The following is a 57671-nucleotide window of genomic DNA, read 5'->3' on the forward strand; positions in this document are numbered from 1 at the left end:
GATTTCAGGATTAAAAGATTGTAGGATTTGCCTATCTTATCATCCTTCAATCTTAGAAATCTTAGTTCAGACAATTTCCACAATCGCGACCTCCTCCTCTCCTAACCCATACAACTCAAACACCAGCTTGTTATTTTTTCATCGGTATATTCTATTCTTGTTATTAATTGATTGTGTTTCTTTATTTCTCAAAAATAAAAACCGAAGAGTCCTGTTTTGCCGCAACATTATTAAATCGTATTCCTGTCACATTTCTTTGGCCGGAAGGGCAACATAAGGTATGTCTGCCTGTGCGGAATGACAATAATAGGGTGTCAATGTCTGTTCCATTTAACTTCAAATAAAGAGTATCACCAGCTCCATTTATGTAGCAATGAAGCCGGTTTTGAGAGTGATCTACAAAATTTTGTGGAATAGTATCATTAGTATTGATCATTTTAATACTATCCGAACTATATCTTGCATCTGCACCAAAAACAAGATCTTTATGAGAAACCTTATCGATTACTTTAAAATTAAATGCGCCATTACAAGGAGGTTTAACTACACATTCGCAACTTTCAAGAAGGCCAACTACGGCAAAAATTATTAGAAGTAAGAAGATTTTTTTGGTGATTGTCATTTTTAATTTTTCTCTAAGACCGCATCACAACTTTAAAAGCTGCTTGCATTTCTTGTTAGCATTTATCTTTGGATGGCTAAGATAATGAATAGTGAACGAAGAAATAATCGGGATTTGTATTTTGGAATAAGGAATTATTTGTTACAACTTTGGATAAACAGGAAATTTAATTAAACACAAATTCCAGGTATTTTTTGCCATCATCGGCAGTTATCCAGTCCAGCGATTCTACTTCGTACATGTAAGTATAGATTCCATCATCCGGAACTTTTACATACGTTCTACCGCCTATCTGCATCCTGTGTTTCTGATAATATTTGGTAAAATACGCCTTTGCTGCTTCATCAGCGATACCATCAAGAGCGATTATCCTTTCTTCATATTCAAGTACGTCAGGGATTGTATTTTTTTTCGTTTTATCTTTTTTATGAATTGTAGTATAAACAGGAGGCTCCACTTTGGTAAGGTATTCAGGAACGCTGCCATCTTTTAAAAAGTAAACGGCAACAGCCACATTTTCCCAGGGTTGCGCATCCCGCTGAAGATGAGTAATAATACCAACAAGCGGCAACGCTTTCGCATCCATCAGCCGTGCACTCACCTCACTGGAGGCAGCCGGTAAGTAGCCAATCATTTCCTGCTGCCAGTAAACTGCCACTGCAAATTCATCGTGTTCATTATCCGGCTGGCGGCGCAACTCTACAATATCCTGCTCCTGCATGTGGGGCAACAATTCCATTCCTTTATAGAAGCGAAAACCGGCCACAAAACTTTGCAGCAGAAACACTTTTTGCGAAGCAGCTACTTGGGCAATAGAAAGGAAACCAAGTCCTGGTATGCCTACAAGCCTTTTAAGAAAACCTGATCTGTTCATTTGGTTTTTTTTAATGTTCTTAAATGCTCAGGTTGGCAACCCTTGAATCCTACCAATGTTCTGCCAATTCATTTTGAAGTTCGCTTGTAGAATAGAAATTAAGCTTCGATTTGGTTGAAGAATAATTCTGGAAATCTTGCTGTTAGTATTCAGGATTCCGCTGAAAGCAATGTTTGTATCAACTACAATTCTCATAAGCCAATTTTCTGCCTGGTTTTATTCCAACGTCCTTTTTTAATTTTTTTTACCAGATCATCTACTTCCTTTTGACTTGCCTTTGATTTTTGTGATATTTCCCCGAACGTGAACAAATCAGCAATATCCTGTAAGTCCTTCAGTTTAGTTGAAGAGGGTAAACGAAAAATAATCTCTTTTGATGTTCTCTCTATGACCATTTTTTTGCTTTTTGTAAATATACGATTTTAGGACTCCACAATCCTCCTCTCCTCCTTTCCCAATCCACACAACTCAAACACCAGCTTGTTTATTTTTTCATCGGTGGCTATTATTCTGCCTCATCCGCCTCCTTCAATGCTTGCATTTCAACATCAATTCCCAATCTAAAGTCAGTTTGTTTAATTTTTGCAAGGATCGGCTTTACCGATGGAATAATCCCTTTAAGTTTTGCCTTGACGATAACACCAATTGTTCCGGTATAATTTAGTTTCAGTTTTTGCGCAATTTTCCTCGCACGGTAATCGTCAATTATTATCGTACTATCGGGTGTTTCAAGAGCTAATGCAATAGCGCTTGCTTCCCCGGTATCAACCTGCATTTCTAAAAGCTGCTGTCTATAGTTATCTTTAACGCTTTCGATTTCTACCCAATCAGGAAGGGGCTCCCCGTACTCAGTAACTATTTCAATTGTTGTGGTGATTCTTCCATAGACTTTCTGTAACAAATCAAGTTCACTGATATTTGTCAGCACAATAAGACAACTGGTATCTGATATGATCGTCCTATGCATTGACAACATCTCTTGATAAATCTGAAGCCGGATAATTAAAGATGGAAACGTTATATTTTCCCAACAGTTCAGCAAAGGTTCTTTTTGTTAAGCCGGCAACGTCTGCCGCCTGTCCTAATGACAATTTACCCTGCTCATATAGTTGAGATGCAACAAGCATGGCAACTTCTTTGTTGTCTATGTCTAAGGTGTCCGGGATATTCAGTGTTACCGTTTTCATGTATCAAACTTAACGAATTTCAAAGACATATAGCTGCAGATTAACATTCACAAGCAATTCTTATTTATTAAATATTGATTGGATTTTTATAACAATCCTATCATCCTTCAATCTTATAAATCATAGTTCAGACACCCTCCACAATCCTCCTCTCCTCCTCACTCAATCCATACAACTCAAAAACCAGTTGATTGATTTATCATCCGTATATTTTATTCTTGCTTTTAATTGTCTGAACTAAGATTTTCAGGATTAAAAGATTGTAGGATTTGCCTATCTTATCATCCTTCAATCTTAGAAATCTTAGTTCAGACAATTTCCACAATCGCGACCTCCTCCTCTCCCAATCCATACAACTAAAACACCCGCTTGTTTATTTTTCATCGGTGTATTTTAGTCCCCCTTTCCTCCTCACTCAATCCTTACAACTCAAAAACCAGTTTTTCTTTCTACATCAATATCAATTTCAATTTCTTTCAGGGAGTCAGTAATATAGTTGGTATAATTCATTGCATCGGCAACAAATTCTTTCAAATCCTTTTCCATATAGACATGCTCACAAGGAATTTCTTTTCGAAAAAAAATTGTGGCATAGAATTCAAAATCATCGCCATAATGTTTCAGCGGTTCGTCGGAATGGTTGGTTTTTGCTTCAATTTCTAACGAGCCACTTTCAAAGAAAACGGACCATGTTATCCAATAAACACCATGCATTTTTGTTTTTGAATACATAATATCAAAATCAAAAATATCAAGACAGACATTCCAGTTTTTGAAAGTTTCCGGATTATCCAGGTTTTCAATCAAGTAATTTATTTCAGCTCCCTTTTTCCTATCACTTTCTTTTGCATATTTTAAAGACACTACAAAATTTACAAATACCTTTAGAATCTGCAATTGGTTTAATGTGTTCCAATCCATTACCCAAAAATTATTTTTCGAATCTTTGTTCATTTTTATTAATTTCCCTTCCCCTCATCCTTCAATCTTAAAAACAGCAAACGAACTTTTTTTAAAGATTTTTATTTTATAAGGCCCCTTTTACTTCGGCATAATTCTTTGAAACAGCGATAGAATATTTATTCTTATTTACCCAAATCATTGCTGGCTGGAACGCCAACAACAGCAGGAAAAATTTTAAGAATACCCATATAATTCAAAAATTCTAAAGTTATTTGATAAGCATTCTCAGCTTCGGTTGGAGTAATGTCTTTATTTTGATGAATAACTTTATTCCTAAGTTTTCGAATTGCGTCAACTTTTCTAATAAATATTTTAAAGTTTTCGTCATTTGTTTTATGAATTAAAGGCAATTCGATATTAAGGAGATATGAAATTCCTACTTGGCTTTCAAAATCATCAATCTTGTTTTTTGAAATTCCTTTAGCTAGTTTGGCTTTTCTCAAATAACTAACAATTGCAACTTCTAAAGATGTCCACGTTTCAATAAACGCATATTTATAATTTTTATGAACATTTAGCTCTTCTCTTGCTCTTAGAAGAAATTCTTGTAGTGAATTCGTCTTTGATTTTTTCTTAAAAAAATCAGTTAAGTCAGCAGCGATTTTAGTTTCATCTGATTGAAGGCGTTTTCCTTGAGTACCCCAAAATGGAAGTGTCATTTGCTTTACGCCCAATTTAAATTCTCTTGATATTTTATTTCTATCTTCTTTTGGTAATTTTAATTCATCTTCAGAATAAATGTAAAAATATTCTTTAGTTACAATAGATACATATGTTGTTTTAGTTATCGATAAAGTGAGAACATCACCTGAAACATGGCGGTAACAATCTATAAAATAATCAAGTGCTTTACGAGCTATAGAAATATTATCCGCTTTCTTGGTAGACTCAAATAATAATACAATTTCCGTATAATCTTTAGTGTAAAACTCGGTATAAAGATGTTTTCGATTATCTAAAGCATACGCTATATTGCCATCGGTAAATTCAATTACTAAAGAGCCCTTTCCAAGGTCGATTTCTTTTTTAATTAATTCATGATGTCTTAAACCTTCATTGTCAGTATGACCTACTATTTTATTATTAAAATCATTTGTTATCAAAGACCTTAAAGTCTTAATTATAATAACTGAGTAATTGTAATCCTCAAACTCAAAATCAAAAGGCGACTTTTGATTTATATAAATATGAGATGGGTAGAAAATGTGAAAGTAATAACATCCTAACTCTTCCATTGTTCATGATTTTATATTTTAATGGAGCAACTTAAACCTATTGTCATCTTTTGTCCAGTGATAGGTTGTACTGAAAGGGAAACCGTATTCATCAGTATAATTTATTTGAATTTTAAATGTTTCGGTTAAAATAGCTGGGTTATTTTCTAAATAATTGTCAGCATCAATATGTGTCCCTGTAACATTCTGAATTAACTTTACCCTAAACTCTCTTGTCTCGTGTGTCTGAAAGGGCTCAATTTTTCCAAACTCCCCTTCAATAAATGTTTTGTCAGGCAAATTGACATATTTCACTCTGATGTTGTATGCAGTAAAGCTTGAATTGTTCCTAATTTCTAATCTATAATTCCAGCTTAAACGCCAATACATTTGTGGATTATTTATTCCTACGTAAATTACAGGTGGATTGTTAACAGTATAGCCTCGTGGATTTCTTCCTGAATGTGTCCATGTATGGTGCATAACAATTCGAGGTCTATTTGCAAATTTCATAAGAACACTTACAATAAATGAACTTCCTGAAACAATAATTCCGATTAGGGGTTCAATTTGCAATGTTCTACTATACCAAATAATTGATAGTATCATAGCAGCAATTTCGGCAAGTATTGTAATAGTATTAGTTAGAAGTTTCACGTTTATTTAAGGTTGTAAAAAACTTCATACGACATTTAGTGTTGATGTTATAAGAAGCAATCTATTAAAAAATTCCATTTAGCAATCAATTATTCAGCGTTATACTTTCTCAATTGTTATTAGTGCAATCCAATCTCAAATAATTTCACCCTCCACAATCCCCCTTTCATCCTCACTCAATCCATACAACTCAAAAACCAGTTGATTGATTTTATCATCTGTATATTTTATTCTTGCTTCTAATTGATTGAGTTTATCGGGTAAGTTGGTTTGTTGTTTTTCTTTTTGCAATTGCAGCATCGTTTCTACTAAATGAATGATTGAGCAGTTTACAGACCTATAAGGTTTTGAAAACCTTATAGGTCTTTCCCTCCACAATCCCCACTTCCTCCTCCCCCAATCCATACAACTCAAAAACCAATTGGTTGATTTTATCATCTTGAATTATCCATGTGTTAAACCGGGAGGATTACCTTTATTAGGAAGTTTAGGTTGTTCACGAATCCCAGGTTTTGGAGGTTGTGGTTTTGGAGGTTGTGGTTTCGGTGGTTGTGGTTTTGGTTTTGGTGGTTGTGGTTGTGGTTGTGGTTTTGGAGTTGGTGTGTTTGGTCTTGAGGGAATTGATTTACTCATTGTTTTTGATTTTTTAAAATTAAAGTATCATTAGGAAAGATTTTTTTTATTGTACTTTCATTCTTGCCATAGCTCAAATTCTTTTCTACAATAAGATTAATACAGACAAAAAATGAGAACGAAAATATCCCTGCAAGAAAGGAAATTACAGCCCATTTTCTTAAATTCTTCAAAGTATCCTTACTATCATTTAAGAAAGAGTTTGTTTTGCCTTTGATTTCACTCACTTGTGATTTGGTTAAAATATCATCATCATCATATAGAGTATTGTCTATAATAAAATCATCGGTTAATTTCCATAATTGATCACTTGCATTTGCGGATTTTAAAAAAGCATACATCATAATACCAATTGATACAATTATGAGACCCCAGCCAATAAATAGGAGAGCAAAATATTCAGCTTGCACAATTTTAATAATGTCCTTTATAAAGCTTATAGAAAACGCAAGAATCCCTCCGGAAACCAATAAGAAGTTTTTTTCAAATTCCGTCAGATCTCTACTTAAAGCTGAATAACAATCATCTTTATATTTCTTTAAATCTTTTACTTTCATTGGAGATTATTGCTGTTTTTCTATCTACGAAAATAATTTTTTTGAATACAAATGTGCAAGTGTTTTATAAACATATTCCCTTAGATGTTGTGCATAAACTTTTAATAGGTCTTATGCTCCCACAATCCCCCTTTCCTCCTCCCCCAATCCATACAACTCAAAAACCAGTTGATTGATTTTATCATCTGTATATTTTATTCTCGCTTCTAATTGATTGAGTTTCTCCGGTAAGGTGGTTTGTTGTTTTTCTTTTTGTAATTGCAACATCGTTTCTACTAAATGAACGATTGAATCATGAAGAGATTTTTCAGCTTTGTTATTAAAATCAATTATTCTAATAGGAAGTTTTCGAAGTTCTGCCAATGTGGTTTGCCTGAAATCATCTTTTGTGGCAATTGAAGAACTATTTATATACAGCCAGGAAAAGAGACTACTATTAATAAGGCCGAGAACATATTTTGTTTTAAAGTCCTTATTGGTAATTATAAAAGGATTTAAATCTTTTTTGAAAACACCTTCTTCAGCAAAGTAAGTTGCATCAATTCTATCTTGCCGATTAATAATTCTTCTAATTAGAATTTTCTCATTTTGAATATAAAATTTAATAAGCGATTGCATATTTTCTAAATCAACAAAATATTTATCTTCTTGTAGGAATGAATATCGCCTGACTGTTGCTTTTATAAATGGTAAAGTCCATTTGTTTTTATTACCATTAATTTCCTTAAATCTACTACTGGAAAGTCCTTGCGTTGAAATACTGATTTCGCCTAAATCTATACACTTTTCATTGTGGAATCTTTGATAAGTTTTATGCAGATTGCTATCATAAATCAATTTATAATTATCCTATTAATCTCAGATAAATTTACTTTTTCAAACTGTAGATTATTAATGCTTTCGATTTTATTTTTCTTATTGAATCCGTGAAAATTATAAAATGCTTCCGGCTTCTTTGAAAAAATGAAAATGCCTGTATCTACATAAGCATCTTTAAATACATCATACGGTAAGTTTATAATTTCTCTTATGCCGTATTGCGTAATTATTTTTTTTCTAAAATCATTATAATTTTCTCCAGTTTGCCATGTTTGAGTTGATATAAATCCAATTAACCCATTATTATTGATTAATTGAAACCCCTTCAAAATGAATAAAACGGAAGTATCATATTTTCTATTTAGTTCATTGAAATTCGTTTTATAATATTTCTTCTCTGCATCATTGAAAAATTCAATTGGTATATACGGCGGATTCCCAATCACACAATCAAATCCTCCCTCCTTAAAAACTTTTGGAAACGCATGCTGCCAGCTAAAGGGTTTTACTTTCTTTTCTATTCCTGGTTCAAAATCCAACTCCCCTTCATAAAAATCCATGTCAATCAAACTGTTGCCGCTTTTGATATTGTCATCCAGCGTGGGCAACACCCTTTCGCCAAACTGCATCTGCGCGGCAAGGCTGCTTTTGGTTTCGCCTTCCATACATTTCAGCACCAGGCTTAGCTTGGTTACTTCCACCGCCTGCGCATCTATGTCAACCCCGAAAATATTATTCAGCAATATTTGTTTCTTTACTGCCGTCGTCAGGTTTCCATCAGGCGTTAATGGCAAATGATTCCTTTCCTTTTGCGCGTCGGTTCGTTGTTTGGTGGTGTATTCGTTGCTGCCGGCAATGGTTGTCAGTTCATCAAACCTGGGTTTATAATATTGCTGGTGCCAGTTTAATAAATACTGATAAGCGCCAATTAGAAAACTGCCGCTGCCACAGGCCGGATCTACAATCTTTAATTTCGCAATTTCTTCGGGCGTTTTCTTATCCGTTAATTTGCCAACCGTGTTTTCTACAATATAATCTACAATATATTGCGGGGTATAATAAACGCCGCCTGCCTTGCGCACTTCCGGCTTTTCTTCTATCACCGCTTTGTGGCCGGGGGTAAGCCTGATCTGTTTTCCCAAAAACTGCTCATAAGCGCTTCCCAGTATTTCCACGCTTAGCACACTGAACTCATAAGGGCTAATGGGATAATACAATTCGTTCAGAATATTTTTCAGCACCTTGTTATCCAATACCAGTCCGGCGCTCAGCGTATCTTTCCTAAAATTAAAAAGTCCGCTGTTGTATTTGCTGTCGGCTTCTTTAAAATATTGAAAGAGATTTTGGTAATACGCTTCGCCATGTAGAAAAGTTTTCAACCTTCCGTATTCTTCCACGCCCCTATCTTCGGCAATGCGCAAAAAGATCAGCCGGTCAATTGTCTGCTGAACGGTATAATTAATTTCATCTTCATTCAGGTGAATATTCCTTAAAGCAATATTTTGCGCCAGTTGCTTGCGCCATTCATCCAGCGAAACGAGGAATTCTTTGTCAACCGTGGAAGTGCCTTTTTTGTTACTGTCGCTTTGTACATATTTATCAAAGCCGCCTTTCAGCACTTTTTCCTTGCTGAAATTATCCCAGATAAAATCAAACTGCGGCAGGTAATCTTTATAGGTAATGTATTTGATGCGGCTGGTGCTGGCCTTGTCAGTAATGTTTGGCTTTTTACTGCAATCATACACCGCAAACTCTTCAAAATCAGTAAGAATAGAAACGGGCAGTTTGGCGCTCCATGCATAGCGGCGTACCTGGTAGGCAGGCAATATTTCATCCTTCACATATACGCTTGGCTTTTTGGCTTCTACAAAAAACAAGCGCTTGCCACCCGGCAGCCGGAAAGAATAATCGGGCGCTTTGGTGGCGCTGCCAATTTTTATTTTGTCTTCGTGGATCACTTCGCGGTAAGCTTCTGCATTGCCCGCCGAGTTGTTCATATCCCAACCCAGTGCTTTAAAGAACGGATCAATAAAATCCTTACGGGTAAGCGTTTCGTTGTAATCGCTTTTTTTATAAGAAGGCAATTGTTCTGTAAAACGTTCTACCAGTGCAGCAATTTGTAAATGGGCTTCTTCTTTTGAATACATGCAGTTTCGGGTTGATAAGCATTTAATGGATCAAATGTAAAGGAAATATTTGTTTTGTTGCCGGGGCAATCCCTTGCGGTTGCCCTTTATCATCATTATGCCCATTACATTTTGGCGTACGGGCAATCCCTTGCGGTTGCCCTTTATCATCATTATATTTATACAAACGGGCAGGGGTGAACCCGTATCTAAATGGGCGGGGGTGAACCCCGCCCCTACCGATAAAATTTATCCTTATCCCACTGCTGCGGATTATTAATAATGTATTCACTGATTGTATTATAGGACAATTCGTTTCTGATGATGTGTTCGTAATAATTACGTTGCCAAATTCTGCCCATGATTTCATTCCTGGATTTGTAAATTTTTAAACATTCGTTTGATACCAATGATTTGTATGCACCCACAATGTCGCCAATCGTAGGGGCGGGATTTACCCCCGCCCCATATTCACGAACCCCCGCCCGATTTTCGCAGGTATGGTCATTTTGGGCAGGGGTTTGGGCAGGGGTTTGGGCAGGGGTAAACCCTGCCCCTACGGAAATAATACCATGCATGTGATTCGGCATAATCTGAAAAACATCTAATGTAAAATTGGGAAAACGTTCCGGTAATTTAATCCATTCATTATATGCAATCATGCCAAATTCATTTAATAACATTTCATTTTTTTCAATCTTTCCAAAACGACATTTCATCTCCTGGCAACAACTTGTTATGAAATATAATCCGGCAGCGGAATAATCATATCCTTTCAAGCGAATGGATCTTCTGTGATGTATTTTTGGATTGTATTGCATTTCTAATATTGAGTAATAACAAATTCATGTCATCCGGTTTTTTGCAACATGAAAAAAATTTGCCTGGTGGTAAACGTAATTGTAACGTTCTATCCACGCGAAAATTTGTTAGTGAACTTTTCTCTGTTTTGAATACATGCAGTTTCCCTGATAAGCATTTAATTGATTAAATGTAAAGGAAATAATTGTTTTGTGACAGGAATAACCCTCACGACAGAGATGCCCGCCGCCTGTGTGACAAACAACTTAATCTTTTTCCCAAAAAAGATATTTATTAGTGGCAACTTAATCTTCTTTTTCACGAAAAAGATAGTTATTACGCCAAAAAAAATATTTATTGGCACCCTGTTAATTTGGGCCAGAGCGTGTGGGTGAAAACCATCTGCTCTACCAGCCGCTGCACTATCAAGGGCCTGGAACCAGGTAAAAAATAGTGGCTCCGGACGTTTGTTACCGGCAGCAAAGGGCAACAGGTAATGGGCGCTATGATGCTCAGTCCTTATGTGCAATAATTGGCAAATACTAACTGCCCATTTTATTGCAAAGCCGCTTCCGTTTGGGAGGCGGCTTTTTTTTAAATAGAGATTATAATTATTGGTTACTGATTATTGTTCTTAAAACTTATAACTTAAAACTTAAAACTTAGTACAACAACCTCACCTTAATGGTATGATTCACTTCTTTTAATAATTCCAGTGCTTCGTGCGAAAGATTTTTATTTACATCTAATACAACATAACCAATCTCGTCATTGGTTTTCAGGTACTGGCCCAGGATATTTATTTTATGGGAAGAAAGCTGTGTATTAATTTCTGATAATACACCGGGTACATTTTTATGAATGTGCAAAATGCGGTGCGTATTTTCATGGGGAGGAAGATTGAGCGGTGGCACTGTATGAGAGCCCGTTGTAATTCCTTTCTCTAAAAAATTAAATAATTTATTACTTACGTCTTCGCCAATATTTTGCTGGGCTTCTTCGGTAGAACCACCGATGTGAGGCGTTAAAATTACATTACTCAAACCCTGCAAAGGCGTTTCAAAATGTTCACCATTTTTGGCGGGCTCGGATGGATACACATCGATGGCCGCGCCGCTCAAATCGTTATTGAGCAAGGCTTTTCTTAACTCGTCAAGGTCTACAACTTTCCCTCTCGCATAGTTTATCAGAATGCTGCCTTTCTTAAAAAAAGGAATATTGGTTTTATTAATCAGGTTTCTCGTTGAAGGCAAATCCGGAACGTGCAGTGTAACAATATCGGCTTGCTTTAAAACATCTTTCATTGTTTTTTTGCTCTCCGCATTTCCCAGGGGCATTTTAGTTTCGGTATCATAAAAAATCACCTTCATGCCGAATGCCTCTGCCAGCACGCTTACCTGCGAACCTATATTTCCATAGCCAATGATGCCCAAAGTTTTGCCGCGCAATTCATGACTGCCAGCGCTCTCTTTCATCCAGATTCCGCTATGGGCCGATTTATTTTTGTCAGGTATTCTCCGGATTAAAAATATGGAAGAGGCGATTACCAATTCGGCTACAGAGCGCGTATTGGAGTAAGGGGCATTAAACACCGCCACCCCTTTGCTGGTTGCCTCCTTTAAATCCACCTGGTTAGTGCCAATACAAAAACATCCGATGGCCTGCAGCTTTTGAGCATGTTCTAAAACGGCGGGTGTAATCTTTGATTTAGACCGGATGCCCAGCAAATGGACATTCTTAATTTCTTTAATTAAATCGCTTTCAGACAGCGCTCCTGTTAGTCTTTTAACAGATACATAACCATTTTCTAAAAATTTTTCTGCTGCTGCTTTGCTGATATTTTCCAGTAAAAGAATATTTATTTTTTCTTTAGGATAACTAGTTACTTTTTTCTCAGGCATATTAAAATTGTAATGTAATATTGCAAATATAACTCCTAAATCCCTGAAATTTTTTTGATGACACTTAGAAATTTTTTTGTTGTTGTTGTAATTATATTTTTTGCTCTTCCTTCCTGCAGCTCAAACAGCGCGAAATCAAAACCAGCTAAATCAGACAGCACGGGCTATGTAGCTCCGGAACCGGGAGAAATTCCGCCGGCAGTTTCGGCGCGTTACAAAAACGAAATTCAAAATTTTTATGACAATAAATTATTGAGGACAGGCTTCAATGGCGCGATACTCGTTGCCAAAAAAGGAAAGGTGATCTTTGAAGATTATCATGGTTATTTTAATGTGCAAAAGAAAGATTCAGTCCTTGATAAGCACAGCGCTTTTCATATTGCGTCCGTTTCAAAAACCTTCACAGCCATGGCCACCTTGAAGCTTGCTGAGATGGGCAAACTATCTATTTACGATGATGTAAAAAAGTTTTTTCCAAAATTTCCTTATGACAATGTAACAGTAAAAGATTTGCTGAGCCACAGAAGCGGACTTCCCAACTATCTTTATTTTATGGATAAATTGGGATGGGATACCAAAAAGCATTGCGACAATGAAGATGTGCTTGACTATTTAATCAAATACAAACCTGCGGCCACCAGGCCTAATACGCATTTTACTTACTGCAATACCAATTATGATCTTTTAGGCCTTATTATAGAAAAAGCATCAGGCGAATCTTATGCGGATTTTCTGCAACAGCAGTTCTTTACGCCACTTCATATGAACGATACCTATGTATGGAACATAAAAGACAGCGCCTCAGCCATGCCGTCTTTCGATTTCAGGGGACGACAGGAAGCCTTCACTTTTTTGGATTGCGGATTTGGCGATAAAAATATTTATAGTACGCCGGAAGATTTGTTGAAGTGGGACCAGGCCTTATACACTAATGAAATATTTTCTAAGAAAACATTGGAAGAAGCATTTTCGCCTTACAGCAACGAAAAGCCCGGTATCAGGAATTATGGCTATGGCTGGAGAATGAATGTATATCCTGATGGCCGGAAAGTGATTTACCATAATGGTTGGTGGCATGGAAACAATGCTGTATTTATCCGGATGATACAGGATTCGGTAACGATCATCGTTTTAGGAAATAAATACAACCGCAATATTTACCTGGCTAAGGACATGGAAAAAATCTTTAACAGCGAGTCCGTTCCTTCCGCAAACGAGGATGAGAATGCAGAAATTCCACAGGAAGAATTAATAACAAAACCATTCACCCCCAAGCCGAATGTGGATTCCCAGCCAGTACCCAAAAAGCCCGTAAGAAAACATCCGGCAAGTACACGGAAAAAAAGATCGCGTTAGCTTTGGCAGTAAAGCCATAAATAATACCGTTTTTTATTTTATTAGCGAACGTCAGCAATTTCGTATAAGCACCACCGTTATAAAAGTTCCCACTTTTTAGCGATACAAATAAATTGCACGCGCACTAAGGCATTGCGATCGAATACATTGAATGCCGTAAAGCAATAAATAACCGGAGTTATTTTTTTGAAAGATATAATTGCCCGCGGCTATTTTTTTTGCAAGGTTGTGTTTCATTTGGATAAATGGTAAATGTCACAATACGCCACTAAAATCGGCATGTTTAGCCCTTGTTCTTCTTTTTACATCAGTTTACTTTTGCTAAGAAAATATATGTTCGGCAGCGGCTACAAAAACCAGGAACATCATGGACAAAAGAGTACAATTTGATTTTGAAATTTATTTTACCAACGGAGGAAGCTTGAAAGGGCAAGACTTCCGGCTTGACATACAGGGCGATGATATTTCTGACAAAGAACTTACAGACTATATTGTAGAAGATCTAAGATTGCTTATGGTAGGGGAAACTAAAATCTTAAATAAAACAATTTTGGCAGAACCCCATAAAAGAAGGCTAATGAACGCCGAAAGAGAAAGTGACTTATTGATTGATTTAAGTCACACAATAGAAGATGGACTGGTAACTTATAAGAATTTACCTGCACCCATTATTTGCGATTATTTAAGCAGGGAAAATTCAAAACAATTTTATGAAGAAGGAACTGAATTTCAAATCGGAAAAATTGAAATGGTGACAAATACAGGCACTTATCTTGATTGCCCGTTTCATAGATTCGAAAACGGTAAGGACCTTTCAGAAGTTGGATTAACATCTTTTACCGACCTTGATGCAATTGTGATTAGTGTGCCCTATTCAGAAACATTAGCGATTACAAAAGAGCACCTAATCAATCGCGAAATCAGAAACAGAGCAGTTTTATTTCATACCGGTTGGGACAAAAACTGGAATACAGAAAAATATTATGACAACCACCCCTACCTGACAGAAGAAGCTGCGAAATATTTGAAGGATTGCAATGTAAGATTAGCAGGTATCGACTCCCATAATATTGACGATACCTCCGGAAAAACAAGGCCGGTTCATACCACACTTTTAGGAGCAGAAATATTAATAGTTGAGCATCTCTGTAACCTCCATTTATTACCTGAAGAGGGCTTTACTTTTAGTGCTGCACCTCCCAAATTTAAAGGTGCCGGCACCTTCCCGGTAAGGGCAATGGCTAAACTGCCAAAAAGCAGGTGACGAAAGAAAACAAGGATTTAGCCATCTTGAGCTGATTTTTCTAAAAAGCATTTCACGCTCTCAACGACTTAACCCCGCTTTCTCCGCTAATAGAATATGATTATTAAATCTAAAAAAAATGTTGCAAGCATGGAAATTATAAACATTGACCACATCGTGTTAACGGTAGCTGATATTGAGAAAACTACCCGTTTCTATTCAAGTGTTTTAGGCTTTGAAGTAGTTACTTTTCACAACGGCAGAAAGGCGTTGATATTTGGCAATCAAAAAATTAACCTGCATCAAAAAGGAAAAGAATTTGAGCCAAAAGCAGGTAATCCAACATGTGGCTCTGCTGATGTGTGCTTCATTTCACGAACGGACGTAAAAGTTATTCTGAAAGAATTGAAGGAAAAAAATGTGGAAGTGGTGCAGGGCATTGTTGAGCGCACCGGTGCAACCGGGAAAATCAATTCTGTATATTTCAGGGACCCTGACAGTAATTTGATTGAAGTAAGCAATTATATAACAAATCCATTTATGTAGAAATGAAAAAAATATTAATAGCCGGAGCTACAGGATACCTGGGTAGCCATATTTTGAATGAACTTAAAGATCAAAAATATTCAGTCCGTGCGATTGTCAGAAACCGTGAAAAATTAAAACAATTAAATGCAGATGTCGATGAGGTTGTTGAAGCAGAACTTACTAAACCGCTGACGTTGGTAAATTGCTGCAACGGCATTGAAACGGTTATTACTTCAGTTGGCATCACAAGGCAAAAGGATGGGCTGAATTATATGGATGTAGATTACCAGGCAAACTTAAATCTCTTACATGAAGCTTTAAAAAGCGGCGTTAAACGATTTATTTATGTGTACATTTTCAATGCAGACAAAATGGAAAATTTAAAAATCATACAGGCAAAGCAAAGATTTGTGCAAGCCCTGAAGAGTTCAGGAATTAATTATTGCCTTATCAATCCAACAGGATTTTTTTCAGACATGCGTGAGTTTTTGGGTATGGCAAAGAAAGGTAAAGTATATCTTTTTGGAAAAGGCGATTGTCAAATAAATCCTATTGATGGCGGAGACCTGGCTAAAGTGTGCGTAAACGCAGTCGCAAGTGAAGAACGTGAAATAAATGCAGGTGGCCCGGAAATTTTTACCTACACACAGATTGCCACGACTGCTTTAACAACATTAAACAAACCGAAAAAAATTACGTACATACCGGTTTGGGTAAAAAACGTCATTCTGTTTCTACTTCGAAATTTCTCAAGCGTACGGTTTTATGGACCCATTGAATTTTTGCTTACTGTATTAACAACAAATATGGTTGCCCCGCAATACGGAAATCATACACTGGAAGACTATTTTCTTGAAAGTATCTCTGAAAACTTCATTGCATAATGCATGATGATATTAATTTTAAAAAGCCTTTCTTTTTTGTCACTGTAAATCGCGAACCTGTGCGTGCTTAATAAGTAAGTAGAACTTACATTACTTCCCACCTTGAATGATACTACGCGGGATCCTTGTTTCGGCATATGACAGTCGGATGCAATTTATTTTGACCTGGTGTGATTGCTTTTGCCAACCTTGTGCGACCTTATATCCTTAATAACTTTTTCAAAGGCTTCGTGTTTTTTCAAAATGCTCTGTAGAATTTTTTGTATCGCTTTCATAAGATTTTAATTCTTCGAATGTTGTAAATTTTTTAACTGCTTTCATAATCTACTGTTTAATGCATTACCGCGCTGCATTAATCTACTTTAAGAGAAAACCGCTTTCTCTATCTATCAAAAACAACAAATATTGAGCGAATCACAAGTTAAGAAGTGAAAACCTCACGAGTTCTATTTGCAACCGAATTGTATGAGTAAATGAACAAATAATGCGGATTTAATGCACCATCATGGCACAGCCGATAAGTTTTGAAGTGGGTTACAGATCACAAATATTTTTTCAATTTAGGCACCAGCAAATCTGCAATCATCGAAAAGCCCTTGTCAGAAGGGTGAAGTCCGTCAAATGTAACATTCATCGCACCTACAGGATAAGGGTATTCATCTGTTGCAGGATTAAAAGGAATACCGATAAATTCAGGATAGGGATAATTTTTATACCTGCCGGTTTCCGGGTCTTTCAAACGTTTATAATTTACCAGGCTTTTCAGGCCCATACCTTTTTTGTGATAAAGGTCGATACAATCAAAATGTTCATATTTCGCGATGGCCTTAATAGCCCGGGCAAATGCTTCCAGTGATTGCCCATTCTTCTCTTTATACGATCCCCAGGCATTATTTTTCATGCCATTGATGTATACAAAGTCTACGCGTTGCATGGGCGTTATCAATATGATGTGAGCATCTTTATTTAGGCTGCGAAGCTTATTGATGATAATCCTGAAAGAACCATACACGGTTGTATTGCCGGTATTGTTAAGGTAATCGGTGAACACACCAACCGGCCTTCCGGCCCACCAGTCGTTGGTTCCCAGGAAAACAGAATATACATCTGCTTTTATGATACCGAGGTTATCAATTTCTTTGGCGATGCCGCCGGAGGTCCAGCCATTATGCCCCTGGTTGATGTAATGAACATTTGGTAATTTTTCAACCACCCTGGTCATGTATCCTTTAGCGATCCTGTTGGCTGTTTCATCAGGATGTTCATTCAAATACGTGATAGAATCACCAATAGCCACCCAAATAATTTTTCGGGGAGTGAATGAAATGGCGATCATGCCAACAGCCAATAACCAAACCAGTTTTTTCATTTTTATTAATTTATGTGTTGATTCTTCCAAAGGAAAACTAGACAATATAACCGGTACAATGAAAATCCGAAGCAGATAAGGGATCGATGCAGAAATTCCTCTTTTCAGATCAAAAATTACGGTTATTGTTGATACCAAAGCTACGATTCAAGGCGGATAAAAACGAGCTTGTCGAAGGCGTCCAAAATATGGAAGAAGTGTCGGTCTGAGCCTCGCCCTGGTTCATGGCGCACGAAACTATTTAGTTTTCTTTAAAAAATGATGCTAGCTTGTCAAATGGGATTTTATCCAACCTGTCATATATAAATCAATTTGGTCTGCTTACGGCTATGAAGACTGCATCCGCATGAGCTATACAGAAAAGGCTATCATTGCTGATAACCTTTTAAAAACATTGCAGACATGTACAGGAAGCCAAAAGTAATTTTACCTCATTTAGTTTTGCATTTTCCCGTGTATCTGATCACAACTCAGCGTTAGTTGCAAAATCTGGCCACCACCGGGAGGCATACCAAATCCCCACTCAGAAACATATAATTTCCCATCAGGGCCGAAGGTCATCGCTGTCGGAAGATTGAGCCCGGAAATAATGACCTGTTTGCTTCCCGAACGATCTACTCTTACAATATCACCTGTGCCGGGAGTTGGAAATGGATTGTTGGTAAAATTTTCCAGCACATACATTCCCCCGGATTCATCAAAGGCCACTCCAAGAACTGCATTAAATCCCTCAACGCTATCGGTTATGCGACCGTCCATACTAATCTTATATACCTTTGATTGATTCATTGCCGGAAACGTGGACAAATTGCCAAGATAAAAATTCCCATTATTATATGCCAATGCGGTGGGTACGATATGGCCCTCTACAGCAGACACATCAATCACGCGGGTGATTTTGCCATTAGTAGAAATTCTGTCGAGCTCGCCATGGTTGGGCTCTACTGCATATAAATCGCCGTTGACATTTACCATACTGTACCATGTACCATCGGGTTCAAAGTCATCTTCTTCAGGATTGGCTACCGGATGATTCATTAAATATCTGCTGAGATCGGTAACCATGTTCCATGATTTATTTGGGTTTACCCTGATCAATTCATTCGGAATACCGATCACCCCATGAGAGCATCCGGCGCCTCCAAATATAGCGTATAAGGTATGCCCCACAAATGCCACGTCTGCAACACCACTGACCAGGCTTCCCTGGGACGGGCTGGTCTGGCTGGATGGCAAATTATCAACATAAGTAACACGCTTGCCTGCAGTGTTGATTCTTGAAATGCGGCTGCCGTCGGTGCTTCCGGTATAAGGACCAACCGGTGGAATAACCTGTGTACAGTTGGTGGTAGTCTGTCCGCCAATACCACCCTCCGCTACATAAAGCTGATTATCCGGACCAAACTTTAAGCCTCTCGGATTGTTTAAACCTGTTGCAAAAACCTTTGAAGTGGCCGTAATCTGGTCATCGCCGTTACAAAAATGAGCACCATTTTTTTTACAAGCTGTAAAGAACAGTGTAAGAATTATCAATGAAATAAATTGAAATAAATTTTTTGTTTTCATTGCCTAAATTTTAAATTTTGAAAATAGAATGACAAATGGTTTTTCATACAAGCCATTTTATATCCCGATTGCATGTATGGTTTACGTGACTCTTTTGTACGCAAGATTTTTAAGGATCATTCCGGCAATGCAGGATGCTGAAATAAATACTGGCCGTTTTCAAATGAGAAGAAAAGGCTTTCATTATTATATTTTTTTCTTTGGCGGAATAAAAATTATAACAGCGAGTATTGATATAAAGAGATATTGGAGAAATGAAAATTTTCAGTGATCTGTGGGAGGAGAAGTAAAATAAATACCAGGGTCAGTAACCAAATTTAAATTAAATTTTATTACTAAAAAAAATAATAATATATTACCAAAGCGCCGGGTAAAAACCGATAACAGTCAGTGTAAATGCGGGTTTCAGCCAATGATTCAAAAATGACAGTGAAGCAGTAAATAATAAAGATTCGTGTTTTCGGCGAAGTGATTCTTTTTCCTGGCAACATTGAAAACTGAGGCGCGCCATTACAAATTATTACTTTCTTCCTCTTCGAAAAATTGTTGCGCCGTGCCTAACCGGGCACGCTCCTGCAGGTGATTGATGATGTCTGCCGCCCGCTTGCCGTGATGATTTATTCTTTCAAGATTGCTCATTAAATCCTCCGCAATTTGTTTCTTATCTTCTTCATCTCCGGAAGAAACCATTTCCTCTACCAGGTCTTTGGAAACATCTGAAAAGTTATTGACGAAATTGAGCGGATTTTGTATTTCGTGCGCCATACGCTTTGCCATCACACCAAATGCCGCCATCTTCTCAGATTGTACCAGTTGCTCCTGCGTGCTTTTTAAATTTTCATATGCTGCCTCCAACTTGATATTCGCTTTTTGCTTATACCGGTACCGGTTAATCAATGCTACAAGCAGCAACAACAATACGGCGCTGCCTGCAATAATTGAATTGCGGATATTGCGTTGCATGATATCTTTTTTTTCCTGCGTTGCCCGCGCTGCGGCTTCTTTTTTATCAAACGCATATTGCATCGCCGTTTCGGTAAGCTTTTTGTTTTTTTCTATATTGAACATGGAATCTTTTAAAACGGAAAAATTCTTGTAACTCGCCAATGCCCCATTGTTATCACCAAGCAACGCCTGTATTTCACTTAATTGATTGTAGCAGGAAGACAAAGTATTTAAATCACCAATTTCTTTACTGATCTGTATCGCACTGTCAGTATAGGCTTTGGCCTTTTGCAACGTGGCTGTCTTTCCTTTTGCAGTGTCTCTTGCCAGCTCCAAATAAATGTTTCCTATATTGCCCAGGCTGGCAGCGGTTTCAATTTTTACCCCTAACTCTTCACTTATTGCCAGCGATTGAAAATGATATTCCAGCGCTTTTCTGTAATCTTTTTGTTCAGCATAAATCACCCCGATATTACCCAGATCTCTCGCTATTCCATTTTTATCACCCAATTCTTTATACAACTGCAGTGATTTAAAATTGTATTGAAGCGCTTTTTCAGGGTTGTTTAAATTGCGGTACAACTCGCCAATATCGCCAAGATTAGCGGCTATGCCGCCTTTATTTCCCATTTGCTCATCAATTGAGTTTGCTTTTGTAATATAGTTCAGCGCTTTCTGATACTCTTTCTGGCTGTTATAAACAATGCCGATATTACATAAAGTAACCGCTATGTCGGGCTTATTGCCTATCTCCTCATTAATGCGCAATGCATCAAAATAATATTTTAAAGCGTCCGGGTATTGTGATAGATACCAGTGAATTACGCCGATATCACTAAGCATCCGCGCCGTTCCCGTCTTGTCGTCGATGTCCCGGAATTGTTGTAATCCCTTTAAAGAATATTCCAGTGCGGTGGCGTAGTCAGATTTTCCAAACCCGTAATTGCCCGCTATGGTTCTGTAGGCATTGGCTATTCCTTTTTTCCAGGCCAATTTTTCTGCAAGCGCTAAGGCACTTTTTCCATAACGCAAACCTTCGTCGGGATTTATAGAATAATAGGTATGGCTCAGGTCAATCAGCAGTTTCACTTTATTGGTATCCACACGCGATTTTGGTAAACCGACGAGTAAAGAATCAATGCGCTCTTGTCCCTGCCGCTGTGCCGGTGATTGATGCGCTATGGGAAAAGTAATAAGGAGAAGCAGGAAGAAATTTTTCATTTTTGACATCCGCTTTTGGCAATTGTAAATTAATCAATATTTGATAAATTTTAATATTTTAAAAGCAGATTGTATTCATTAAATTGGAAAGCTTTGTTCCTAAAGCTGAATTATGCAATACAAACAAGTATTAACCAATATCAACCAATTGTTGCCAATAACGATTATAGATTTCGATAAACGCTTTTTTATCACCACCCTGCAGCAATTTCAATAGTTCTATGCCAGAATATTTCTTATATGAATCCATTCTTTATGGCAACCTGATATCTGATATTGAGTTTTATATACCCAAGCAATAAAAGCAAAATTAAAATAGTTTTGGTAGTAAACATCAGGCAAAAACATAGATATAGAAAACAGCTTTTGTCAGACTCCCCGGGTTTGTTCTATCTTAAATTCTATTTTTATAACGCTCAATATAATATATAAAAAGTCTAAAAACGGGTTGCACCATCGAAATCAATTTCGAAAAATAATTTTGATGAAAAGAAACATGAGCCGCACTTTGGCAAAATTATTACCATCCCCACGACAACGCCATCTTCTTTCATTTCGGAAGATGTTACCAAAAAGTTGCTGGGCTTTAAAGACAGTACAGAATTGCCTCTTGTGAAAAACACCATGCTACTGCGTTATTATTAAACGGTCTGATGACGGCGTCAACCATAAGGCTCCTTTATTCTTTCTTCATTATATAAAAAAGAAATTTACTTAATTGATTTGTCGCAACTGGTGAGTAAATACTTTAGGAGAATTTGTTCTTGATTAGCTGTTCGTTCCAGTTTGCGGAGGGCACGAGGAGACATTCACTGTTTCTCATCTTTCACACATCTGAATCCCACATGTTCCAAGCCTGTATCAGGACTGCTTTTCATGCGACGAGCTACTCTGTAACCACTGCAATAAGCGTCATTGCACAGAAAACTTCCTCCACGTAAACTCTTTTTTGGAGTGTAAGGATCTTGGGGATCAAAACTTTTTTCAGGCCCTTGGGGATTTATTGCAATTGTTTTAAAAGATTGATAATAATAGGCATCGTACCAATCGCTACACCACTCCCACACGTTGCCGGCCATATCATACAAACCATAGCCGTTTGCAGAGAAAGATTTCACTGGCGCTAATTTCGCATATCCATCCTTCTTATCATTATAATAAGGAAAATTTCCTCCCCATGAGTTTGCCTTCGCTTTGCCGGAATTTATTGATTCATTTCCCCAGGGATAAATTCCATTTTTTAACCCGCCTCTTGCCGCATATTCCCATTCCGCTTCTGTGGGTAAACGTTTGCCTGCCCATTTACAATAAGCCACCGCATCGTACCAGCTCACCTGTACGACCGGATAATTTTCTTTTCCATCAATGCCGCTTCCCGGCCCTTCGGGATGTTTCCAATCTGCAGCTTTTACCCAACTCCACCACTGGCTATAATCGTTTAAATTAACAGGACCAGAAGTCTGTCGAAAGACCAGCGATGCCGCCACTAATACACTGTCGGGTGGTTTTGACGTACCGGGTGGAAGGGTCGATTTCATTTCTTCCCAATCTGGTTTTCTTTCTGCAGTAGTCACATAATGAGTTGCTTTTACAAATTTTGCAAACTCGGCATTGGTCACTTCATTCGCATCCATCCAAAAACTTCTTACCTGCACTTTATGCTTCGGATATTCATCCGAACTTGCCTGCGAATTATTGCCGCCCATCATGAACAAGCCACCTTTTATTAACACCATGCCTTTGAAAGAAGGGTCAACATTGAATTTTAAAGAAGAATCAAAAGAAGTATAGCAGAACCTCGCAGGTACCATCATACAGGATGTGCCAGTATCATTTTTAGCAGTGACGTAAGAGCTTTTTGTTTGGGTGTTATTAAATCCACTACATCCAAGAAATGTTATCAGGACTATAAAAAAGAAAACGAATTTTATATATTTCAATGATTTAGAATTTTTTGGGAATTTAGAAAATGAACTGGTGTTAAACAGCATTTATTATACTTGTATATCACTTTCGTTCTTTTTACCATTCCGCCCCTGCTGCTACAGGTAAGTCTGTACCAACATCCTTTGCTAATCTCTTCATTTCTTTTTCTAGTCGTTTAACTATTTCCGGGTGGTCTTTTGCTTGATTATATAGTTCCTGCGGATCATACTGCATGTTAAATAGCTCAATATCCCCTCCAACCCCCGTAGTGATTCTAAGTTTCCACTCTCCTAATCTAATGCCCTGACATGAATTGATAAAATATCCAAATTCATTTCTGGATGAATGTTGCTGAGCTCCGGTGAAGAAGGGCAACATGTCCATACCGTCTATCTTATAATGTGGTAGTTTACCACCACCTAATTTCAAAAACGTGGTAAAAATATCCATATTAGTGACCATTTCATCTGAGACCTGACCAGGCTTAATATGTCCTGGCCAGAGAATCATTGCCGGTACTCTGGGACCACCTTCATACGTGGTATGCTTGAAACCCCTCAGAGGCCCTGCAGATCCAGCATCCCAAGGGCTATTTCCAACTCCATACATTTCCCAATGTTTTTTCCAGTTGCTACCCTCAGGTTCCGTCGGCTTTAAAAACATTCTAGGGGGAGCTTCCCGCCAAGGTCCATTGTCTGAGCCAAGAAAGACAATTGTATTTTTTGAAAGTCCTTCTTTTTTAAGTGTTTCCATAATTTGCCCAACACTCCAATCTAATGCCATCATAACGTCCCCCCTAAGCCCCGCTCCTGATTTTCCTAAGAACTCCGGAGCCACATGTAGTGGCAGATGTCCCATGTTGTAGGCCAGATAAAAGAAAAATGGCTCCTTATCCTTTGCACTTTTCTTTATAAACCTAATAGCTTCCGCCGTATATTTCAATGTCAAAGAGTCTTGATCTACCGGATATTCAACCACCGTAGTGTCTCTGTACATCACTAATGGAACATCTGTAGGGACATATGGTCTCTTATAATCATTAGAATAAGGAAGACCTAACCAACTGTCAAAACCGCGATTCGTGGGTAAATATTTTTTAGGGTCATATCCGAGGTGCCATTTACCAGCCATCCCTGTAGCATATCCTGCACGACGGAGGCCTTCTGCAAGAGTTAAAATTGTATCAGGAAGTCCACCATGACCGCCGGCTCCCGTATTACCATTGAATTTAGTTCTTGCCATATATCGTCCAGTCATTAGCTCTGCTCTGGATGGAACACACCATGGAGCGGCTTCAAAAGATGTAAAACGAATCCCTTCGTTACCAAACCTATTCATATTGGGTGTTTTAGTCGTCGGACTCCCGTAGTTCTGCAGATCGCCATAACCTACATCATCCATAAGAAGGATAATAATATTTGGTTTTTCTTGTCCATGACACGGATTGCAATACAAAAAAGTATAAGTTAGTAGGAAAAAAATTATAAGATTTCTCTTTGTTCCTATGAAATTAATCATTGCTAAATAAGTTTTTATAATAAATATGCTTAAGAATACTAATTGTTACCAGCCAGGATTTTGTTCTAATTTGGGATTTAAATCAATTTCGTTAGTTGGAATTGCCCATAAGTTATTTTTTGGAACCTTAAAACTTCTATTCTCATACACATCACCATTAAAGTCATATACCGGACCATTCATAACATCTTTGGCTATTCCCCACCGTCTTATATCTGTATAATAATATCCTTCCATTGCTAATTCAATTCTCCTTTCATGCCTTATTAGTTGTCGCATTTCGTCTTGGGATAACCCTGGAGTAATCTTGGGCATATTTACACCTGGCCTTTCCCTAATTTGATTAATTGCATCATAAACGGATTGCACCGGACCGGCTTCTTCATTTTCCGCTTCAGCGTAAATGAGCAGAACACCGGCATAACGAATGACAATCGGATTAATTTCGCTACTTCCCGATGAAACAGGTGGAATATGACTACTGTCATTATATGAAGTCCATTTTTTAGCTCCAATAAAAGTCTGAGGAACATCACTAGGTAGAGTAATATTACCATTAAACTTTGATCCTAAAAGTCTGACAGTTTTATATAACCTGGGATCCCTGTTTTTGTAGGGATTAGAAGGATCATACAATGGTGACTCTGAAGCTGGCTTTCCATCCTTCATAAAGTAAGCATCAATAAGTCCTTTTAGAGGTGCAGGATCAGTATGAACTGTAGCTTGATCAACGAAATTATTTTTAAATCGAGGCAATTTAAATTCAATATCCCATAACACTTCTGAGTTATTCTCATTTTCCACTTTAAATAATCCCCCATAATCCGGAAACAAAGAATATTTATTCATATCAATTACTTCTTTAGCAGTTTCCGCAGCTTCCTTCCATTTACTATGATATAGTAAAATTCTCGCTTTAAAAGCTAATGCAGTTCCCTTGGTTACCCTGCCCGGAGCATTATCATCAGGCAGGAGAGAGGCTGCGTCAGACAGATCATTGAGTATAAGATTCAGTATATCATCTTCACTCGCTCTGCCTTGATCGCCCTGAGAAGGATTGGGTTGATCTGTAATAAGAGGAACCCCTCCGAATTTGTCAAGCAGATCAGCATAAAAAAAAGCACGTAAAAATTTGGCCTCCCCTTTTATTTTATTGGCCACTTCTTCACCCAAATTTGCTGCGTCAACATTAGCCAACACAGTGTTTGCTCTTCCTATGCCCCTGTAATTAGACGACCATGCGTTTTCAAACAAATCGTTAGTGGTTAATGCATCTCCTCTTGCAATTGAACGCCAGCCACCCGGATCATCAAACTTTACTGCATTTGGCGATAATTTATCACCCTGAAATATTAAGTCACTTGAATATCCCCGTAAAACTTCATATACCCCTGTTAAACCTGCTTCTACCTCCTCTTCATTTTTCCAAAAATTTTCCTGTGTGTATTGATCGGCCGGGGAAGTTGATAAAAATTTTTTACATCCTAAAAGAAGAAATCCAAACACAAATATTACTTTCAGGCTTTTCTTTATATTATTTAATCCTTTCATGTTATTAGTCGTTATTGTTTATAAATTAACTCGAATTCCACATGTCAAAGTTCTAGAAGCGGGGTAACCGTCAAATGTCTGTACGCTCAGATTTTTTTCCGGATCATAAAATGGCATTTTAGTTATCGTGAATAAGTTATCCCCACTAACAAAAACTTCAGCGGAGGTTAAATGTAATCGGCCGGCTAAATTTTCCGGGATATCATAACTGATTTGCACATTCTTTAAACGTAAGTATGAAACATCAAACAATAAGAAATCAGAGTTCGTGAAATTTGTATTAACAGCATCTTCATATGTAGTAAGGATTGGTAATTTTGCGTCTTTGTTATCAGGCGTCCATGAATTTTTTACCCAGTCTTTTGTAATACCTGAACCATACCAAAATGGAACAACGCCATAATAATTTGAATAGGTATAAACCTTTCCAACCCCAGTAAACCAGGCAGAAAGATTAATTCTTTTATAGCCAAAACTTAAATTGAATGCATAAGTATATTTGGGAATACGGCTTTTATCACTAATAACTCTGTCACTTTGATCAATTTTACCATCCTCATTCGTATCTTCAAATTTAAGATACCCGGGTTTAGTTTTATCAGATTGAAATGCGTGCTTTTTAATTTCATCTTGGTCTTGAAAAATGCCTTCCGAATGAAGCATATAATAAGAATCAATGGCATAGCCTTCTTTAATAATTGTTCCTCCACCACTACGCCATCCGAAGTTAAAAATCGTTTGATTATTTAGTGCGATGACTTTATTTTTTACAGTTGAAATATCTCCTCCTATTTTATAATGAAAATCCCCTATAGAATTTTGATAAGAAAGACTAGCCTCTATTCCTTTGTTGGTTACTGTTCCGATATTTTCGATTGGCCCACCGAGATCTCCAACTTGAGATGGCAGAGAAACCTCATGTAAAATATTATCGGTCTTTTTATTATATACTTCAAAACTGATATTTAAGCTTCTTCCAAAAAAAGTCCCATCTATTCCGATATTGGAAGTGGCGGTTGTTTCCCATGTTATATTTGGATCATTATATTGTGTGATAGCTCCTCCGGAAGAAACATCATTACCAAAAATATAGTCATGCCCCAAATCGACCAGGTTAACATATCGATAGGGAGCAATGCGATTATTACCTAATTTCCCCCAGGAAACCCGCAGTTTCAAAGCATCAATCCACTTGATATCTTTCATGAAGTTTTCGCTATGAATTTGCCAGCCAGCAGAAAAGGATGGAAACAATCCCCATCTGTGGCCTTCCGCAAATCTTGACGAGCCGTCATATCTGAAATTCGCTTCAAACAAATACTTCTCACGATAATTATACCTTAGTCGTCCAAATAGTGAAGCAAGCGTTCTGATGCTATAAGTACCTCCAACATTTGGATTGGTTGAGCCAGCATTTAATGTAGTAAGATCATTTCCTAAATACCCCTCCCTGTGTGCAAAAAAACTATTATCATCAAATTTTTGTATGCTATTGCCTAATAAGATAAAAAGATTATGGTCATTTTTTAGAGACTCCTCCCATCTTAATGTTTGCTGAAAGTTTGCCTGAGAATTATACGTATCTATGTTTTCTGCATGCCTGATAGGAGCATCACTTAAACGCACTCTTACCTGCTCATCTGTTTTGACATTATATTGAAAAATAGCAGGCTCAAATATTTGATTTAAGTAATCTTCTTTTGTATATCCTCCAAGAATTTGATAGGTTAAATTTAGAGGGAATTTATATTCGCCTTCCAGGCTGAGACGATAGGCTTGTTCCCGATGACGATTTAACCCCTCGTTTATTATAGCTAAAGGATTTCTGTAGCTATAATGTCCAGGAGTCTTAATGAAGTTATCGGCATATCTTCCATCTTCTGTAAGAACGGGATCATAAGGCACACTTGCTTCTCTATTAACCTGGTCCATTAAATAATTAGCACCAGCTACGGGTTCATAATATTTATTTATTTGTCCGCCTATGATTGCCTTAATAGTCAATCTATCAGTAACATTTACACTGGTATTTAAATCAATTGAATACTTATTTGATTTAGTTCCTCTTAATATCCCTTTTTGATCATCTTTCCCTACAGACAATGAATAATTATAATTATTGCTTCCACCGTATAGCCTTAGAGAATGTTTCTGCACAAATGCATTTCGAAGCGCTATATCATACCAATTAGTTTTTGGATATACTAAAGGATCCGTTTTCATTCCATTTTTATAGTCTTCAATCATCTCTTCACTATAGGTAACCGTAGCATCGCCTGCATTTCGTTGTGCTTGATTCCTTATCTCAAAAAACTGAATCGGATCAGTCACGTAATCAGGCAAATTTATAGCTTTGCTTACTCCAAAATAATTATTATAACTGATGTGAAATCCTTTAGAACCTTTGCCATCTTTAGTAGTTACAAGTATTACACCATTTGCCGCTCTTGATCCATAAATTGCTGCCGCCGCCGCATCTTTAAGGACTGAAATGCTTTTTATATTATTTGGATCTACGTTGCTGAGATCATACTCAATTCCGTCAACAATTACAAGCGGATCATTATCATTTAAAGTTCCCTGACCACGAATCCTCATTGTCACTTCACCTTTACCTGGTTGGGCGCCTGGCTGGGCAACATAAACTCCCTTTGCACCTCTTAAAGCTTCAGTTGAGTTAGTAAAAAATTTATTTCTTAATTGAGACTCATCTACCGTAGAAATAGATCCGGTAAGATCTTTTTTCTTCTGCGTGCCATACCCGACCACCACCACATCACTTAAGCCGGTAATTGCGAATTCCAAAGTAACCTTAATTTCTATTTGGCCTTCCACCTTTATCTTTTTTGTTTGATATCCCACACTGGAAATTTCCAATACAACATTTCTATCATCAGGCGCAGTCAAACTAAAACGCCCTTCACTATTGGTAGTAGTACCTATAGCGGTGCCAGATATCAATACAGATACATTCTGTAAGGGTTGCCCCTGTTGGTTCACAACCCTTCCATGTATTTCAATGGGCGGCGGTAAAGCAGGAACCGGCTCTGCAACAGATGTTTTAGCGGCAGAAACCTTCCTCGTAATCACAATAGTATTTTTGTCAATAGAATATTCCAGGGGCTCGTTTTTGAAACATTGATTTAATACTTCCTTCACCTGGGCATTCCTTACGTTTATGGTCACCTGCGGCAGCCCGGCAAGCATCTCTTTAGTGTAAAGAAAGCCATAACCGGTTTGTCGTTCAATTTCACGAAACACCTTTTCCACAGGCGCTTCCCTGAGTGATAACGTTACCTGTGAAATCCCTTTTGCGTGCACCTGCAAAAAAGCAACTGTTAAGAGAAAGGCAGTGAGCTTCATAGCTTTGAGTAATTGAGGCGGCAGCCTGCGCCTTAGCAAAAAGTTACCGCTAATGGATAAAATCATACTTTTGTATTTTGGGTTTAAAATGAATGATCGTAACTGTTTTATTTATTTGGTTACCCAAAATTGTTACCGTCCCGATTGCCGTCGGGGCGGTTTTTTTTGGATAATTTTATTTATTGATAATTTGCTATTTAGTAAGGTTTTCTAATACTTTCTAAGTAAAAGACTTTAATGCAATACGAACCCTACTGATTTACTAAACAATTAATAGCTATCCTTTTTGCAAATAAACTTATTTCTTAAAAGGCATCACCGTAACATGGTGCCCGCTAACAGCAAAACTCACGAGGCGCGTCTTTTCCAGCATATCCAGTATCTCGGAAATATTCTCATAGCGCGAGCGGTTGATCACTCCTACAAACTCCTCATCGGTAATATTTCCCTGGTAGCTTACCTCTACGTCGTACCATCTTGCGAGTTGTCTCATTACCGATTGTATATCATTTCCCCGGAAAATAAAGCTTCCATTCTTCCAGGCTACTGCGGCATCTACATCAACAGACTGAACCATTATCTTTGGATTCAGGGAGTTATCATGGTTTTCTATTTGCGCCTGTTCACCCGGCGTAATCGTTTTGCTGGCACCGCCTTTTCCTACTTTTACAGATCCTTCTAAAAGTGTTGTTTTTATTGTCGCCTCATCCTGATAAGCATTGACATTAAAATGCGTTCCAAGAACCTTTATTTCAACCCCATTTGCCAAAACCTTAAAAGGTTTTGCGGCGTCATGGGCTACTTCAAAATATCCTTCGCCGGTTAGTGTAACCTCTCTCCCGTTTCCTGTAAAAGATGTAGGGAAGCGCAGTGATGACGCGGCATTGAGCCATACTTTACTTCCATCAGCCAACACAACCTGGTATTGCCCGCCACGTGGTGTGGAAATAGTATTGTATAAAACTTGATCTGGTTTTTCATTTAATGCGTTATAGGAAAGCTGGCCATTGTTCAGCTTGATGATTTTTGTATTGCCTTGTTGCGTTAATGCTCCGTTGCCTGCGCTGTCAAGAATAATTTGAGCACCATTTGCCAAAGTAAGTATGGCCTTATTTCCGCCCGGCTGCACATCATTCTTAAGCTGTTGCTGAGTTGCTGTTTTCGCAATCGGCTTGGTGGAATAATCATTAAATATAAAATAACTACCCACAGAAAGTACTGCAATAATAACCGCTGCTGCCGCCACCTGAAACCACACATGCTTTTTCTCTATCACAGGCGTATTAATGATTTTCCTGTATATCTCATCCCAATCCACATCTGGCAATTGCTTACCATTTTCATAGCCGGCCCACAGTTCTTTGATCTTTTCCTTTAGTAGCATATCATCTTTCGACTTTCTGATCCAGCCGAATAATTCCCTCGTTTCCTCCGGTGTCGAAACGTCGGAGGCATATTGCTCTAAAAGATATTTTAAACGGTCATCGCTCATAATTACTATTCTTTATACAGGGAGTGTGAAATAAAATAAAAGTACCAGTCGGGGGTAAAATATTTTTTTTAAGCCAGCACCGAGTGTATTTCAAACGATTTCACGGATATGTTAAAGTGCATGCGGCGCTGACCTGGCCACAATATGCCTTTGCCGGCAGACAGTTAGCGGCAAAAAGGGTTTAACAGATAAGCAGTATTACCAGCGACATAAACAGCATCTCCGTTTTCTTCAAAAAAGTACGGATGGTTTTCATCGCTTCAGAAAGATGGTTTCGTACGGTATTTTTTGAGAGATGCATAAGCTCTGCGATCTCATCATACTTAAGCCCTTCCTGCTTACTCAATTCGTAAACTGTCCGTTGCTGTGGCGGAAGCTGCTGTATTGCCTCATTAATCAATTTGCCTGTTTCCCGCGCAGCAATCGTTTCAGCCGTGGTGTTTTGTATTTCAGTAAGATGTTGTATGATGGTATTTAAAAGCTCTTGGTTGTGGGATGCTTTTTTTAGGCGGCTATAGATGGTATTGTATGTAATAGTAAAAAGGTAAGCCTCCGGCTCATTGACCTGGCCCAGGTTACGCTTAGCCAGCCAGATGGAAAGGAATACATCCTGCACCACTTCTTCCGCATCAGTTTCTGACTTTAGCATTTTGAGCGCTACGCCGAACACTCTTCTTTTATAAAGTTCAAAGATGGTTTCAAATGCACTTGCATCGCCTTTTGCAAGCCTTTGAAAATATTCTCTCATATCATATAGATCATAAACAAGCATAATGAAAGGCAACAATTAATCTTTTTAAATTTATTGAATGTCGCAATTAATTTATAAAACAAAGCTATGGAAATGTCGGGATGTTGATTTTAGAAAGAGAAGCCGTAAAAGAAATCTTTCAAAATTATTTTCGTTTACCCATGGAAGTTATTCCTTCTTTTCGATGAATAGTTAATGGTTAGATCCGTCGCCCGGCTCTACTATTCTTACATCACCAAACCAGAAGAATAGCGGTATATCTACCATTCCGGTTTTGGTAGGAGACGCACCAGGGAGCTGGTTGGCGTCTTGCCACGGCAGGGAAATTGCTTTTTCCACCGGAAACATAAATCCTGGTCATTTGTTCGTTTACTATTCCACAGCTATTGTAAATAAACCGGCGGGCAAGAACAGACCAAATTAAAAAGCCATCACATGACGGCTTTATAATTGTCGGTTAAGACGCTGTAATGTCAGTTGTTCCATGAAAAGGGCCAGGGTATTCCCGTCCCTTTATGGAAAGAATCTAACTTACCGTTACTGAGTTGCGACCGTCTGCTGACAACAAACCGATATAGGTTTCCACTTGCTTACCGTTGGCGGAACCTATAGAGGCGAAAACATTACCGCTAAGGAACGGGGCACAACAATAAAAATCCATTGTGCATGCTGGTTGCCCTTCGGTAGACCCGGCTTCGGCTAAGGCGGAGTTTTTTATGAATCACTTTTTCAATGATGCCATATCAATTACAAAGCGATACTTTACATCACCTTTCAGCAAACGCTCATAAGCTTCATTGATTTGCTGAATATTGATCATTTCTATATCTGCAACAATATTATGTTTACCGCAGAAATCCAGCATCTCCTGTGTTTCGCCAATACTGCCAATGGTTGATCCGGCAAAACTTCTGCGAAAAGGAATTAAACTGAATGCTGCTACAGGAAGCGGATGTTCGGGTGCACCAACCAATGCCAGCGTGCCATCTACCCTAAGTTGAGCCAAATAATCATTGATGTTGTGATTTGCAGAAACGCAATCCAGTACAAAATGAAGCTTCCCTGCATACCGCTGCATTTGGTCAGCATCTTTTGAAAGTACTACATCATCAGCTCCAAGGCGCTTGGCATCTTCCACTTTCGATGGTGAAGTAGTATATACAATTACTTCTGCCCCCATCGCCTTTGCCAGCTTTACCCCCATGTGCCCCAATCCTCCAATGCCGACAATACCGACCTTTTGACCAGCGCCTGCATTCCAATGCTTAAGTGGCGAATACGTGGTGATACCGGCACACAGCAAGGGTGCAGTTGCTGCGAGGTCAAGGTTTTCAGGAATCCGAAGCACATAATTTTCGTTTACTACAACGCTTTCCGAATAACCGCCAAACGTATGGCCCTCCATGTATTTATCGGGAGAGTTATAGGTTAAGGTATTGCCATTTTCACAATATTGCTCCAAACCTTCTTTACAATAATCACATTCACGGCAGCTATCCACCATACAACCCACTGCGGCCAAATCTCCTGTTTTAAATTTGGTAACATGCTCCCCGACGCTTACAATTTTTCCAACAATTTCATGCCCCGGCACACATGGATATACCGTACCATGCCATTCATTTCTTGCGGTATGCAAATCGGAATGGCAAACGCCACAATATAATATCTCTATCTCTACATCATGGGCTGTTGGCCTTCTTCTTTGTATGTGTAATGGGTTCAATGGCGCTGCTGCTGCTTGTGTACCAAATGCTTTTACCTGTTTTGTGCTTAGCGTTCTACCGCCCTCTGCGGCTGTTGCTGTTTCCATATTAATCAATTTTTTGTTTTATTTAAATGAACTATTCAATTTAAAGCTATGCTTTTCTATGCATTCGCAGCACACGAAACACATTTTCTGCCTCGTTCGTGGCACACGAAACATGTCGGTCTTTGTTTTTCACCCATGAAACAGAGTACTTAAAAATTCAAAGCCATCTGCTCCTGTTTCATAAAAATTTGTCCCTGGTTGACGCCGCGTTGTTGAGTTTGCACGGGTAGTAATCGTCATGCGGGAAGAACCTGGTGATTAGTGACGTTCGGGGCCAGACTGCCTGATTTCAAAGACAAGCAAGGAAATATTTTTTACCGCGTTGCTGGTAACATATTTCTTATAGCAGCTATTTTCCATATTCCCTTATCGGCTACCACGATGAAGGAACTCCACATCCTCCTCGGATTGCCGCTTGCATTAGCTATTTCGTAACGGCAATCTACAATAGCACATACCGGGGTTACCAACCGGATCTTATCAACCTCCAGGATTCTCCTTCCCGGGTTATTGGCTGAGCTTTTCATCATACCTTCCACGGCAGCGCCGATGCCCGCTCTCCATTCGCCGGTAGAAACGAGTTGATCAGCATCCGTTGTAATTATTTTTTTTAGAAGGACCGTATCTTTTGATTCGCGGGCATGCGAATATTGAGCTATCAGCATAATAATCTCTTTTCGCTGGCTATCGGCAAGTTTGGTTTCCTGTGCATACACAAACGATGCACTTATAAGCAACAGTAAGAGAAAGTAAATATTTTTCATATCAAACGTTTTCCTTTTGTCTTTAAAAAGTTCCCATTCAAAGTTATGAACCTCTTTGCACTTCAAAGCTCCCACTCTTTCATTTCGTCGGCCATCATCACCGGGGCCATTGTCTGAAAAATGCCCTCATTCCCTTTCCCGGCGTTTTGAATTGCATCTTTAAGAGATGGTACAGTTCTAGCCTACGGGACACGAAATCCACAGTGAGAAAAGAGCAGCGAGGGAGCTCTGTTCTTTGCTTTACAGAGGCATAAAAGTTGCATGACGTGAAATAATTTCATTTATTTTGTTTCCCGGCAATCTCCGTCATCTATTTTCAAATTGAGTGTATGCCCATCGGGACGTTGCGTAAATGATGAATTCCTGGTTTAACCAGCTTGATTCCTAATCAATCTTCCGGGCGCAACCGCCAATTTCCTTTATTCCGTGTATTATTTGCGCATTCCTTATTTTCCCTCCTCCATCTCAATGGTATTCAGACTCTTTATTGTAGGGTAAACTTTATCTACTTCTTCAATTAGTTTTACCGGTAACTGCAAATTGGTATCAGCGCAATTCCTGAAAAGGTCAAAATCAAAATAATGCGTCTCCCCTGTTGGCACTGACGTACTCCATTCTTTTAGTTCGCCGGTCATGGCGATTGCAATCAGCGAATCATAGCTTGACTCATTCTCGGTAGCGAGATTTTTCAATGCGTCTTTGATGCATTCCTATTCCCCCATCATTTGCAACAGGGTTATGAACAAAATAACCTACTCATTTATCACTCATCAAATACTTGTCACCGCCCGGGTTATGCACAGAAAAAAAGCCATCAGGTGACGGCTTTTTAATTGTTGGTTCAGGCGCTGTAATGTCAGTTGTTCCATGAAAGGGGCCAGGGTATTCCAGCCCCTTTAAGGAAAGAATCTAACTTACCGTTACTTCACCGGTAAAAATGCTGATCGATGAGTTACGACCATCTGCTGACAAGAAACCGATGTAGGTTTCTACTTGTTTACCCCTGAAGGTAACCGCGTTTAAATCAGCAGACAATTCGCTCCTCTTCGCACCGTTGGTGGTAAAGATAGCCTGTCTCATTTCGGGACAGAAGGCTACCAGTATCGCCTGGTCGTTTGGATCAGCCGTTGAACTGTTGTTATCAGTCCAACTCCAGGTCAGGGTGCTTCCTGCTCCGGAAATTACCGATGGCGCCAGCGCGTTTGGCAGGTTGCCCCTGCTTACCAGCGCTTTTGAATAGTCGATGGCATAGTCAGGAAAGTCGCCGGTAATAGCTTCCTGGTAGTTATAAGCAAACGCGCTGTTGATCCCCGTTTTGCGGACAGCAAAATCGTGAAAGCTTATAGTAAGAAGCCCCGCCATAGGTTGCAAAAAACGCATCATGAGCGCAAACTTCAGTTGCTGCTCAAGCTGCTTCTGGCTTGGGACAAACGTGCGCTTCGCGGCCTTGCTGCGCATGTAATCTATCCCCTTCCAGTTGCCACCTATTACGGATCCGACCTTACCGGAAAATCCTCCTAAAATGCCCTTTTCAAATGTTGCCATAAGAATTGGTTTTTTCGTGAAAAAATAAGATACCGAGTTTTTGCGCTTCATCGCTTGGTGCAGTAGCGCAATACATGAATAAAACGGCATTGTAAGAGCGGCAGTATGGCGCTGAAAATTCTTCCACATATTGCACTAATCAATTCCATAAACTTCATTATCTGCTACTATTTCTTCCATCCTTTATCTTTTTCTTCCATGTAATTCCATGACTGCTTGCCTGCCTGATTATTTATGCTCATAAATTTTGATTTTATCTCAATTTTATTTTAATTTGAAGTACATTTTTATTACCACAAACTCAACATTCAATGCCTTAACCAACTAACCTATGAAAAAGGAAAAAAGACCACCGAAAACACCACAGCCACCACCCGAAGAAGCCGTGCCCACACCATCAGAAGAAGAAATAGCAAATCTGCTTTCCCGGCTTCACGTTCCGCCGGGCGTAGCGCTTAATGATATTTTTCTTGATAACCAGGATATGGCTGACCAATTACACATCTGCAAGCGCGTATTGACCAACATGCGCAAAAATGGCGAACTGTCCTACACGCAATTAAGCAAAAATGGAAAGGTGTTTTACCTGAAACAGGAAATAGCGAATATGCTCAAGCAAAATATCGTGATTGGAAAAAACAGCCCGCTTCGCAAGACCGGTTTAAAATGCATGGGAGCCTTGATAGCCTTATCTTCCATCTGTTCTCCGGATCTGGCGGAATTAGTGAACCGTCTGATGCCGGCTTAAGCTGGAAAACAATCCGTTTCATATTTTTTCCAAAAAACCGTTTACGTGAGTAAACCGGTAAAGAAAGGGATTGCTTTTTCCGACACGGTTAAAGTTGCAATGCAGGAGGCTGAAGGCAGGAATACGTTCTCACCCCGTGTGGAACCTGACGACTTCATACTCACAACAGACGTAATTTCTTTCTAGCGCAGGTCTTTCGACCTGTGCATCAGCGTTACCCGGCTTGTTGCTAATAAAGTACCGTAATTACCTTTTTTTAATTGTCAATTCAGTTTATAACCAGCGTTAGTTATGAGCGGTCGCCGCACTGACCTGCGTCCGCGCGAAGGCTTGCGCTACTTAAGAAGAATGGTTGTGAAAAACGAAGCAAGGTATTGGTCGAAATAACAAATCAATAGTTAAACGTCGTGTTTTGGTCACTCGGGTAATATTATTTGTCATTCTTTTCCCCGATGCAATGTTCCTTCTTAAAATTGTTCAATCTTAATTAAGAGACAATTTTAGATGTAGGCAATTCCCTTAATTCCTGTATTATTTTGCCATTCTTTATTCTCTCTCGTCCTCCATCTCAATCGTATTCAGATTCTTTATTGTATGGTAAACTTTATCTACTTCTTCAATTAGTTTTACCAGTAACTGCAAGTTGGTATCAGCACAATTGCTGAAAAGGTCAAAATCAAAATAATGCGTCTCCCCTATTGGCACTGACTTACTCCATTCTTTGAGTTCGCCCGTCATGGCTATTAGAATCAACGAATCATAGATAGATTCATTCACGGTAACGAGGTTTCTTAATGCGTCTTTTGATGGATTCCCTGTATGCTTCTGATTGCATAATTTTTATTAAAATATTCCAGGTAATACAATTAATATTCCCCCATCATTTGCAATAGCGTTACTGTTTACATAAACCATCCGGTTGCCGGAAACAATTTTTTAAATTGCTCCATTACGATTTCATCTTCAGGAATCCCAAACGCCGGAAGAATGATCACATTTTTCAATTGCAAATAATTCAGGTATTCACCGTTTGCCTGGTCATTGTTTTTATTTGCGGAAGTATTGCATGGTATCTCAAGTGGGCGTTCTGTAAACCACCGCCTATTTGTTATATTCAATTCAATGAAAATTGAAACCATATTGGAATATGATCTGAAACAATTCTGGCATCACTTAGATTATCAAAAGATTCATAAAATTTAATAACACCCGAGTTGATGAAATTGACTCTTTGGACATTATAAAATATATTATCAAATTCTGATGTAAGGAATTCATTATTAAAAGCTCGCCTTTTTAAAGTTGTCTTCTGACCTTCAAAAATTGGCTTATACCCCATCTTTTTTAAGGGATTAAAAACTGTGTGAGACTGAGGGCAATTAAAATCACCACTAAAAACCAAATTCTTATCAGGATATTCTGACGGAAGATTTTTAAAATATTTTATCTCTGTTTCCGGCTGCATCTTTTTTGTAATTGCATGAAAATTTACAAGAGTAAATTTCTTATCATGAAATTTAAAAGTTGCAAAAAAAGGTTCCCGATCTATTTCACTAGTATATTGTATTTCGAGCCAAGGCTGGCCAACTATACTAATCCTTGAGGTCTTCCATAAAAAAGCGTAACGCTCCCTTTTGTAAGAATTTTCCCCACTTGTAGGATCACTAACTGTATAATCCCATTTGCTGCCTTTTCGATTGAGTTCATCGTTTAATAGTGCGACAGCTTGTGCTCCTCCATAGCCTGCTACCACTTCCTGGATTGCCACAACATCAAATCCGTTTACCGTGTTTGCAATAAAATTGATAACATCATCACTTTTAGATTTCCCAAAATCTTCAAGATTCCATGAAAGAACAGCTACGTCATCCGCAGATGAAATTGGGTGGACCTGATTATTATTATACCCAGGTGTAAGATTTTTACCTTCTTCTATAGGAATTATCTCAGTATCCTTATTAAAATCTTTATTTTTTTTCAGGCTAACAAAGCTGTGTCCAACATTGTCCTTGGTTACCTGGTTATTTTTATTTCTTTCCTGACGCCCAGAAGGTGAACAACCCGAACAACTGTTTAATACAACAGAAGAAATTATCGCTACTGCAAGAAACCATTCCTGTATTCGAAACTCGAAGTGCTTTATTTTTCCAATTTTCATTTATTATTAATCTTTCTAATCAGAAACTATCTCGATAAGATGTGTCCCTGGTTGATATCTAAGAATCATTTTAGGGCGAGTTACTAGAAGCTACCCGAGACCAACTTTTAAACTCCAAGTGTGCCAAAGAAGTATTGGTTGAAAATTTTTTAAAGCGCCAGGACTGACCCTGCCTTTACCATTTCGTGGCTTAAGTCAGTGCCATTACCTAAACACGAACTCTTCTTCCATGCATGTCTTTAGTCCGTATACTTGATCGAATGAGTTCTTTTTGAACATAGCTTACCTAAATAAATTATAACCACTCGACAGAAAGACATCCGTTTTTCAGGTGCATCTATCCCTTCTATTCCTATCCTGATTTTTCTATTTCCGGCTAATAAAATATCATATGTGCCTACATCATATATTGAGATTACTTTTCCAGTAGTCAAGAAGTTTTATGTCGATTAATAAAAATACAAACAATAAGTAGTAAGTATATTATTTTACGCGTACTTAGTTTGCAAATCTTTGAAATCACAAATAAATCACTCAAAATATTAGACAGCTATTTATTAATTTTCGGAATAATTTGTATTAGAAAGCGCTTATTGTTCTCTTCGTGGGGATCTCTACCCACACCGAAAAAACCACTGCCTGATACAATTATTTCAGTCTTTGTAGGATCAAAAATATTTTTTTCCTGCCATAACTTGTGTAATGCTAAAGCTCTTCGATAACTTAAGATATAGGTACCGTCTCCTTGCTTATTCATTCCTTCTCCATAAGCACAACTACCTTCAATTAAGATAAGAAATTTTATATTTTCATTAGAGGGAAATGAATTAATTAATTTTTTTATCTCATTTCCAGCCTTTATAGCTATCAATAAAAATTCTGGTTTAATTTTGTATTCCTCCCGTTCGAAAATTTCTTTTCCTATAAAATCTTTTACTATAAACCGTTTGTATTTCTCATCATAAACGAATGTGCCCGTTTGTTCCAACGCTTGAATTTGTTCATCTACTTTTTTTATTCTTGTGTATTGATCTGCTAAAACTTCAAATTTGTTTTTTTCTTCTGTTATTTCCTTTTTCTTATCATTGAAAAGTTTGAAACTGAGAACGAATAGCACAAGAACAATAGCAAATAGGCCCGTCATAAGGTCCACATAACTTGGCCAAAAAAAGTCTTTATTCTTTTCTCCGATGCTTTCCATTACTTCCAAATAGTTTTTCGAGAAATGATACGTTATTTTCATCGGTTTCCTCAGTTACTACAGCCTCACTCTCTTCTTCCCCTTCATTAATTTCTACAAGTGTGCTATCGATAGAGGATAGGTATTTATTAACTGTTTCAACAGATTTTTTTGTTCCACTTATTTCTTGATAAATTTCTTCCCTTTTCGCTTTTGATTCCAGATTGTCTTTTACGATAATTTCCAAATTTTGCAATTGGCTCAGTTTGTCCAGCAACATCAGCTTTTGAAATGGATTGTTATCAATGTTAAAATCTAACGCACGTTCAATTTCATTTTCGATATGTGCGACCAACTTTTCAATTTTAGTTGATTCTCTTTCAAAGAAATTATATATGTCTGAATTACTTGTTTGTGAATGTTGCTTGAGAACTTCGAATTGATTATCCAATTCAGACATTTTTCTTTCAACCTTTTTAAGAAGATCTGAACTCATATAGTCTGCGTTGTCTATCCTATCTCCTAACTTATTAATACTTTCTTCGAAAGTCTTTATTCTGTCCATGACAGATCGTATCGTATTTACAAAATCTGCTGTCTTTTCAATTGATTCATTTAATTCTTTCTGCTTGTCTATAAATTTGACAAAGTTTGGGCCTGCCTCTTTCATTAAAGTAAATACCTTAATGTTTGCCTCTGCCATCCGGTTATAGCCTATTCCTCTTAGTTCTTTAAGAAATTCTTTTTGAGAGTTTGTATTCTCAATTATGGGATTAATATTGTCAGCAATGCTTTCTACAGATTGCTTTAAATGATAAATATTAGAAGTAAAATTGGTGTCAAACATCTTGACATTATTACTAAACTTATCATTGAAATCATTTATATTGACTCTTAGCCTATCAAGTGTATCATACAGACTGCTACCCAGGTGCGGTAAAAGCTCTACTTGGAGAAAATTGAAAAATTTATTTTTCCGATCATCAGTGATTGTTTTTGCTTTTTTAAAGTTACCTGAGTTGTTAATAACTGTCAATACCAAGCCGCAAAGGCTGGCTACCATTGCAATAAATATACCGCCTATAAAAGCATTAATGTTTTCATCAGAAACCCCTCCCAAAAAAGCAATCTTCAAAAGGCCAAGTATAACACCAATGAAAGTCCCCATCAATCCAATATACAAAGGCAAACTAACTGTAGAAGATACCTCATTTTCTTTTGCCTGCGTTGATCGCTCTACAATACTCTTGATAATAGAGAAATCAACAGCCCCTTTATTCTTAACTAAATATCGGTTTATTGAGGAAAGCATGTCCTTAAAAATGAAACCAAAGAAAGCCACATCATCCTTTATTAATTCCACTTCAGTTCCATTTATATCTTTTTTTATGATAAAATCGCCTTCTAGGGAAATTTCGGGAAAAATTAGATTCAATTCACCAACTTTTCTTTTAGTTTGAAAGAAAAAATTAAATTGTAAAGAAAGAACGACGAGCGTAACAACCAACTCTATCAAATAAAACAGGTTTTCATTCATATATAAAGATTAAATAAATTCTATTTTCAAACGCTCCTTTACAATCCATTTATCACCCAGGCGTTCTACAATTCCCGGTTTAATAATTTTTATTTCCTGGTCACCGTTCTCTGGAAACTGATCCCAATCGCTTACAGGTTTTAAATAGCCTTCTATGCCCGCTATTGCCCTTTTGTAAACTTCGGAATGTTCGATTAATCTTAATTCACCAAAGTTTGGGTTATCATCTTGAATAGTTAGACTGAAGATTGAATCGGGCCGTCTAATACTTGTGAGACGGGAGGTATGAAATTCGTTGTCATTATCCGGGCTTAATCCATAATAAATGCTTTTGGGACTATATCCGCTTATTTCATTGGAAGTCAATTTATTTAGCTTAAAAATTAATCCAATTAATGGGTAAAAGAACAAAGAGTCAGAAATTTCGTCCTGTCCATCAACTGTCTGGCGCCGTTTATCAAAGCCAATACGTAGATTTTCGGCCGCTTTCGATTTCATAAAGCTTTTAATAGCTTGTGCTTTAACTTCAATGCCAAAATTGCTGCGGAAAGCAAGTCCAGGTTCATCATTCATCTTAAAAAAGATATCAATGAAATGATTAAACGTCTCTAATACATTTTCAAAAACGTATTCCTTTCTAATATCAATATCTATATATTTTCTATAATCACTATCATTTAATTCTAAACCCAGGTAATTAACGGGTTTAAACTGATTATTTGTTTGTGGTTTATAAAGGCCGCCATAACAAGTAGATTCCTTTCTGTTTGCGTCCGGTAAAATAACTTGCGGATAAGCTATATTAGGATCGCTAAAAGCTGACTTTAGTATATATCCGCATATTTTTTGAATAGTTTCAGATGATGCTATCAAATCAATGTACTTACTACCATTTCCGCTAAAGATTATACATGTAGGAGCCTTATGATTATTGGCTTTAAGTAGCTTAGAAGAGTGAAAAATTAAAGAGGTCAAATGTAATAAATAACTCAACTTAAATTCATTGCGTTTGAGTTCGTCAATTACTAACGCCTTATCATTGTTTAAAAGCCAAAAATTAATAATTTCATCTGATCCGTTTTTTGCAATTACATGTTCGTTATAAGTTTTTAAATCGGTGGACTTTAGATTATTAACAATTTTTTCCTTTATTGCCTCATAAATGCCATTGGCCTTCTCTGATTCAAAATCATTAAACCCATTTCCCCACAAAATGTTCGCCCCGAAATGGACCGACGTCCCTAAAATAGGCCTGTTTTCACTGAAGAACATCATATCAGAAGAACCACCACCAATATCAATTGTTAGTACTGATGTGGCATCATTTATATCTGCTTTCTTATATAGGTAATAGTATGGAGCTTCCGATTCGGTTAGATTTTGTACCTGCCTTTTCTGCGAACCTTTGAAAATCTTTATAAGTAAATCCTCCCATATTTCTTTATATGCTTGTTTCGAAGCTGGAGTGAAGCTTAAAGGAGAGAACCATGTTATTGCTGTTCTTTTTGGATCACCTTCATTAAGGATAGTTTTAGTGCGAAGAAGATAGAATAATTCCTGCAAAAAAACTTTAATAGACGTTTTAAAAGCATTATTAGTCTTGATATTCCACTTTAAATTTGTAATATACTCCTGATTTATATCAGTGAGATTATTGTCTTCTCTCTGATAAGTAAACGCAATGTTAGTATTCGAAAATAACGACCTTAGGTTGTCTGGAATAGATTGTTTTTGGAATAACACTGTCCGGATTGGAAATTTATATTTTTCTTTATTTTCATTAGAAATAATACTTGGTAAGAACTCTTGTTTTTGAACCAATGTGGACTCTATAAAATCTTTAATAGATAACCAATCGAATATCTCTGTCCAAGATATATCGTCTCTTTTTCTAAGCGGTTTATTTAGCATTACTAGTTGTAATTCCTTGGCTTTTATTTCAAGTGCTTGAGGTTCCTTGGTATGATTAGGGTCGTCAGTATAAGCTACAAACGTCGTGGTTGTACCGAAATCAACACTGTAATCAATTTTCTTTGTGCCAATTGATTTTTCTTGCCATTTAGGAACAATAATACCTTTTATTGGAGAGTTAGATATTGCTGGTAGAGCGATCTGAATAAAGTCAAAGTAGGTATTTAACGAATAGTAAGTAGAACCAATAGCAGCTTTGCTCATAGACGTTCTTTCTTCCCTTTGTATTTCATGTAAACTTGTGTTTACTATTACCCTCCCATTTTTTCCAAATTCAAGAGAAAAATCATGATTGTCGTATTTCCTGTTTAAATCTTGAGTAACCAAAGCAACTTTATAAAAATCATTGTAATCATCACCATCTGGTGAATTAACGACTTTTAAAAACGGGTAAATTCCCAAATTCAGTTTTACAGAATAGCTATCCGCCAAATCAATAAGTTGCCCATCCTGCCCCAAGACATTTTTTGTATGATATTTTTTTGAAATTTTATTACTTCCAATTTGTATCAAAACTTCAACCGAATCTTTATCTAGTTCTTTTATGAAAACAATACGGCTGATGTCTTCTGGTTTGAATTCTTCGAAAAATATTGTTGTCAGAGGTAAGAGATAATCATAATTTCTATCAGCTTTACTTTGTTGCAATGGGATATGAAAAAAGCTATCATTGATTTGATAATTAAGCTTAACTAGATATTTTTCAAAATAATCTATTTCAGATTTGCGAGAGCTGGATTGTAAAGGCTGCCCAAACAAATCTATTTTCTGATTATCAGGTAAACTAATCTCTTCTAAAGGAATTAGAACATCATCAGCCACTTCAACGGCATGCCTTCTTAAATATGTGCGAATTACTTTAGTCGCATCAGATTTTTGAAGGTTGGTTTTATAGAAGAAATCCAGTATATATCGTTTAATCTCTGGCTTACGATTGTCAAAGGGAATAATTTTAGAAAAATAGTTCCCACGGTTAATAGGATTATATAAATCTATTTCCTGTCCAGCATTAGGCGCAGTGAAAAAACCTGTAAAGGGGGATGAACCTGCGATTGGACGATTTTTGTATTTGATTATAAAAATATCCTCAAAGTTTCCAAACGCATTTTCACTAAAAAAAACCTCCAACGTTTCTCCTAATAATTTATGTCTCGCTCTGCTTCTTTTTAAATTTCCAATCTCTGTGTTCCTATTCCACTTTATTATAGATAATTTTTTTTCATCCCGAATATGGTTGTTCCAATTATAGAGCAACTCAAAAACATCAAAGCAATCAGACACCAGTTTCTTAAAAGTATCACCTGAATAGTCGGTACCATTTAACTCGTCTTTATCTAATAAATCAAATGCAGCTTCAAAGACATGAATTCTGGCAAACGGCGAAGGGATCGCATTTAATGATTTATCATTACCTGCTTTTGAAATCTTAATATCCTTGATATCACTTGTAGAAAACTGGGACGATTTATGCCACCCGGTTTTATCATACGACCTTTGCGTGATACTTAATTTTTTACCCATAGCAAATTAATTTAGAAGTCTATATTGGCGTCAACTAACTCTTGGGTTGACTTCCTACACATAGCTAAATATTTATAATTCTTATTTATATCGTTCATTTTTTTATAAAACTTTTCAGCATTTGACATCCTTACGTAAAGATCTGACACATCGAAAGGACGAGACACCCAACCTTCCAGAGGTTTTCGAGGAACTTCGTAGCCTTTTATTGCGGCGTTATAACTCTTCTTTCCAGCTACTCTATTAAATGGACTTAAGGATCTCTCATTTCTTTCCAATTCTTTCACCCACGGCAAGTAATGTTTCTCTATGAATTCATCTATTTTTCGAAATACTTCCTGATTAAAAAAAGAGTCATTAAATCCGGAAGATTTTCGGAAGGGCAAATTTTTATGCTCTTTAAGGTTTTCGTGTAATTGCTGAAAAAAATAAAATGAGACAGTATCTCTTTCAATCATCTTTCGTGTTTCGTCCGAAATATTCGTGAGGTCAACAACTGAAGCGTTTTCTTTTAGTCCATATTCATATACTTCACCACGCAATTGAAAACTGTTTCCTGCAAAATGTAGTACTGCCAAAGCCCCTAATACTTCTACTAAATGCGCATCATTCGGCTGTTCTTTTTCATTATTTACATAAGGCTTATTCTGCTCATCAGTATCTGCTATATAATATAAAGCATTGTATAAGTTTGAAAATTCTTCTCTTGTATAGTACGTAAGCGCCGCTTTCGTTTTAGTGAGAAAATTATTTGAATCAATATCGCTTTTTTCATCTGGGCTTTCCAACTTAAAATAGGGCATTACAGTTAGTGCTCCTATTTGGCATTCATTTATAACAGGTCTCCGGTGATTTCTTAAGTTTTTAAGCAACAAAGGGAAGCCGGATGCTCCAGTTCCACCGAAGATGGAGCTGATGATAAAAACTCTATCATCTATACCGAAGACATTTTCAAATGCCTTATATCCTGGAGAATCCTTTAAGGAATTTAATACTATACTTCCAACATTTGGGCTTCCTTTGAAGCCAACCGAAAGAGGTTTATTGAAATTATCTTGTGAATACAACAGTGATAAAAGATCTTGAGTGGGACTGTTTTGCGCCAACTCTTCAAGTTCTAAAAATTGCGAAAAAGGTATATCGTGCCGCTCATCAAAATCGTATTCGTCCCTCATGCCCGTGCCAGGGGCTAAAGTTGTCAGCGTAGTTATTTTTGTATTAAAAAAACCATCGTCTACCTTTTGAACATTTTTATAAATTTCATCATGAATATTACCATACAACTTCAGTAAGGTTTTACAATCATTTAATTCTTTTAGATCCTTGTGCGGGTCAATTAATATGGGAATAACATCAAAGTCGCCAGCACGCATGCCCGAGGCCATAAGCATAATCAACGATTTCATCACACGTGCTCCTGTGCCACCAATTCCGAAAACAAATAATCGAGCCATAAATAATTATTTAGTTGTTAAATATGGAGTATGTTTACCCATAGACGAAAAAAGTCTAAAAACAAAAGATAAAATAATGAATCCAATAATTGCAAACAGAAAATTTATAGTACTAATCCATAGCAGATAGCCTGAAACATCACAAACCGGCCTATCTAAAATATTTCTTGCGGTGAGGTAAGTTAGAAGTGCAATTATGACGCAGTTGATAAGCATGGTTATAAACCATGACTTATTTGAATAATACCGGCCGAAACGATTGTTTAAATACAAATAATAAAAAGACAAGGAAATAATCGTTATAGCAAATAGTTGCAAACTTATATCTGCGTATATAGAATACTGAAAATCCTCTTGCACTTCTTTTCCACAAGATTTATATTGCCCAAGATATTCACCCCAAGGCATATAAAAAGTCTCTAACATAAAGTCATATAACTTTCGCATTATTATTTTTTTTGTAAGATGATTTTAATGTCTTTAAAAAATAATCCGGCTTGCTGCCCTTGATAGGCATCATTTATTGCCGTATAAATATTAGTTAGTCCAAAAGTTTTGTCTCTAATTATATCAGCATTTTTGTCTTCATCGTAATTATTATCCGTAATCCAATTTGGCTTAACACTTTTTAGACTAAGATTTAACTGGCTAATTTTATCATTCAACTCGGAAACATTTATGCGAATAAAATGAGTGCAAAAGCTAGCAATAGATTTATCTGTTGGATCATCATCTTGCATTTTTTCGAATATTTCTCTAGTTACAATTTTCTCAATACTTGCTTTAGTGCCGGTTGGATTTAGCGATAAATTTGTTTTTAGATATTCCAGATCCCTGCTATATTTTGGAAAGTTTTCCAGATTCAAGCCTATCCAAAAGCCAAGACTATCGTGTGAGTCAACATTATTTAAAACTAAATAAGCGGCTTTACCTCCGAGACATTCGATTGATTCAAATGTACCTCTGATGTCTGCATAAGGAATAACGCTGTAATATGGCTTAGAGTAAGAAAATCCAAAATTAACTTCATTATAGTCCTGATTAAACACCTTCAAAGATGCGAAAATCCGAGACTTTATTACGTCAATATTTTCCTGTTTACCTTGTATTAGAATGTAATATGGAGAATTTGAAACTTTGACGTTTTTTCCTAAAAAATCAGAGTTTAACAATAATAGCGAAGTAGACAAATTGGTATTTTTAATCTGATCACTTATAAGTGTAACTGACTGCCCGACTAGTTTTTGCTCTTCGGGAGAATAGATCATATCTGAAATCAAGATTGCCACTTTTCCGGAATCTTCATAATTGTTTATTGTATCAAGCATTATTGGAATTGATGTATTCAACCCCCATTCAAATCTTCCATAACTTATTTTAGATATTGCATCATCTAAATTCAACAATTGCGGTTTTTGCGACGATTCTTTTATAGAGTAAAAATGAATATTGAGAACCTTCAACCTTGTGGCAATATTTGGAATGATCTTTTGAAACGAGGTAGTTGTAGAATTTGAAGGCATATATCCACTCATACTCCCAGAGGTTTCTAAAAAAATATTTACCTCACTAATCGCAGGCTTTGCATTGACTATTGAATCTATAACAGGACAACAATTGCATTGTAAATTCGCGTTAATACAGTCTTTATTGCAAACTCCAGAAGTATCACATCCGCTTAAAATTAACAAGAAGCAAATGCAAAATATGTACAAAATTGCATCTATAGTGGTCGGAAGCGTATTTTTGAGATTTGGATGATAAAGTTTATTGTTTTTCAACAGATTTTTATAAATTTAAAGTTTAAAAGAGTATTACAACTTTATTTAAAATTAGTAGGCTGGTTTTGATCTTAACTTAAAATATTCCTCGTAAGTAAAAAATACATCCAAATTCTTTACATCTGCTCCATTCCGAAGAGACACAGCGGCTTTAATTTTAGAATAATTATTCATTTCATCATAGCTTAAATCAAAAATTTCCTGGATAGCATTTTTTAGGCTTGATTCTTTATCACTCACATAACCATCTTCATATATTTTTTCTAACTGATTTTGAATCAATAGTTCAACATCAGATTTGTTATGGTATAGAAAGTCTCCTCTTTGAATATTAAACAGATTTTTCAAAAATTTAATTTCTTGAATTTCATTATCCGTAATAATCTGATCGTCTAAAGCAATTTTAATATATGCGAAGATTAAATGCAAAAAATCAACTTTTGCAATTGATGGGTTAATATTATCCTTTAATAATATTTCCTTTACTTTCTCTCTTGTTATCTTTTGAGTTGCTAATAAATCACATATACTTCTCAAATATCCAGGTAACAAAATTTCCTTATCAATCTGAAGACAAGCAGTTGTTAAGTTATCAAAATACATTCTATTACAATTAGCAGCTTTTACAAAGCATTATTTGCAGGATTGATAAATTGATGTTAAAAATAACACATCAATCTTGAAATTTAAAATTAAATCTCTACAAACTAAAAAGTCCGGATATTCTGTCGGTAGCGAATCAGCTAAATAAAGGAAGTTAGTTTGGTTGTCTGTCATCATTTAATTTGAAGGATAGTAAGATAATATTGTTTTAGCTCCCTCCCTAGAGAGTTTGTTTTCTGCAAGCAAATTCTTCACTACTTTTTCCTTCTCTTTAAACCTATGTTCCGGAACAAGTTCTACTATAAAACGGTAAGGTTTATCCAAATAATTTTTGTTGTCATCCTCCCATTCCCTCAATCCTATTCTTGTAGATTGGATTGGTTTTTCAATCTTAATTTTTCGTTCTTCTAATTCACTTAAATATATACACCCTTTTTCCTCAACAATGTTCCCTAGTGCAATAAAAACTTCGGAAACAATTTTAGTGATTTGGTTGATGTATTGATTAGTTTCTAAATTTTTTATTCCCCTGATTAAAATACCTCCGAATGTAGGATAGGATGCGTTACCAAATGTTATATCAAGCCCCCTAGCTTTGTTATAATAAAGCTGCCCTGTTGTCATCTGTTGTTGTTCTCCGTGGACATACGGATCTTCATGGTTGTCCTTGTCTAAATAATAAAATTCGCACTCAGTAATTCTATAACGGTTTTTGCCGACGTTAAGACATATATCATTCATTAAGTGGTAAGCAACGGAACTAAACCATTCTTTCTCGTTACCGTATTTGCCCTCTCTGTTTAATTCTTTCCAAAAAGATTTTAGTTTGTTTGATATTATTAAAATTTATAAACCGAATGTCTTTTGTCCACAGATGTCCAAAGGTGAATGCATCTTAATCTAGGGAATTTTGTAATTTTTCTACGACAATGTATTAGTCTTACTATTGTTTTATCACTGTCATCAAACCACATTCTTCACCAAGTCAAAACAATGATATTTTGAAAATATTGTTGGCCCTTTTCGCATCAATCCAAGATTCAATTTCTTGATAGATTTTACAACTATTGGCTCAGTCAATAAAATATCTTCTACCTCCTTTAAGTCTGAGAAATACATACTTACCTGGTCAACACCACCCGCTTTATAGTTTCCCTCAACAAAATCAATATCAGGATAGCGTGTCAAAATTCTATTTATGTCTTTAGGCGTCTGCATAAAAAGCGTTGACAAAACAAAAAACGCAAACGGTTCATTCAGTTCTGCATCATATCCGGCTACAAATACTTCCATAAAATTTACATTCATGCAAAAATACCGCGGAAAGCTATTTTTATTTGTTCCTGGCAAGCACGACAATGACCAAAACTCTTGCTCTGTTTTTTTAAAAGCAGGAAGACATTTATAAAGGTAGGTGTTTAAGATTCGTTTGAAAAGAGGATAATCCTTATTTGCTTTTAGTGTTTCAAACCTTTGCCGATACCTGATTTTATCTTTTTCTGCTACTTCCTCATACAAGTCCTTTCCATCATTAGGAATCTCCTTATTATTTTCCAACCAGTCTTTCTGTTGCTCAGGAGAAATGATCTCATCCAGGTTTGATTTTCCAAAAACATGTGAAACATGAACGATATTTTTAAGCAAAAGCCCATCCGATTCCGCATCATGAATTAATTTTTGCTCCACCTCATTTAATTTTTCTCGTTCAACAGTTTGGAACCATAGATGTTCAATATTGTCGTAACTCATACAATGCTGCCTGAAACGTTTAACAACGTCTTTCGCTTGTCCGATATAGTAGGTCTTATCTGAAAATTTGAGTAAATAGATCCCGCAGCGGGTTTGTTCTGTAAATAAGTGTGCAATGGAATTTTTTCCTTTTACATCACATGGATTATCAAAATGAAAGCCGAGGCTGTTAATTATTGGTTTTTCTGTCATGAATAAAAAGTGTTTGCAATAAAGTAAATGGCAAAATAAATTTATGAATAAATGTTTTATTTTCAATTCGTGTTTTTTATGATCCCCTGGCAGAGGCTTCCTGTCTTGCTGAAATCACGATCTTGTACCGGTAAACAAATAATTATCTCCATTCTTTCTTAATACCTAATGCAACATTACACGTAATCCCAAATCACTCCTACTAATCCATTTCGTACATGATTGCCGTGGAGATAATTCAGTCACTCTTTTTTTCGCTCATGAATTGCAAAATATTAAATGATTCAGAACCGTCCTCGTTACAAACGAGGACTAGTTGTGGGCCCCTTTATATTAAGGTCAACATAGTTTTTACCTCTGACACTTTGGAATGATTTAAGAGCATTGACCCTTTTGAGAAATTCATTTTTGCTTATCATCTTAAATTTAATTTTTAAAATTACCCCACCTCTCCCCACCATTCCCTATACCTCGCTTCGGCCTGCTCCATTATTTCATCCATGATCTCTTTTAATTCAGCGCTTACACCTTTCTTCATCAAAACCCTTTTTACAGCAAGCATGATCTGCGCTTTCGCATCCGGCTTTTTGTACCAATCAATTTGCAGGTTCTTTTTTACCACAGTAGTTACTTCTTTTACAATCTCTTTAATCAGCTCAAAATCGCCAACAGCGTTTTTGTGATTGGCGAGTATTTCATAAAAAGCTTCCTCATCTTCTGTTAAACCCAGCACTTTTCTTCTTTCATCTTCTTCCTGCATTTCCCTCGCTGCTTCACGCATTTTTTGCAGGGCTACAAGACTGTCAAAGAAATGATTGTGATAATCGCTGATAATCTTTTCTACTTCTTCTTTCAGCTTTTTGTATTTGATGATGTTCTTAAACTGCCGCAATTTTATTTCTTCATTCATGATCTTCCTGATCAGTTCCAGCTTTAATTCATTACCGCTTTTTTGCTCTTTTGCTGTTGCCAGGAAATCGTCGTTGATAATGGAAATATCAAATTTATCAATGCCAGCCATCGTAAATACATCAACTACTTCTTCACTTTCGATACTTCGGTGAATCAGATCTTTTATCTGCGATTCTTTCTTGCGAATGTTGGTTACCGGATTCCTGATCTTTCTAACCGCAGCGCCTACATGCTGCAGAAATAAAATATCCAATGCCAGTTCTCCAATACGCGGATCAGATTTTATCACCGGAACCAGGGCGGTTAGTTTCATCTCATCGAGCATAAATTCCTTACTCCTTTCTTCATCACTCACAATGTAATTCGTTGCCTGGCTTACTAATTTTAATTGTTCGCCTTTCGACAGGGAAAGCCATTTGTCGTAATTAAAATCTTTAGGTAGTTTAAACTTTAATGCAGCAATAAATTCCGTTGCCAACTCAAAGGCTTCACTGGTATCAATGGTAATATTTCCTTTGCCTCCGCTGGAAGTATATTTCTTTGTTGCGTCTCTCAACTTATCACCAATGCCCATATAGTCTACAATCAAACCGCTCGGCTTGTCTTTAAAAACTGTTGCTACACGATTGATCGCCTGCACCAGGTTGTGGCCGCTCATGATCTTATCTACATATAAAGTATTGAGTGGTGGATTATCAAAACCGGTAAGCCACATATCTCTTACAATAACAATTTTTAAAGGATCATCCGGGTCTTTAAATCTTGCTTTTACAGCTTCAGTACTTTCTTTCGTCCGAACATGCGGTTTCCATTCTTTTGGATCCTTTCCAATGTTGGTGGTCATTACTACTGCAGTTTCCGGGCAGCCTTCGAGATCCGTTAAGGCATCATACATTTTAACACAGTTTCTGCGGCTCATGCAAACAATCATTGCCTTCCCTTCCAAAGCTTTTGAGCGTTCTGTAAAATGATGCAAAATATCTTTTGCAATTTTTGCGACTCTTTCATCCGAGCCCGCCGCATCTTCCACAGCAGCCCACATTACTTTGTTACGGTCTTTTTGTCCCAGGCCATCCATAATTTCTTCCGCTTCCTCCTCGATTTCTGCATTGCCCAAATGAAGTTTTGCCAAACGCGGTTCATAATAAATCGGAACCACTGCATGATCTTCGGTTGCCTGCCTAATGTCGTATGTATGGATCACTTCGCCAAACACTTGCACGGTGTCTGCATCTTTGGTATCAACTGGCGTTCCGGTAAAACCAATGAAAGAAGCGTTGGGAAGGGCTTTGCGAAGATTACTTGCAAAGCCTTTTAATAATCCATATTGGGTTCGGTGGCATTCATCTGCTATAACAATAATATTCTCTCTTGTGCTTAATACCGGATGTTCTGCCTCCTTGCCTTCTTCTAAATCCTTTAACCGGAATTTTTCTATCGTGCTAAAAATAACGCCACCACCTTCGCCCCTTAATAGTTTTCGTAAATCATCTGTATTTTCTGCAAGCGAAACATCGCCGACTAAATCTTTTGCAGCAACAAAATCTTCATACAATTGTTTGTTCAAATCAAACCGGTCCACCTGTACAATGATGGTAGGATTTTTTAATTCTGGCATCTGGCGTAGAATTCCTGCATAAATCGCCATTGTAATACTTTTACCGCTGCGGGTGGTATGCCAGATCACACCAATACGCCCGTCGCCAATAGGCTTTATCGCTTTTAAAGTTTCTATTAACGAATATTGCACACCAAAGAACTGGTGGTACTTTGCAGCTTTTTTTATCAATACCCCTTTATCCCATTCATGAAAGATGTAATGGCGAATATATTGGAGCAATCTTTCCGGAACCAATAAACCTTTTATCAAAGTTTCCAATGCAAAATCATCTTCAACCATATTGATGCCGTCTACACTTTTCCAGGAAGCAAACCATTCCATACCACTGCTGAATGTGCCATGCAAAGTAGTGCTGCCATCGCTAATCACCGTTAATTCATTGGTTTCAAAAACCTGTGGTATATCCTGTATATAATGCTGTATTTGGTTGAATGCATTATCCACAGTAGCATCAATATCAAACAGGTTTTTAAATTCAAACAATACGATGGGAAGGCCATTGATGAAAATGATCAGGTCAGGGCGGCGGCGGTTTCTACCTTCTATGGTAAACTGGTTTACAACCAGGAAATCATTCTTGCTAACCTCTTCATAATTTACAGGATAGAAATGCTGAAACTGTGGTTTGCCATTTTCATCCTTCCATGTTTTGGGAATGCCTTTGCTCAACTTTAAATGAAAAGCATGATTGCGATGATGAATATCAGTACCGGTGTTGAATAAAAATTCCTGCTTTACTTCTTCCAGTATTTTAGCCGGAACGTGCTTATAGGTTTTATAAAGAAATTGCTCAAATACATCTTCAAGTATAGCCTTCTTAGGATTGCGGATGATATCAGGACCGTATTTATAATGGTATGGCTGCATTTGAAGAAGCCATTCTATAGCTGCTTCTTCAATATCACTTTCAGCAAGAAATTTATGAGCCATAAGCAGTAAACGAAGTTTTATTGAAGATTTTTATTTTATGCTGGTTTACAATCCGCTAATTCGTTTTCTATTAATTCTTCTTCATCTATTATTTTATCCACATCAATTTCTCCGGACATGAGTTTGGGAAGTAGGGTGTCACGAATTTGAGAAAGCGAATTATTTTCCTTTAGATTATTTTCTATCTGTAAAAAAAGAGAATTTACTTCTTGGTGAAACTTGCTTACAACTGAAATTGATGGAACAACTAATTCTAAATTCTGAATAACAATCTGACTGATATTTTGCTGTGCTGAACCACTTGCACGATTTATCAGTTGCTGTTTATTTTCTTTTAAAAATTGGAAAATAAATGTGTAAGGATAATTATCATTTGGGAGAATCGCGCAGATTGCTTGATTGCAAGTAGCGTCCATACTTAAAGTTGCTATTTCCCCCACGGTAGCTCCATACATTGCGACTAAAACAGAATGTTTAGGAAGAATTTTTGCAGAAGAATTGTTTAACGCTACAATTGTTATTTTTTCCTCTGTATCAAGTATGAAACCGTTATTTAATTCCTTTGATTTCACCCAGAAAATATTACCATCATTGTAATAATCCATTTTGGTCCTACTTGGAGTTCCTCCTGATGTCGTTTTATACATTTCGTTCAACTTCCCCCATCTCCATCCTTCCGGTAAGTTATCAGGATCAATATTATCAACAAAATAATGATTGAATAAAGCCTGCGCCATTTGTTCCAATGTGTGGTTCATGCGGCGGTTGAGTTCTATTTTGTCATCGAGGGAAGAGAGGATGGAGGCGATGCGGATTTGGGTCGGGAAGTCAGGAAGAAGGAATTGAATATTTTTTAAATTATTCCAATCAGCTCTCGGCATTCTCGTTCCATTGCTACTCTGATTTGATAATGAAATAAATTCTTCGCTTGCTAAAAAGTAGAACAAAAAGCTTTGATCAAATTCTTTTCTTGCTCTGATAACCCAAATGTCAGTTGAGCAAACTCCCGAAAATTTTGGTCTATAAACTTTTCTGAAATAAGGCCTAAGTTTTCCAAATAAAATATCACCCTTTTTAAAGCGAAATTTATTACTTGTTACTTCAGAAGATTTTCCAATGCTATATAATCTTAGTGTTTGCTGTTCTATATGTTCTAAACCTATATAAAATAGTTCTCCATTAGATGAAGGATGGAATCCATCTTTAATAATTTCAGCAAACTCAGAAAACTTATATTTCTCCCAATCACTCATTTACTTGTTGTTGGTATTTTTTTATTTGCAATATTTATTGTGATGTATTTTCAGGGTTGTCCTATTCAATTTCTTAACTAAATAGAATTTGGATGATAGAATTTGATATTAATAAACTCTTTATCCAAATGCATAAACTTTCCATCTGTAGTTAATAAAGTTGCATTTGCAACAAAAGCTGTTGCTGCAATCCACATATCATTTTTTCCCATTGGCTTTGCAGCCCCTGGCATTTTTTTAGAAGGATGTCGTTTTAAACTGAATGCATCAATTTCAGCATAAGCATTTAACAATTTTTCATCATCAGCATTTATATCTATTATCAACAACTGGCTTAATAATTTATTAAGGATGTTAACTTTTCTTTCGCCCCAGCCATTTTGTAATGCCAATGAATAAATCTCACCTTTTGTAATCACAGAAATCATTATGAAGGCATCATCCTCATCAAGCTTATTATCCTCACTAATCTGCCTGAAAAGTTTTGGTTCTGCTTTCAGATAAGCCATTAAAATGTTTGTGTCAAGAATAAAATTTCTCATTCATCCAGCATTTTTAAAAGGTCATCAAAACTTTCATCACCGGGCCATTTACCAATCAAGTCAGACAATGGATTTTTTTTCTTTCCTTGTTTTAGTTGAAATAATACCTGTTGCTCAACAGTCATTGCTTTTGGCTTTCTTGAAAAGAAATCGTCACTCTTGCCAGGTTCAAAATATTGTTCAATCTCAATATAAGACAGTTGGCCGCCCGGCCTGTAATTTGCAATTCCGGAAATGGTTACTTCTTTCCCCATATAATTAACAATCCCATGTATAATGGAATTATCATTAGCAAAAATATTTACTACTCCCTCTTTAGTCAAGAGGCCTAATCTGTTCTTTGACACCTTCATCTCATCCAATTGCCCATTGATGATTATTTTTCGTGGCTCAGGAATACTTTCTTCAAGTACTTCTATTTTTTTAAAATCCTCCCTGGTTACTTCAATCTCCGGAATAGAATTTCTATTGGAAAAAAAGAAAACCTCATTATCGCTTGCAAAGTTTTTTTTAAATTTTAAAAGTGATTTTAAAAGCGGTTTATCTAAATAGTCTTTATCTTCATTTTCCAATAAAGCTGACCGGAAAGACTGAATAACCAATGCCATCGGTGTAAGTTTCAAAATCTCTTGGGTTGGCCTAAAGAAATCCAATTGCAGTTTCTTAATTGTTTCTTCAAAATGGTCGCAGTCAATCAGCATAGAGGTTCCTTCCAGTTTGTTTCCTGAAAGGCTTTCTAATCTTAAAAATAATGCGGCTTTTAATTTTGAATCAGGTTTAATATCACTAAATCCCCGCAGCCTTAGCATTAATGCTTTGGTGGCAATTTCTTTAGTGCTTTGAGTAATTAAATTTAGCCGATCAAATTCTAAATAGCCGTTATCTTCCTTTGCACCCCGTATTTTAATATCATAATTCATTGCTGTTTTTTAATTTTTAGGACACTCAATATTACTTCAATTCTTTTTAATTGAGATTCTAATTTAATGCCATTTTCAAATTGTGCCATCAATCTTTTGATTTATTTCTAACAACTTAATTCTGTAATTCTTTTCCCTATTCAACCAATATTTCGAGCTAATACCAAATACTTTTTCAAGCTTTGAAGCTGTATTTGCGGTTATAGCTTCTTTACCTGAAATAATATTTTGCACTTCAGTAAGTGAAACATCTATGCATTGAGCAAAAGTTAATTGAGGCATCTCCAGATGTTCCAGCATTTCCACTATATCATCACCCGGTGAAGTGAGTAATTCTAATTCCACTTTCAGTTGTTCGTTCATCATGTTAATTTTTTTCAAAACCCAATACCCCTCAAATTTCCTTTAAT

General features: G+C 36.9%; 52 protein-coding genes (1 of these 52 running past the window's edge). 6 read left to right on the plus strand and 46 right to left on the minus strand.

What is annotated here, in order from left to right; genetic code table 11:
* Positions 1–181: 181 nt before the first annotated feature.
* The 9 genes from EFY79_RS18310 to EFY79_RS18350 form a co-directional block, all read right to left on the minus strand.
* Positions 182–622 (minus strand): hypothetical protein, encoded by a 441-nt coding sequence (locus tag EFY79_RS18310; protein WP_123122197.1) that lies wholly within the window; start codon positions 620–622, stop codon positions 182–184.
* Between the two features lie 166 nt (positions 623–788).
* The gene (locus tag EFY79_RS18315) at positions 789–1496 is read right to left on the minus strand and encodes an HIRAN domain-containing protein (RefSeq protein WP_123122198.1); all 708 of its coding nucleotides are present in this window, start codon (positions 1494–1496) and stop codon (positions 789–791) included.
* Positions 1497–1687: 191 nt separating this feature from the next.
* On the minus strand, positions 1688–1891 hold the full coding sequence (locus EFY79_RS18320; protein ID WP_123122199.1) for a hypothetical protein: 204 nt from the start codon (positions 1889–1891) through the stop codon (positions 1688–1690).
* Positions 1892–2001: 110 nt separating this feature from the next.
* Positions 2002–2463 (minus strand): DUF3368 domain-containing protein, encoded by a 462-nt coding sequence (locus EFY79_RS18325; protein ID WP_123122200.1) that lies wholly within the window; start codon positions 2461–2463, stop codon positions 2002–2004.
* Positions 2456–2683, minus strand: coding sequence for a UPF0175 family protein (locus EFY79_RS18330; protein WP_123122201.1), 228 nt, complete (start codon positions 2681–2683; stop codon positions 2456–2458). Before EFY79_RS18330 ends, EFY79_RS18325 begins: the two co-directional genes overlap by 8 nt.
* Before the next feature lie 429 nt (positions 2684–3112).
* The gene (locus tag EFY79_RS18335; protein WP_123122202.1) at positions 3113–3637 is read right to left on the minus strand and encodes a hypothetical protein; all 525 of its coding nucleotides are present in this window, start codon (positions 3635–3637) and stop codon (positions 3113–3115) included.
* A gap of 131 nt (positions 3638–3768) precedes the next feature.
* Positions 3769–4881 carry a hypothetical protein gene (locus tag EFY79_RS18340; protein WP_123122203.1) on the minus strand — a complete coding sequence of 371 codons (1113 nt, stop codon included), beginning with the start codon at positions 4879–4881 and terminating at the stop codon, positions 3769–3771.
* Between the two features lie 18 nt (positions 4882–4899).
* On the minus strand, positions 4900–5517 hold the full coding sequence (locus EFY79_RS18345) for a hypothetical protein (RefSeq protein WP_123122204.1): 618 nt from the start codon (positions 5515–5517) through the stop codon (positions 4900–4902).
* A gap of 135 nt (positions 5518–5652) precedes the next feature.
* Positions 5653–5955, minus strand: a complete 303-nt coding sequence (locus tag EFY79_RS18350; protein WP_148041970.1) for a hypothetical protein — start codon at positions 5953–5955, stop codon at positions 5653–5655.
* Between EFY79_RS18350 and EFY79_RS21490 the strand changes: the two genes are divergently transcribed.
* Positions 5939–6184, plus strand: a complete 246-nt coding sequence (locus EFY79_RS21490) for a hypothetical protein (RefSeq protein WP_158605248.1) — start codon at positions 5939–5941, stop codon at positions 6182–6184. The two genes, EFY79_RS18350 and EFY79_RS21490, sit on opposite strands and share 17 nt — an antisense overlap.
* Here EFY79_RS21490 and EFY79_RS18360 read toward each other — a convergent pair.
* The 5 genes from EFY79_RS18360 to serA form a co-directional block, all read right to left on the minus strand.
* Complete coding sequence (locus EFY79_RS18360) at positions 6147–6707, minus strand: hypothetical protein (protein ID WP_123122207.1); 561 nt, start codon at positions 6705–6707, stop codon at positions 6147–6149. The genes EFY79_RS21490 and EFY79_RS18360 overlap by 38 nt on opposite strands.
* A 111-nt stretch (positions 6708–6818) precedes the next feature.
* Positions 6819–7544, minus strand: a complete 726-nt coding sequence (locus tag EFY79_RS18365) for a TaqI-like C-terminal specificity domain-containing protein (protein WP_123122208.1) — start codon at positions 7542–7544, stop codon at positions 6819–6821.
* A complete protein-coding gene (locus tag EFY79_RS18370) occupies positions 7541–9673 on the minus strand; it encodes an Eco57I restriction-modification methylase domain-containing protein (protein WP_123122209.1) in 2133 nt (710 codons plus the stop codon). Before EFY79_RS18370 ends, EFY79_RS18365 begins: the two co-directional genes overlap by 4 nt.
* 215 nt (positions 9674–9888) lie before the next feature.
* Positions 9889–10473, minus strand: coding sequence for a transposase (locus EFY79_RS18375; RefSeq protein WP_123122210.1), 585 nt, complete (start codon positions 10471–10473; stop codon positions 9889–9891).
* Positions 10474–11115: 642 nt separating this feature from the next.
* Positions 11116–12354 carry a phosphoglycerate dehydrogenase gene (gene serA / locus EFY79_RS18385; RefSeq protein ID WP_123122212.1) on the minus strand — a complete coding sequence of 413 codons (1239 nt, stop codon included), beginning with the start codon at positions 12352–12354 and terminating at the stop codon, positions 11116–11118.
* Positions 12355–12411: 57 nt separating this feature from the next.
* Here serA and EFY79_RS18390 point away from each other — a divergent pair, with 57 nt between their 5' ends.
* The 4 genes from EFY79_RS18390 to EFY79_RS18405 all read left to right on the plus strand — a co-directional run bounded on the left by EFY79_RS18390 (position 12412) and on the right by EFY79_RS18405 (position 16365).
* Complete coding sequence (locus EFY79_RS18390) at positions 12412–13710, plus strand: serine hydrolase domain-containing protein (protein WP_123122213.1); 1299 nt, start codon at positions 12412–12414, stop codon at positions 13708–13710.
* Between the two features lie 367 nt (positions 13711–14077).
* Complete coding sequence (locus EFY79_RS18395) at positions 14078–14974, plus strand: cyclase family protein (RefSeq protein WP_123122214.1); 897 nt, start codon at positions 14078–14080, stop codon at positions 14972–14974.
* 129 nt (positions 14975–15103) lie between these two features.
* Complete coding sequence (locus tag EFY79_RS18400) at positions 15104–15499, plus strand: VOC family protein (protein WP_123122257.1); 396 nt, start codon at positions 15104–15106, stop codon at positions 15497–15499.
* A 2-nt stretch (positions 15500–15501) separates the two neighbouring features.
* Positions 15502–16365 carry an SDR family oxidoreductase gene (locus EFY79_RS18405; RefSeq protein WP_123122215.1) on the plus strand — a complete coding sequence of 288 codons (864 nt, stop codon included), beginning with the start codon at positions 15502–15504 and terminating at the stop codon, positions 16363–16365.
* Positions 16366–16906: 541 nt separating this feature from the next.
* Here the strand turns inward: EFY79_RS18405 and EFY79_RS18410 are convergent.
* From EFY79_RS18410 to EFY79_RS18480, 14 genes are all read right to left on the minus strand, one after another.
* Positions 16907–17734: an SGNH/GDSL hydrolase family protein gene (locus EFY79_RS18410; protein WP_123122258.1), complete on the minus strand. Its 828-nt coding sequence runs from the start codon at positions 17732–17734 to the stop codon at positions 16907–16909.
* Positions 17735–18169: 435 nt separating this feature from the next.
* Entirely contained in the window at positions 18170–19300 is a 1131-nt protein-coding gene (locus tag EFY79_RS18415; RefSeq protein WP_123122216.1) for a ScyD/ScyE family protein, read from the minus strand.
* Positions 19301–19810: 510 nt separating this feature from the next.
* Positions 19811–21466, minus strand: coding sequence for a tetratricopeptide repeat protein (locus tag EFY79_RS18425; protein WP_158605249.1), 1656 nt, complete (start codon positions 21464–21466; stop codon positions 19811–19813).
* Between the two features lie 809 nt (positions 21467–22275).
* Positions 22276–23406: a formylglycine-generating enzyme family protein gene (locus tag EFY79_RS18435; protein ID WP_233578050.1), complete on the minus strand. Its 1131-nt coding sequence runs from the start codon at positions 23404–23406 to the stop codon at positions 22276–22278.
* A gap of 82 nt (positions 23407–23488) precedes the next feature.
* Positions 23489–24910: a sulfatase-like hydrolase/transferase gene (locus EFY79_RS18440; RefSeq protein ID WP_123122221.1), complete on the minus strand. Its 1422-nt coding sequence runs from the start codon at positions 24908–24910 to the stop codon at positions 23489–23491.
* Between the two features lie 45 nt (positions 24911–24955).
* The gene (locus tag EFY79_RS18445) at positions 24956–26461 is read right to left on the minus strand and encodes a RagB/SusD family nutrient uptake outer membrane protein (RefSeq protein ID WP_123122222.1); all 1506 of its coding nucleotides are present in this window, start codon (positions 26459–26461) and stop codon (positions 24956–24958) included.
* 18 nt (positions 26462–26479) lie between these two features.
* Complete coding sequence (locus EFY79_RS18450; protein WP_123122223.1) at positions 26480–29890, minus strand: TonB-dependent receptor; 3411 nt, start codon at positions 29888–29890, stop codon at positions 26480–26482.
* Positions 29891–30122: 232 nt separating this feature from the next.
* Positions 30123–31316: a FecR family protein gene (locus EFY79_RS18455; RefSeq protein ID WP_123122224.1), complete on the minus strand. Its 1194-nt coding sequence runs from the start codon at positions 31314–31316 to the stop codon at positions 30123–30125.
* Between the two features lie 181 nt (positions 31317–31497).
* On the minus strand, positions 31498–32103 hold the full coding sequence (locus EFY79_RS18460; protein ID WP_148041971.1) for an RNA polymerase sigma factor: 606 nt from the start codon (positions 32101–32103) through the stop codon (positions 31498–31500).
* A gap of 156 nt (positions 32104–32259) precedes the next feature.
* Complete coding sequence (locus EFY79_RS21495) at positions 32260–32415, minus strand: hypothetical protein (protein ID WP_158605250.1); 156 nt, start codon at positions 32413–32415, stop codon at positions 32260–32262.
* 373 nt (positions 32416–32788) lie between these two features.
* The gene (locus tag EFY79_RS18465) at positions 32789–33880 is read right to left on the minus strand and encodes an NAD(P)-dependent alcohol dehydrogenase (protein WP_123122226.1); all 1092 of its coding nucleotides are present in this window, start codon (positions 33878–33880) and stop codon (positions 32789–32791) included.
* A gap of 314 nt (positions 33881–34194) precedes the next feature.
* Positions 34195–34644, minus strand: a complete 450-nt coding sequence (locus EFY79_RS18470) for a Cif family virulence factor (RefSeq protein ID WP_123122227.1) — start codon at positions 34642–34644, stop codon at positions 34195–34197.
* A gap of 446 nt (positions 34645–35090) precedes the next feature.
* Positions 35091–35336 carry a hypothetical protein gene (locus EFY79_RS18475; protein ID WP_123122228.1) on the minus strand — a complete coding sequence of 82 codons (246 nt, stop codon included), beginning with the start codon at positions 35334–35336 and terminating at the stop codon, positions 35091–35093.
* A 217-nt stretch (positions 35337–35553) separates the two neighbouring features.
* A complete protein-coding gene (locus EFY79_RS18480; RefSeq protein WP_148041972.1) occupies positions 35554–36240 on the minus strand; it encodes a DUF6266 family protein in 687 nt (228 codons plus the stop codon).
* Between the two features lie 280 nt (positions 36241–36520).
* Here EFY79_RS18480 and EFY79_RS18485 point away from each other — a divergent pair, with 280 nt between their 5' ends.
* Complete coding sequence (locus EFY79_RS18485; RefSeq protein ID WP_123122230.1) at positions 36521–36937, plus strand: helix-turn-helix domain-containing protein; 417 nt, start codon at positions 36521–36523, stop codon at positions 36935–36937.
* A 546-nt stretch (positions 36938–37483) separates the two neighbouring features.
* Here the strand turns inward: EFY79_RS18485 and EFY79_RS18490 are convergent.
* The 18 genes from EFY79_RS18490 to EFY79_RS18575 form a co-directional block, all read right to left on the minus strand.
* A complete protein-coding gene (locus EFY79_RS18490) occupies positions 37484–37714 on the minus strand; it encodes a hypothetical protein (RefSeq protein ID WP_148041973.1) in 231 nt (76 codons plus the stop codon).
* Positions 37715–37839: 125 nt separating this feature from the next.
* Positions 37840–38055, minus strand: a complete 216-nt coding sequence (locus EFY79_RS18495; protein ID WP_158605251.1) for an agmatine deiminase family protein — start codon at positions 38053–38055, stop codon at positions 37840–37842.
* Positions 38052–39095, minus strand: coding sequence for an endonuclease/exonuclease/phosphatase family protein (locus EFY79_RS18500; protein WP_199727581.1), 1044 nt, complete (start codon positions 39093–39095; stop codon positions 38052–38054). Before EFY79_RS18500 ends, EFY79_RS18495 begins: the two co-directional genes overlap by 4 nt.
* A gap of 550 nt (positions 39096–39645) precedes the next feature.
* On the minus strand, positions 39646–40296 hold the full coding sequence (locus EFY79_RS18505; RefSeq protein WP_123122233.1) for a hypothetical protein: 651 nt from the start codon (positions 40294–40296) through the stop codon (positions 39646–39648).
* Positions 40271–41812, minus strand: a complete 1542-nt coding sequence (locus EFY79_RS18510) for a hypothetical protein (protein WP_123122234.1) — start codon at positions 41810–41812, stop codon at positions 40271–40273. Before EFY79_RS18510 ends, EFY79_RS18505 begins: the two co-directional genes overlap by 26 nt.
* A 9-nt stretch (positions 41813–41821) precedes the next feature.
* The gene (locus tag EFY79_RS18515) at positions 41822–45304 is read right to left on the minus strand and encodes a hypothetical protein (protein WP_123122235.1); all 3483 of its coding nucleotides are present in this window, start codon (positions 45302–45304) and stop codon (positions 41822–41824) included.
* Between the two features lie 11 nt (positions 45305–45315).
* Positions 45316–46758, minus strand: a complete 1443-nt coding sequence (locus EFY79_RS18520) for a hypothetical protein (RefSeq protein ID WP_123122236.1) — start codon at positions 46756–46758, stop codon at positions 45316–45318.
* 6 nt (positions 46759–46764) lie between these two features.
* The gene (locus tag EFY79_RS18525; RefSeq protein ID WP_123122237.1) at positions 46765–47205 is read right to left on the minus strand and encodes a hypothetical protein; all 441 of its coding nucleotides are present in this window, start codon (positions 47203–47205) and stop codon (positions 46765–46767) included.
* A gap of 2 nt (positions 47206–47207) precedes the next feature.
* The gene (locus EFY79_RS18530) at positions 47208–48539 is read right to left on the minus strand and encodes a hypothetical protein (protein ID WP_148041974.1); all 1332 of its coding nucleotides are present in this window, start codon (positions 48537–48539) and stop codon (positions 47208–47210) included.
* 51 nt (positions 48540–48590) lie between these two features.
* A complete protein-coding gene (locus EFY79_RS18535; RefSeq protein WP_123122239.1) occupies positions 48591–49142 on the minus strand; it encodes a hypothetical protein in 552 nt (183 codons plus the stop codon).
* 177 nt (positions 49143–49319) lie between these two features.
* Complete coding sequence (locus EFY79_RS18540; RefSeq protein WP_148041975.1) at positions 49320–49766, minus strand: hypothetical protein; 447 nt, start codon at positions 49764–49766, stop codon at positions 49320–49322.
* A 339-nt stretch (positions 49767–50105) separates the two neighbouring features.
* The gene (locus EFY79_RS18545) at positions 50106–51083 is read right to left on the minus strand and encodes a GIY-YIG nuclease family protein (protein ID WP_123122241.1); all 978 of its coding nucleotides are present in this window, start codon (positions 51081–51083) and stop codon (positions 50106–50108) included.
* Between the two features lie 439 nt (positions 51084–51522).
* Positions 51523–54546 carry a type I restriction endonuclease subunit R gene (locus EFY79_RS18550; RefSeq protein WP_123122242.1) on the minus strand — a complete coding sequence of 1008 codons (3024 nt, stop codon included), beginning with the start codon at positions 54544–54546 and terminating at the stop codon, positions 51523–51525.
* 35 nt (positions 54547–54581) lie between these two features.
* Positions 54582–55799 (minus strand): restriction endonuclease subunit S, encoded by a 1218-nt coding sequence (locus tag EFY79_RS18555; protein ID WP_123122243.1) that lies wholly within the window; start codon positions 55797–55799, stop codon positions 54582–54584.
* Between the two features lie 77 nt (positions 55800–55876).
* Positions 55877–56341 (minus strand): type II toxin-antitoxin system VapC family toxin, encoded by a 465-nt coding sequence (locus tag EFY79_RS18560; protein ID WP_123122244.1) that lies wholly within the window; start codon positions 56339–56341, stop codon positions 55877–55879.
* On the minus strand, positions 56338–57261 hold the full coding sequence (locus EFY79_RS18565) for a hypothetical protein (RefSeq protein WP_123122245.1): 924 nt from the start codon (positions 57259–57261) through the stop codon (positions 56338–56340). Before EFY79_RS18565 ends, EFY79_RS18560 begins: the two co-directional genes overlap by 4 nt.
* A gap of 75 nt (positions 57262–57336) precedes the next feature.
* Complete coding sequence (locus EFY79_RS18570; protein WP_148041976.1) at positions 57337–57627, minus strand: HigA family addiction module antitoxin; 291 nt, start codon at positions 57625–57627, stop codon at positions 57337–57339.
* A gap of 11 nt (positions 57628–57638) precedes the next feature.
* On the minus strand, positions 57639–57671 hold the end of the coding sequence (locus tag EFY79_RS18575) for a type I restriction-modification system subunit M (RefSeq protein WP_123122247.1). The gene runs 1578 nt beyond the window's last position; 33 of the gene's 1611 nt are visible here — the last part of the coding sequence; its start codon lies off the right edge, out of view; its stop codon occupies positions 57639–57641.

The organism is Hanamia caeni (assembly GCF_003721595.1).
In the GTDB taxonomy this organism is placed as follows: domain Bacteria; phylum Bacteroidota; class Bacteroidia; order Chitinophagales; family Chitinophagaceae; genus Ginsengibacter; species Ginsengibacter caeni.

What these genes read in the sequence shown, in the direction of transcription:
- EFY79_RS18500 (WP_199727581.1), bottom strand. Translation starts at nt 39,095, where the DNA reads ATGAAAATTGGAAAAATAAAGCACTTCGAGTTTCGAATACAGGAATGG.
- EFY79_RS18315 (WP_123122198.1), bottom strand. Translation starts at nt 1,496, where the DNA reads ATGAACAGATCAGGTTTTCTTAAAAGGCTTGTAGGCATACCAGGACTT.
- EFY79_RS18400 (WP_123122257.1), top strand. Translation starts at nt 15,104, where the DNA reads ATGGAAATTATAAACATTGACCACATCGTGTTAACGGTAGCTGATATT.
- EFY79_RS18375 (WP_123122210.1), bottom strand. Translation starts at nt 10,473, where the DNA reads ATGCAATACAATCCAAAAATACATCACAGAAGATCCATTCGCTTGAAA.
- EFY79_RS18480 (WP_148041972.1), bottom strand. Translation starts at nt 36,240, where the DNA reads ATGAAGCGCAAAAACTCGGTATCTTATTTTTTCACGAAAAAACCAATT.
- EFY79_RS18555 (WP_123122243.1), bottom strand. Translation starts at nt 55,799, where the DNA reads ATGAGTGATTGGGAGAAATATAAGTTTTCTGAGTTTGCTGAAATTATT.
- EFY79_RS18370 (WP_123122209.1), bottom strand. Translation starts at nt 9,673, where the DNA reads ATGTATTCAAAAGAAGAAGCCCATTTACAAATTGCTGCACTGGTAGAA.
- EFY79_RS18320 (WP_123122199.1), bottom strand. Translation starts at nt 1,891, where the DNA reads ATGGTCATAGAGAGAACATCAAAAGAGATTATTTTTCGTTTACCCTCT.
- EFY79_RS18350 (WP_148041970.1), bottom strand. Translation starts at nt 5,955, where the DNA reads ATGATAAAATCAACCAATTGGTTTTTGAGTTGTATGGATTGGGGGAGG.
- EFY79_RS18310 (WP_123122197.1), bottom strand. Translation starts at nt 622, where the DNA reads ATGACAATCACCAAAAAAATCTTCTTACTTCTAATAATTTTTGCCGTA.
- EFY79_RS18360 (WP_123122207.1), bottom strand. Translation starts at nt 6,707, where the DNA reads ATGAAAGTAAAAGATTTAAAGAAATATAAAGATGATTGTTATTCAGCT.
- EFY79_RS18445 (WP_123122222.1), bottom strand. Translation starts at nt 26,461, where the DNA reads ATGAAAGGATTAAATAATATAAAGAAAAGCCTGAAAGTAATATTTGTG.
- EFY79_RS18395 (WP_123122214.1), top strand. Translation starts at nt 14,078, where the DNA reads ATGGACAAAAGAGTACAATTTGATTTTGAAATTTATTTTACCAACGGA.
- EFY79_RS18545 (WP_123122241.1), bottom strand. Translation starts at nt 51,083, where the DNA reads ATGACAGAAAAACCAATAATTAACAGCCTCGGCTTTCATTTTGATAAT.
- EFY79_RS18525 (WP_123122237.1), bottom strand. Translation starts at nt 47,205, where the DNA reads ATGCGAAAGTTATATGACTTTATGTTAGAGACTTTTTATATGCCTTGG.
- EFY79_RS18570 (WP_148041976.1), bottom strand. Translation starts at nt 57,627, where the DNA reads ATGATGAACGAACAACTGAAAGTGGAATTAGAATTACTCACTTCACCG.
- EFY79_RS18565 (WP_123122245.1), bottom strand. Translation starts at nt 57,261, where the DNA reads ATGAATTATGATATTAAAATACGGGGTGCAAAGGAAGATAACGGCTAT.
- EFY79_RS18425 (WP_158605249.1), bottom strand. Translation starts at nt 21,466, where the DNA reads ATGAAAAATTTCTTCCTGCTTCTCCTTATTACTTTTCCCATAGCGCAT.
- EFY79_RS18410 (WP_123122258.1), bottom strand. Translation starts at nt 17,734, where the DNA reads ATGAAAAAACTGGTTTGGTTATTGGCTGTTGGCATGATCGCCATTTCA.
- EFY79_RS18405 (WP_123122215.1), top strand. Translation starts at nt 15,502, where the DNA reads ATGAAAAAAATATTAATAGCCGGAGCTACAGGATACCTGGGTAGCCAT.
- EFY79_RS18440 (WP_123122221.1), bottom strand. Translation starts at nt 24,910, where the DNA reads ATGATTAATTTCATAGGAACAAAGAGAAATCTTATAATTTTTTTCCTA.
- EFY79_RS18540 (WP_148041975.1), bottom strand. Translation starts at nt 49,766, where the DNA reads ATGACAACAGGGCAGCTTTATTATAACAAAGCTAGGGGGCTTGATATA.
- EFY79_RS18485 (WP_123122230.1), top strand. Translation starts at nt 36,521, where the DNA reads ATGAAAAAGGAAAAAAGACCACCGAAAACACCACAGCCACCACCCGAA.
- EFY79_RS18335 (WP_123122202.1), bottom strand. Translation starts at nt 3,637, where the DNA reads ATGAACAAAGATTCGAAAAATAATTTTTGGGTAATGGATTGGAACACA.
- EFY79_RS18450 (WP_123122223.1), bottom strand. Translation starts at nt 29,890, where the DNA reads ATGATTTTATCCATTAGCGGTAACTTTTTGCTAAGGCGCAGGCTGCCG.
- EFY79_RS18465 (WP_123122226.1), bottom strand. Translation starts at nt 33,880, where the DNA reads ATGGAAACAGCAACAGCCGCAGAGGGCGGTAGAACGCTAAGCACAAAA.
- EFY79_RS18510 (WP_123122234.1), bottom strand. Translation starts at nt 41,812, where the DNA reads ATGAATGAAAACCTGTTTTATTTGATAGAGTTGGTTGTTACGCTCGTC.
- EFY79_RS18340 (WP_123122203.1), bottom strand. Translation starts at nt 4,881, where the DNA reads ATGGAAGAGTTAGGATGTTATTACTTTCACATTTTCTACCCATCTCAT.
- EFY79_RS18515 (WP_123122235.1), bottom strand. Translation starts at nt 45,304, where the DNA reads ATGGGTAAAAAATTAAGTATCACGCAAAGGTCGTATGATAAAACCGGG.
- EFY79_RS18470 (WP_123122227.1), bottom strand. Translation starts at nt 34,644, where the DNA reads ATGAAAAATATTTACTTTCTCTTACTGTTGCTTATAAGTGCATCGTTT.
- EFY79_RS18415 (WP_123122216.1), bottom strand. Translation starts at nt 19,300, where the DNA reads ATGAAAACAAAAAATTTATTTCAATTTATTTCATTGATAATTCTTACA.
- EFY79_RS18520 (WP_123122236.1), bottom strand. Translation starts at nt 46,758, where the DNA reads ATGGCTCGATTATTTGTTTTCGGAATTGGTGGCACAGGAGCACGTGTG.
- serA (WP_123122212.1), bottom strand. Translation starts at nt 12,354, where the DNA reads ATGCCTGAGAAAAAAGTAACTAGTTATCCTAAAGAAAAAATAAATATT.
- EFY79_RS18550 (WP_123122242.1), bottom strand. Translation starts at nt 54,546, where the DNA reads ATGGCTCATAAATTTCTTGCTGAAAGTGATATTGAAGAAGCAGCTATA.
- EFY79_RS18330 (WP_123122201.1), bottom strand. Translation starts at nt 2,683, where the DNA reads ATGAAAACGGTAACACTGAATATCCCGGACACCTTAGACATAGACAAC.
- EFY79_RS18560 (WP_123122244.1), bottom strand. Translation starts at nt 56,341, where the DNA reads ATGAGAAATTTTATTCTTGACACAAACATTTTAATGGCTTATCTGAAA.
- EFY79_RS18535 (WP_123122239.1), bottom strand. Translation starts at nt 49,142, where the DNA reads ATGTATTTTGATAACTTAACAACTGCTTGTCTTCAGATTGATAAGGAA.
- EFY79_RS18505 (WP_123122233.1), bottom strand. Translation starts at nt 40,296, where the DNA reads ATGGAAAGCATCGGAGAAAAGAATAAAGACTTTTTTTGGCCAAGTTAT.
- EFY79_RS18325 (WP_123122200.1), bottom strand. Translation starts at nt 2,463, where the DNA reads ATGCATAGGACGATCATATCAGATACCAGTTGTCTTATTGTGCTGACA.
- EFY79_RS18390 (WP_123122213.1), top strand. Translation starts at nt 12,412, where the DNA reads ATGACACTTAGAAATTTTTTTGTTGTTGTTGTAATTATATTTTTTGCT.
- EFY79_RS18455 (WP_123122224.1), bottom strand. Translation starts at nt 31,316, where the DNA reads ATGAGCGATGACCGTTTAAAATATCTTTTAGAGCAATATGCCTCCGAC.
- EFY79_RS21495 (WP_158605250.1), bottom strand. Translation starts at nt 32,415, where the DNA reads ATGTTTCCGGTGGAAAAAGCAATTTCCCTGCCGTGGCAAGACGCCAAC.